Raw genomic sequence first — 57,062 nt, 5'->3', positions numbered from 1 at the left:
TCGTCGACCAGGCAATAGCCGTCGGTACGCACCCGATCGAGCACCGCACGCAGTTCCTCCCGATCCGTGATGGTCTTCGGCGTGAGCGGGTCCAGCTTGACCCGGGACAGGTAGTCGTCGAGACGGGCCGGATCCTGGTGGCTGAGCAGAACCCGCCCCATCGAGGTGGCGTAGGCGGGGAACCGGGTGCCCACGCTGATCACCACGCTCATGATCCGTTTGGTCGGGACCCGGGCGACGTAGACGACGTCGTCGCCGTCGAGCACCGCCATCGAGCAGGACTCCCGGATCCGCTCCACCAGCCGCTCCATCGAGGGCATGGCCAGTTCCGGCAGCGACAGGCTGGACAGGTACGCGTAGCCCAGCTCCAGGATGCGTGGGCGGAGGGAGAACAGCCGACCGTCGGTGCCGACGTAGCCGAGCTCCACGAGCGTATGCAGGAATCGTCGCGCGGCCGCCCGCGTCAGCCCGGTCGCTCTCGCGACGTCGCTGAGCGTGAGTTGCGGGTGGTCGGCGTCGAACGCCCGGATGACCGCGAGCCCTCGTTCCAGGGACTGGACGAAGTCGGCGCCCCGCTCCTCGTTCATGCCGACCACGCTACTGGCCGTGGCGGGACGAAGCCTCCTGCACGCATCAGCTCAGCCCTTCCTCGCTCAAGACCTGCTGCGCGGCCGCGAATGCACGGTTCGCGGCCGGGACGCCAGCATAGACCGCCACCTGCAACAGGATCTCCTTGATCTCGTCCGCCGTCAGTCCGTTCCGCAACGCGGCGCGTACATGCATGCCCAGCTCCTGGTCGTGGTGGAGCGTGGCCAGCATCGCCAGGGTGATGCAGCTACGCGTACGACGATCCAGGCCGGGCCGAGACCAGATGTCGCCCCAGGCGTAACGAGTGATCAGGTTCTGGAAGTCGGCGGTGAAGTCAGTGGTGCGCGCGCCGGCGCGGTCGACATGCTCGTCGCCGAGCACCGCTCGCCGTACCGCCATGCCCCCGTCGTAGCGTTCGTCGTCGGTCACGCTCTCACCCCGTTCTTCCCGTCTCCGCGCCGCGTTGCACGCCGTTCGCACCGCACGATCGCAAGGCTGCGGCCTAAGCCGATTCACCGGCAGAGGTCCGCAGGTGGTCCAGGAGCAGCCCGCTGACCTCCTCCGGACGTTCCACACTACCGAGATGTGCTGCCGGCCGGACCGTCTCCACCCGGACCGGTGCACCGCCCTGAGCCACCCCGTCGGCGACGGTCCGCGCGTGCTCGATCGGCGTCGCCGGATCCTGCTCGCCGGCGACGACGAGCGTCGGGCTGCGTACCTGGGACAGCACCGGCCGCAGATCCATCGCGGCGATCGCCTCGCAACAGCCCGCATATCCTTCCGCCGGTGTCCGCAGCAGGTCGTCGTAGAGCGCCTTCGCCGCGGCTGTCTCCGCGAACGCCGACGTGAACCAGCGCGCGACGACGCGGTCCGCCACCGCCGCCATCCCGCCGTCGCGGACGGTCGCCGCGCGCTCGCGCCACCCGTCCGCCGGGGGCAGGTGTGCCGAGGAGCAGATCACGGCCAACCGGTCGACGCGCTCCGGAAAGGCGGCCGCGGCCTGCAGCGCGACCATGCCACCGAGCGAGAGGCCGCCGAGATGGGCCCGGCGCACACCGAGCTCGTCCAGCAGGCCTATCAGGTCCGCCGCCAACCCTTCGATCGAGTACGGCCCCGGCGGCACCTCGGACGCGCCGTGTCCCAGATGGTCGTAACGGATCACCCGGAACGACGCGCTCAGGGCGTCCAGCTGCGGATCCCACATGGCACGCGTGGTTCCCAGCGAGCTGCCCAGCACCACTACCGGCGCGTCCGCCGGTCCATGAATGTCGTACCCGAGCCGATGCCGCTCCCGACGTCCGACGCCGTGATCATCAACCATCGGCCCGGTCATGGTGCGACCACCCGTTGACGATCATGGGCGCGAAGGTGCCGGTCGATGACGGCATCGGCCGCACCCAGTGCGTGTACAGGATCGAGCCGGGCGGCCAGTTCGCCCTCGTCGACGGCGTCGGCGACGGCCGGGTCGTGACGGAGGACCGCCACCAGCTCGAGGCCGCCGCCAGGCGCCTCGTCCAGCGCCGCGCGCACCGCGTCCTGTGCCGCGGCCCGGCCGAGCACCGGAATCAGCGGGGCGGCCAGCGACTCAGAGAAGACGCCGGGAGCCGCGGCATCGAGGTTGCGACGCATCACCACCGGGTCCACGTCCAAGCCGTCCAGCACCGACGCGGTATGCGCCGCGGCGCCGCCGGACAGCCGGAGCAACTCACGCAACGGAGCCCATTCGGCGTGCCAGGAACCGGTGGCGCGGTCCTGTTCGTGCAACCCGCTGGCGAGCAGCGTGCCGACCAGTCCCGGGCTCCGCCGGGCCGCCGCCACGACCAGCACGGAGGCGACCGGGTTGCGCTTATGCGGCATGGCCGAGGAACCGCCCGGCGCTCCCTCCGCGACCTCTGCGATCTCGCCCTGCGACTGCAGGATGACGTCGGTGGCCACCTTGCCGCACGCGGCGACGGCGACGCCGAGCGCCGAACCGAGAGTCTGCACCCGCGATCGTTCGGTGTGCCACGGCACCCCGGGGTCCGCCAGTCCCAGCTCGTCGGCCAGATGTGCCATCACCTGCACCCCGGCGGCCAGCGGCTCGCTCCCCCGCCCGTCTGCGGGCCCGGCGTCGTATCCGGCCAGGGTGCCGGCGGCGCCACCGAGCTGAACCGCGAGCACCTCGTCCCGGATCCTCGTCAGCTCAGCGTTCGCCGCGTCCAGACCGGCCAGCCAGTTCGCTGCCCGCAGGCCGAACGTCGTCGGTTGTGCCGGTTGGCCGAGCGTGCGCGCGACCATCACCGTCCGCCGGTGATCCCTGGCGAGGCGAGCAGCGGCGTCGCCGGCCGCGCGCAGGTACTGCAGCACTGGCTCCAATGCCCGCCTCGCCAGCAGCTGCAAGGCGGTGTCGAGGATGTCTTGGCTGGTGGCTCCTCGATGGACGGCGTCTTGGGCATGCTCCGGCACGGCCGCGGCGAGGTCTCGCACGAGCGGAACCACGGGGTTGCCCGCCGCGACCGCTCGTCGGCCCAACTCCTCGGCGTCCACGTCCAGTGTCGACGCCGCCTCCGCGACGGCCGCCGCGGCGTCGTCGGAGACCAGCCCGGCCCGGGCGAGCGCACGAGCCAGCGCGGCCTCGACGTCGAGCAGCGCGCGCACCAGCGCCCCGTCGCCGACCTCGCGGTCGACCGCCGGGTCGCCGTCCAGCGCCTCCAGCAGCCCCGCCATCTCACCTCCTCCTCCCGTGATCACCAACCGTTGGACCGGTCAGAGACGGTCGATCGGTCGATGATCACGGGCAGTCCGGCTCGTCAGACCTCGAAGAAGATCGTCTCCCCGTCGCCCTGGAGCCGGATGTCGAACCGGAGCCCGCCGTCGCCGTCCGGCTCCGCCACCAGCGTGCCACGCCGATCCGGCGGAACCGCGGACATCACCGGATCCGCCGCGTTGGCGGCGTCCTCGTCCGGGAAGTAGATCCGGGTCACCACCCGGTCGAGCAGGCCACGCGCCAGCACGGTGACGTCCAGGTGCGGCGCCTCCGTCCCGCCGTCCGGGCACGGCAACGGACCGGGTTTCACCGTCAGCACCCGGTACCGCCCGTCCGCGTCGGTGTCGCAGCGCGCGAAACCGCGGAACCCCGGTATCGACGGCTTCGCCGCGCCGCGCGGATCGTCCGGGTGGTCGAATCGGCCGTCGGGGTCCGCCTGCCAGGTCTCGACCACGGCGTCCGGCACCGGTTGCCCGGCGCCGTCGTACACGGTGCCGGTGATCCACACCGCCCCCGCCGTGCCCTCCGGCACCACATACGGTCCGTCCGGCCAGGGCAGGCCGATGTGCAAGAACGGCCCGACGGTCTGGGACGGGGTGACGCCCAACCGGCCGCCCGCGCCCACCGCCGCGTTCTGATCACTCATCGTCGTCGTCCTCCTCTTCGAAGACGCTGGCCTGCGGACCGCGCAGGACGATGTCGAAGCGGAACCCCAAGGCCCACTCCGCCTCCGTGGCACTGTGGTCGTAGTGGCACAGCATCCGCTGCCGCGCGTTCTCGTCGCGCACCGAGTTCCACATCGGGTCCTGGAAGAACAGCGGATCGTCGGGAAAGTACATCTGGGTGATCAGCCGCTGGGTGAACGCGCGGCCGAACAGGGAGAAGTGGATGTGCGAGGGGCGCCACGCGTTGTCATGGTTGCGCCACGGATAGATGCCCGGCTTGACCGTCACGAACCGGTAGTGGCCGTCGGCGTCGGTCATGCAGCGGCCCACTCCGGTGAAGTTCGGATCCAGCGGCGCCGGCCAGTTGTCGCCGGTGTGGCGGTACCGGCCGGCCGCGTTGGCCTGCCAGACCTCCACCAGCGTGTTCGGCACCGGCCGTCCGTCCTCCTCCAGGACCCGGCCGTGCACGATGATCCGCTGCCCCTGCGGCTCGCCGTCGTGCTGACGGGTGAGGTCGTGGTCGAGTTCGCCGACCCGTTCCTCGCCGAGCAGCGGCCCGGTCACCTCGGTCAGCCGCTGCGGCATGAGCTGCAACGGCTGCGTCGGATGCCGCAGCGCGGTGGACCGGTACTCCGGTGAGTCGAGCGACGGGTGGACGTCCTTCGGGATCGGATAATGCGGGAGCACCAGTCCGCCGCGGGTCACGGCGCCCGGGGCGCGGATGTCGTCCAGTCCGGTCATGTCGTCAGGCCCTTCGCGGTATCAGTGTTGCCGGCGGTCTGTCTGCGATCTGTGTACGGTCCGTCTGCGGTGTCTATCTGCGGTCTGTCGGCGTCCGTCCGCGGTCCGCCCGCGTTCCACGTCATGCCTCATTCCTCATGCCTCATGCTTCATGCCTCTAGGACGACGGCGAGTCCTTGGCCCACGCCGATGCACAGCACCGCCAATCCCCAGCCGCCTCCCCGCCGGCGCAGCTCATGGGCGAGCTGGGCGAGGATCCGGCCGCCGGAGGCGCCGAGCGGATGGCCGATGGCGATCGCGCCGCCGTTGACGTTGACGATCTCGGGGTCCAGCTCCGGCCACTCGGCCAGGCAGGCGAGGGATTGGGCGGCGTAGGCCTCGTTCAGCTCGACGACGCCGAGGTCCGCCCAGCCGATCCCGGCCCGCTTCAGCGCGGTCTCGGCTGCCCGCACCGGGCCGATGCCGAACACGTCCGGATCGACACCGGCGGCACCGCGCGCCGCGATCCGCGCCAGCGGCGTCGCTCCGAGCCGGTCGGCCGCGGTCTGGTCGCCGAGCAGCAGCGCCGACGCACCGTCGTTCAGCGGCGACGCGTTGCCGGCGGTCACGGTGCCATCCGGCCGGAACGCGGGCGCCAGCTTGGCCAGCTTCTCCAGCGACGTGTCGGTGCGGATGCCCTCGTCCCGGACGAGGTCGGTGCCGGGCACCGGCGTCACATGGGTGTCGTAGAAGCCGGCGTTCCAGGCGGCGTCGGCGAGCTGGTGGCTGCGGAGCGCGAACCGGTCCTGCTCGTCGCGGCCGATGCCGTATCGCTCGGCGAGGATCTCGGTACTCTCGCCGAGCGAGACCGTCCATTCCTTCGGCATCGCCGGATTCGTCAACCGCCACCCGAGGGTGGTCGAGTGCAGCGTCTCCGCCCCGGCCGGGAAGGCCTTCGACGGCTTGGGCAGCACCCACGGCGCCCGGCTCATCGACTCCACGCCGCCGACGACGACGAGCGACGCGTCGCCGACCATGATCATCCGGGATGCCTGCATCGCCGCATCCAGGCTCGATCCGCAGAGCCGGTTCACCGTGGTGCCCGGCACGGTGGTGGGCCAGCCGGCCAGCAGCGCCGCCATCCGGCCCACGTTCCGGTTGTCCTCGCCCGCCTGGTTGGCCGCACCGAACACGACGTCGTCGACGTCGGCCGGATCCAGACCCGTCCGCACGCCGACCGTACGCAGCACGTGCGCGGCCAGATCGTCCGGGCGGACGTCGGCCAGCCCTTTGCCGTACCGGCCGAACGGTGTACGCACCGCATCCAGGATGTACGCGTCGTTCACCGTATCTCCCTCGCCCGATGACCCTCCACGTTCGCACAGCGTCCCCGATGGGATGCGGGTTTGGTGCGTCCTGGCGCACCAAACCCGCATCCCATCGCCGGGCGTTCCGGCCGACGACGCGTGCGACGCATGCCTATCTCCCCGCGTTCGTGCCGATGGTGGACTGCAACGCCCGGAGCGTACGCAGCTCCACGTCCGTCGGCGGCGGTGTGGTCTCCAGGTCCGGCGAGACGCGCAGCTCCCAGCCGGTCGCCTCCCGCACCTGCTCAACCTCCACGCCCGGATGGACGCCGGTCAGCACCAACTCCTTCGTCTCCGGGTCGGGCCGCAACATGCCGAGGTCGGTGACGACCAGGGTCGGGCCTGCGCCGGGAAGGCCGAGGCGGGCCCGTTCGGCGCCGTCCCGGCCGTGTCCCACGGACGTCACGAAGTCGACCTTCTCCACGAAGCTGCGCCGGCTCTGCCGCACGACGACGAACACCTCCCGGCACGAGGCCGCGATCTCCGGCGCGCCGCCCGCCCCGGGCAGCCGCACCTTGGGGTTGCCGTACTCGCCGATGACCGTGGTGTTGATGTTGGCGAATCGGTCCAGCTGCGCCGCGCCGAGGAACCCCACGTCGATCCGCCCCGGCTGCAGCCAGTAGTTGAACACCTCCGGCACGCTGACGACGGCGTCCGCCGTCTCACCGAGGACGCCGTCACCGATGGACAGTGGCAGCCGATCCGGTTTGGCACCGAGCGCGCCGGCCTCGTAGATCAGGTTCAGGTTGGGCGCGCGGGTGCGGCGCGCGAGGTTCGCCGCGGTGGAGGGCAGGCCGATACCGACGAAGCACGACGCGCCGTCGCGCAACGCCCGCGCAGCGGCGACGGACATCATCTCGTCCGTGCTGTAGGTGGTGTCCGTGCCCGTCATACCCGCACCTCCCGGCCTATCCAGGCCTCGAACGTGTCCCGGTCCCGGCTGATGGCGTCCCACTCCTGGTAGTACGCGTTGTCCCGATCCGAGTATCCCTGCGCGTACGACGGATGCGCCCCGCCCGGGACCTCGGCGACATAGGTGACGGCCCACGACGGCAGTACCAGCTCTCCCGGGACGGGGCTGAGCTCGTCGACGACCTCTTCGACCGTGACGATGCTGCGGGCCGACGCCAGGACGGCTTCCTTCTGCACCCCGACGAGCCCCCACATCTGCACGTTTCCGGCACGATCGGCGCGCTGGGCGTGGATGACCGCCACGTCCGGGTTGAGCGCCGGCACCGCCGCCAGCCGCTCGGACGTGAACGGGCAGGTGATGTGTGTGATGGTGCCGGTCACTGTGGGAAGGTCCGTGCCGGCATACCCTCGCAAGACCGCGAACGGCAGCCCGGACGCACCCGCCACGTAGCGGTTGGCCATGCCGGCGTGGCTGTGCTCTTCCAGCTCCAGCGGCACCGGCCAGGCGTTTTCGACGGCATCCCGGAACCGGTGCAACGAGCCGACACCCGGGTTGCCGCCCCACGAGAAGACCAGCTTGCGTGCACACCCGGCACCGATGAGCTGGTCATAGACGATATCCGGGGTCATCCGCACCAGGGTGAGGTCCCGTCGGCCCTGTCGGATGATCTCCTGGCCGGCCGCGACCGGAATCAGGTGTGTGAAGCCCTCCAGGGCCACCGTGTCGCCGTCGTGCACCGCCGACGCGACGGCCTCGCCCAACGCCACCACTTCAGCCACGGCCGCTCCCATTGTTCGTTATTCGTACGCCCGTTCTCTGAACGAACATAGACGGAGACCACGTGCGCGTCAACTCACCCGCGTCGCTTCACCGATCGTCGTACGTATAGCGCACTTTCGTTCTTGATTCGAACACACGGCGGCGCTACCGTCGGTCTATGCATACACACGTCGGCATCGTCGGCGCGGGTCCCGCAGGACTGCTCCTCTCCCACCTGCTCCATCTGCACGGCATCTCGTCGGTGGTGCTGGAGGCGCGTACCCGCGACCACATCGAGCATCGGGTGCGCGCCGGCGTACTCGAACAGGGCACCGTCGACATCCTCCGCGAGGCGGGGGTGAGCGCCCGGATGGACGCGGAGGGCAAGCGCCACGAGGGCATCGAGCTCCGCTTCGACGGCGAGCCCCATCGGATTCCGATGACCGAGCTGACCGGCCGCGCTATCACCGTCTACGGGCAGCAGGAGGTCGTCAAGGACCTGGTGGCGCGGAGGCTCGATGACGGTGCGGACATCCGATTCGAGGTCGCCGACGTCCGGATCGACGGTCTCACCGGTGACCGCCCCACCATCAGATTCCGGCACGGTGCCACCGAGCAGGAGCTGAGCTGCGACGTGATCGCCGGCTGCGACGGCTTCCACGGCGTGTGCCGGCCGTCCGTGCCGGCCGGTGAACTCACCGTCTACGAGCGCGAATATCCGTTCGGATGGCTGGGCATCCTGGCCGAGGCGAAGCCCGCCATCGACGAGCTGATCTACTGCCTGCACGACGAGGGCTTCGCCCTCTACAGCATGCGCTCGGACCATGTCTCCCGGCTCTACCTGCAGGTGTCCGCCGACGAAGACATCGCTGCGTGGCCGGACGAGCGGATCTGGTCCGAACTCGCCACCCGATTCCGGCTGGCCGGCTCGGACTGGCGTCCGAACGAGGGCCCCATCTTCGATAAGGGCATCACCGGAATGCGCAGCTTCGTCACCGAACCCATGCAGTACGGGCGGCTGCTACTGGCCGGTGATGCCGTGCACATCGTCCCGCCCACCGGGGCGAAAGGGCTCAACCTCGCGGTGAACGACGTCTGGATCATGGCCCGCGCACTGGATGCCTGGTTCAATCACGGCGACGACGAGCCGCTGCACCACTACAGCCGCGATGCGCTGCGACGAGTCTGGCGGGCACAACATTTCTCCTGGTGGATGACGTCGATGCTGCATCGGTTCGGCGACGACCCGTACGAGCTCCGGCTGCAGATCGCCCAGCTGAACAACGTCGTCGAGTCGACCGCTTACGCGACCGCACTGTCGGAGAACTACGTCGGGTGATCTTTCCGGTTTGCTATTCCATGATCCCTTTCTCCATGTCACACTCCAAAGATGGGGATCCCATTTACGCCGTCAGATCGAGCAAGTCTGGGCGTCGAGTGGGAACTGCAGCTGATCGATCCGGAGAGCCGTGAGCTGACCTCCGGAGCCGTGGAGATCCTCGCGGACATCTGCCCGGCGGACGCTGACGAGCACCCCAAAGCCAAACACGAACTCTTCCAGTCCACCATCGAGGTGATCACGGGCGTCTGCGCCGATGTCGCCGAGGCGCGGGCCGATCTGGCCGAGACCGTCGACACGGTCAGCCGGGCAGCCGCCCGGCGCGGGCTCGGCGTCATCTGCGCCGGAACTCATCCGGTCACCAGCTGGGCCACCCAGGACATCACCCCGAAGCCGCGTTATCGGCAACTCGTCGAGCAGCTGCAATGGCTCGCCCGCAGGCTGCAGATCTTCGGCGTACACGTCCATGTCGGTATCCGGTCGCCACAGAAGGCGATCCCCATCGTCAACGCGCTCACCTTCTACCTGCCGCATTTCCTGGCGCTGTCCGCATCGTCGCCGTACTGGGTCGGGCACGATACCGGGCTCGCGTCGTCGCGGAGCAAGGTCTTCGAGACGCTGCCGACAGCGGGCCTGCCGTACCAGCTCTCCGGCTGGGACCAGTTCGAGAGCTTCATGCAGACGCTGATCTCCGCACAGACCGTCGAATCGGTCCGGGAGGTGTGGTGGGACGTCCGGCCGCACCCCGACTTCGGCACCGTCGAGCTCCGCGTCTGCGACGGTTCGCCGACCCTGGACGAGGTGACCATCATCGCCGCCCTGGCACAATGCCTGGTCCACCGGCTCGATCACGAACTCGACCGCGGCTACACGCTGCCCAATCCGCAGAGCTGGGTGGTGCGGGAGAACAAGTGGCGGGCGGCCCGCTTCGGCGTCGACGCCGAGATCATCATCGACGAAACCGGCAGCACTGTCCCGCTGCGGCAAGCGATTCTCGATTTGACCGACGATCTTGCGCCGATTGCGCGTAGACTCGGCTGCGCTGATGAGCTCGCGCGGGTCGAGCACCTGTTGCGGATCGGCGCGAGCTATCAGCGCCAACGAGCGATAGCGGAGGCCAACGACGGAGACCTGACCAAGGTCGTCGACAGCCTCCTCGAAGAGATGACCACTGGACTGATCGTGCCGTCTGACGGGCAGCCGCGGCCGGCGCAGGTCCCGTTTCCGCGGTACGCCACAAGCGACCTCGGGCGAGACGCGCTGGCCTGAGCGCCGTGGGGGCACCTCACCGGCAGGACAACGAGGCATACATACGTGACCGACAACTGGCTCGCGAGCTGGGTGCGTTCTCATCATGACGAACTGGTAGCCGTGCGCCGCCAGATCCACGCGTACCCCGAGCTCGGATTCAACGAACACGCGACGACAGACCTGGTCCGCGAGCGGCTGATCAAGGCCGGGCTGCAGCCGCGTGTGCTGCCGCGTGGCACCGGCCTGGTGGTGGACGTCGGCTCCGGGCCGCGCACCGTCGCCGTACGGGCGGACATGGACGCACTGCCGCTCGCCGATCTCAAGGACGTGCCGTACCGGTCCACCGTCGACGGCGTGTGCCACGCCTGCGGGCACGACGCGCACACCACGATCGCCCTCGGGACGGCGCTGGCCCTGGCCGACGCCCCGGATCTGCCGGGGCGGGTACGGGTGATCTTCCAACCGGCCGAGGAGAAGATGGGCGGCGCGCGCGAGGTGATCGCCGCCGGGGAGATGGACGGCGTCGACCGCGTGTTCGCCCTGCACTGCGATCCCCGGCTGAAAGTCGGTCAGGTGGGGATCAAGCTGGGCCCGATCACCGCGGCCTGCGATCTGATCGACGTGCGCGTGCTCGGCCCGGGCGGCCACACCGCCCGCCCGCATCTGACCGTCGACGTGGTGGACGCGCTCGCCCGGATCGCCGTGGACACGCCCACGCTGCTGGCGCGCCGCGCAGACGTGCGCGCTCGGCTGCTGCTGACGTGGGGCGCCATCCAGGCCGGCGACGCACCGAACGCGATCCCCGGGGAAGGCGTGCTCAAGGGCACGTTGCGGGTCTTGGACCACGCCGCGTGGGCGGAGGCGGAGAAGAACTTCCACTCCATCGTCTCCGACGTCGCGGCCGCCTGTGGCGCCACCGTCGAGGTGAACTACGAGCGCGGAGTCCCGCCGGTGATCAACGACGACACGTGCGTGCAGCTGATGCGCGACGCTGTCACGTCTGAACTTGGCGCGGACGCCGTGGCCCGGACCAACACGAGCATGGGCGGCGAGGACTTCGCCTGGTACGGCGAGCATGCACCGCTGGCCATGGCCCGGCTCGGCGTCCACTCCGACGGTGAGATGCACGACATCCACCAGGGCAGCTTCGACATCGACGAACGCGCGCTCGGCGTCGGCGTACAGACCCTGACTCGCACCGCCCTGAACGCCTGCGCGGCGCCACACCCATGATCATGAACACTTACCGTGCTATGTGAACGGTAAGTGTTCATGATCATGGTCAGTCGCCGCCGAGGATGTCGGAGAGCGAGACCGAGTCCTCGCCGGGGCGGATCTCCTCGACCCAGTACTTGCGGGCGATGGCGTCGATCTCGTCCTCCATGACACCGTTCAGGTGGATGACGTTCTCGGTGGTGCCGCGGATCCGGCCGTAGCTCTGCATCTCGAGGATGTGGAACCGCTCCGGCGGGAAGCCGAGTTCGACGTCGATGGAGTACTGGCCGCGCCGGTCCGGCTCGTCCGTGACCCCGTCGGCGATCTTCCCGCCCGCGCTGGCCGTGAGCCACACCTGGTAACCGACGATCAGCACGATCAGTCCGATCAGGGTTCGACCGCCGATGGTGCCGATCAACGTGCGACCGATCCGCGCCAGCAGCATCACCATGGCACCTCCACCGTCGCCGCGCTCATCGCCGCGCCCATCGTCGTCGCGGCCATCCTCGGCGGCTCCACGTCCATCGCGCAGCGATGCATGTGCGCCTCAGCCCTCACCTACGGCTCCGGCGGCCGCCGACGTCTCGGGAGCGTCCTCGGACTCGTCGGCGTTCGGCTCCCCTGCGGCGAGCAGATCCGTGAGGTAGGTGACGGTGTGCCGGAAGTCGGGGTTGTCGAGGGCCGAACGCCAATGCCGTGGGCGCTCCAAAGGAACCGTCACGATCTCGGCCACCTGACTGGGCCGGGAGCTGAGAACGACCACGCGATCGGCCAGGAACACCGCCTCGTCCACGTCGTGGGTGACGAAGAAGACAGTCGGCCGCTTCGTCTCGAAGATGCCGGTGAGCTCCTCCTGGAGCTTGCGACGGGTCTGCGCGTCCACGCTCGCGAACGGCTCGTCCATGAGCATGACCTCGGGCTCGTTGGCCAGCACGCGTGCGACGCCGAGCCGCTGCTGCATGCCCCCGGACAGTTCGTGCGGGTACTTGGCCTCGAACCCCTGCAGGCCGACCAACTCCAGGTACTGGTGTGCGACGGCCTCCCGGTCGGCGCGTGGGACGCCGCGCATGCGCAGTCCGAAGGTGACGTTGCCCAGCACCGTCTTCCACGGGAACAGCGCGAAGCTCTGGAAGACGACGCCACGCTCCGGCGACGGCCCGTCCACCTGCTTCCCGCCGACCAGCACGCTCCCGCTGGTCTGTGTGTCGAACCCCGCGACGATGTTGAGCACGGTGGTCTTCCCGCAACCGCTCGGACCCAGCACCGAAACGAACTCGCCCTGCTCGATGCTGAAGGACACGTCGCCGACCGCGACCACGGTCTGCCCGGTGTAGGCGTCGACGAACTCCTTGTGCAGGTTGCTGATCTCGAGTGTCCTCATCGGCCTGCCTCCGCGGTCCGGATCATGCCCCAGCGCTCGATGGTGCGTCGTTCGAACGGCGCCAGGACCAGGGCATCCAGGGCGAACCACAACACGCCCAGCACGATCATCCCGACGAACACGCCGGTCACCTCCTGCGCTCTGCGGGAATCGAACATGAGGAACCCTACGCCGCTGGTTCCCACGATGATCTCCGCCGCGATCAGCGCCCGCCAGCCGTAGCCGAGGCCGGTGCGGATGCCGGTGGCCACGGCGGGCAGCGCCCCCGGCAAGATCACCTCGGTGAACACCTGCAGCCGCCCGGCACCGAGGCTGCGGGCCGCACGTACGACATCTCGCGGTACCTGTTCGACGCCGGACACGATGCTGATCATCAACGGGAAGACGATGGTGTAGACGATCACGAACGTGACCGCGGTCAGGCTGAAACCGAACCAGACGATCACGATCGGCAGCCAGGCGATGTCGGCGATGGCCTGGAAGAACATCAGCAACGGCCAGGTGAGTTTCCTCGCCCAGGCCGACATGGCGACGATGAACCCGGCCGGGACGCCGATCAGCATGCCGAAGAGGACACCGTAGAAGAGCCGTTCCAGCGAGTCGCCCAGATACGCAGGGAGGATCCCCTTCGCGATCAGTTCATCGAACTTCTCGAAGACGGTACCCGGGCCGACGAAGAACGCCGACGGGAAGACCTCCAACTCGGCGATGATCCACCACAGCAGGATCACGGGCACGAACGGCCCGAAGGTGCGCACGACCCGGTTCTCGCCCATGCGCACCAGCCAGGGCCTGAACCGCGCCTTCGGCGGACCGGGTTTCGGATGCGGCTGTCCGGCACCGGACGTCGACGGTGTGATGTTCGTCATAGTTACAGGTTCACCGCCTTCATGCCCCACCGCTCGACGGTCCTGCGCTCCAGCGGCGCGAGCAGAGCGCGGTCGATCACCAGCCACAACGCCCCGATGATGATCATGCCGGCGATGATGATGTCGGTGCGGAAGTACTTCTGAGCCAGGAAGATCGAATAACCGAGGCCGGCGCTGGCCGCGATGATCTCCGCCGCGACCAGCCCGCGCCAGCCGTAGCCGAGGCCGACTCGAAGGCCGGTGACGATGTTCGGCAACGCCCCCGGCAGCAGCACCTCGACGAACATCCGATGCCGCGGCGTGCCCATGCTGCGCGCGGCGCGGATGAGCTGAGTGGGGATGCGTTGCACACCGAGCATCGTGTTGTACGCCAGAGCGAAGAACATGGCGTTCCAGACGATGAAGACGACGGCGCGTTCCCCGTAGCCGAGCCAGAGCGTGGCAAACGGTATCCACGCGATTCCGGCCAGCGCCACCGAGAACCTCAGCAACGGTGCGAAGAAGGCCGCCGCCACCCGGCTGGAACCGAGCAGCACACCGAACGGGATGCCGGTCAGCAGCGCCGCGATCACGCCGAGGCCCATCCGGCGCAGGCTGGCGCCGGTGTGTGTGAACAGGTCGCCGGAGCGCCACATCTCCGCGAACGCCGATGCGACGTCGGTCACCTGGGGAAAGATCCGCCGTTCCACCCCGGACAGCTCGACCGCGATCGCCCAGATCACGGCCAGCGCCACGAACGGAACGGCGAACCAGAAGGCCGCCGAGAGCCGGCGGGGCAGGTGACCGCCCCGTCGGCTCGCCGGCGTCGCCGTCACGGCCGTCCTCCTACGACGACGGCCCGGCTCGAGACGAGGTCAGCCCTGCGGGCAAGCACTCTCGGCTTCTCCACGGACGAAGGTGTAGTCCGGTGTGATCTGCGCCTCCTGCGGGATCTCCGGCAGGTCATCGAAGAGCTCCGGGTTCCTCTCCATGACGCTGAGGATCGGTCCCGGCATGAAGTGATCGTTGACGTCGTACGTGCCGTCGATCGCTTCCATGTCGTTGAACAGCTGGATGGTGGTGTCCAGCGCCAGGTAGTTACAGGCCGAGAACCTCGGGTCCAGCTGGATGACGTTGTACTGCATGGCTTCCTCGGCCACCTCGATCTCGGTGTCCGGAACCCACCGCGTGGTGACCTCGGCCGCCTCGTCCGGGGTCTCGCGCATCCAGTGGTCGGCTGCGGCACGCGCCGTCAGGAACGCCTCCACCGTCTCCGGGTTGCTCTCGGCGTACTCCCTGGTAGAGACGATGTAACCGATGTACGCGATGTAGCCGCCACCGCGTACCGCCTCGAAGACGCCGTCCACGTCGTTCCGGATCGTGATCGGCCACGGGTCCCACGCGATCGCCGCGTCCAGGCTGCCGGTCTCCATCGCCACTGCCATCTCCGGCGGAGGCGTGTTCACGATCTCCACATCATCCGCCGACATGCCGTTCTCCTCCAGGAGACCCAGCAGGTACATGTGGTTGATCGATCCGATCGACACACCGACGCTCTTACCGGCCAGCGTGGTCAGGTCGTCCGGGTCGATCTCGGACTCGGCGGTGGCCACCATGGCCATCGTCTCGTCGATGCCGAGCTGGCTGGAGCTTCCCGAGTAGTTCCCGAGGTAGACCAGGTCCATCCCCTCCAGCACCGCGTTGATGCTCGGGGTACCGACCTGTACGAAGTCGACGTCGCCGGCGTCGAGCGCGGTCAGTGCGTCCACGCCGGTGGGGAACGGGTCGGCGAGCGTCACGTCGAGATTGAGTTCGTCGTAGAAACCGAGATCCTGAGCGATGGCGACGCCCATCTGGTCCACCGCCGAGACATACCCGACGTTGACCTCGGTCAGCTCCGGGAGTGCGGGCAGATCGCCGCCCTCTTCGCCGTCGCCGTCGTCGGTGCTGTCGTCTTCCCCCTCGGCGTCGCCCTCGTCGGCGCCGCCGTTCTCCTCCTGAGTCGATGCGTCCTCATCGGACGAATCATCGTCAGACCCACACGCCGCAGCGAGCATCATCACTGCAGCGCTGCCCGCGAGCGCTGTCCGTAACCGCGCAGAACGAGACACTTTACCTCCTTGTTGGCACAGGTAAACCCAAATTTCGCAATCGCGAGAAACGTCCCAATTGACCCCAGAATGCTCGACCCTAGGGCCGCCCCCTTCCGGTGTCAACCATCAGCCGAACGTCGGCCGAACGAGCCAAACCTTCCCGATTGCGAAACGGACCACCTGCTCACAGTGGACCAGCGCCCCCGCTCGCCGGGATCCTGTCTAGCACACATCGGCGAACCGAAGATTTACACCCAGACCTTGATCGTGACGAGCGGATTTGTCATAGTGTGTCCGGCTAAAACACGGGGGTTCGCGAGGTAAAGGGCTACGCGTGGAGCAACTGGACGATTTCTTTCAATACGGCCCCGTGACCGCCATTGTCGCGTTTGTCATGGCGTGCGTCGGCGCTGGCCTGGGCTTTCGCTGCTTGGTGCGAGCCGTCGAGACGCGCGGGCTGACGGGTGTCCGATGGCTGCTCACCGCCGCCGTCGCGATAGGCGCCGGGATCTGGACGATGCACCTGATCGCGATCCTCGGCTTCGCCGTCGACGGGACACCGGTGCGGTTCGACATCCCGCTGACGTTGCTCAGCCTGCTCGTCGCCGTCGTCGTCGTCGCGGCAGGTGTCTTCGTCGTCGGCCGCGACTCGTCCCGGACTCGAGGTGTGCTGCTCGGCGGCATGGCCATCGGACTCGCCATCTCCGGGATGCACGTCGTCGGTATGCGCGCCACCGAGATCCACGGCACGTTGAGCTACGACCCCGTGCCGATAGCGGTCGCCGTGGTGATCGCCATCAGCGTGTCGACCCTGGCGCTGGCCGCAGGCTTCCTGATGAGCAGCGTCCGCGGCACCGCGCTGGCGGCGATCCTGCTGGGGCTCGCCGCGACCGCGGCGGAATACACCGGATTCTTCGGCCTCGAGCTCGAGATCACCCCGGGGACGTCCGTCCTTCCTGGCGCGAGTGCGGAAGAGTTCATCTTCCCGTTCATTGTTGTATTCGGTTCATTCCTGTTCCTGAGCTCGGCTTTCGTCGCCCTCTCCCCGATCCGGCAGACAGGGGTCGCCGCCGGCGCCCCAGCAGCCGCGCCGGGACGAGGATCCAACTAGCAACTGAACGAGGCAACCTATGACTGAACGCCATGACGAGGCGTACGACCAGCGTGCCGGCGACGGCAGGGGCCGTGGCGATGCAGATCAGCCGACCGAAGAGGCCCCGGCGGTCACCGGCGAGTTCGATCAGATCGGGTCCGGCCCGGACGGTGACGAGGCGGATTCCGACGACGATGTGACGCCGCGATCCGGCCGGCACGCGTCGCGCCGTGCGGCGGCCGCGCGGGAGAAGCCGTCCGGCTCGCGCGGGCCTCGCTCCATCCGCGCGAAGATCGTCATGGTGCTGATGGTCCCGGTCATCTCCCTGATGGCGCTGTGGGGGTTCGCCACCGTCACCACCGCGCAGAACGTCTCCGAGCTGCAACAGCTGAAGGACGTCAACGACACGCTGCTGCGGCCGATCAACGAGTACGTGACGGCCGTCCAGGCCGAGCGGGTGGCGGCGGCACGATACCTGACCGCGCCGGACGAGGGTGCCGAGTCGCTGGAGGCCGCCGGCCAGGAGACCGACACCGCCGTCAACGCCCTCCGCGCCGGGATCGCCGACAGCAGCACGGACGCGGCCGAGCTCGACCCACGCCTGCCCGGCCGGATCGAGGCCCTGGTGGCCACCGCCGATTATCTACCCACCATCCGGCAGTCCGTCGTCGACGGCCAGGTCAGCTGGATCGCCGCCTTCGACGCGTACACGGAGACGGTCGGCAACGCCTTCGACGTCACCGGCGTCCTCACCCAGATGGACGCGCCCGGCGTCGACTTCGACCCCCGCGTCGTGCTGGAGCTCTCGCTCGCGCGTGAGATGGTCGCCCAGCAGGACGCCGTGATGCTCTCCACCTTCGACGCCGAGGTCATGACCCAGGCACAGTTCTCGGCGCTGACCGACGCGATCCAGAACTCCCGGGCGATGCTCTGGACCGAGGTCGACGACCCGCGCCCGTCCGCCGAGCAGGCATACCGCGACATCCTGGACAGCGACGCGTACCAGGACCTGCTGGCCATGCAAGACGAGCTGCTGCTCTCCCAGGCCGGATACACGATCGTCGGGCTGGTCTCCCAGGACGAGTGGACGTCGGACTCCGCCATCGTGCAGCGCGAGCTCGCGGCCGGCGAGGCCCGCGTCACCACGATCGCCGCGCAGGACGCGAACCTGTTCGGCTACGACGTCCTCGGCACCGCAGGCATCGCGGTCGTCATCGGTCTGGTCGGTGTCATCCTGTCGCTGCTGATCTCGGTGCTGATCGGTCGTGGACTCGTCGTCGAGCTCGCCGGCCTGCACAACTCCGCCATGGACATCGCACGCCGGAAGCTGCCCGCGACCCTGCGCAAGCTGAACTCGGGCAAGAAGGTCGATCTCGAGACCGAGGCTCCGGTGGTGCAGCTCCGCGACGACGAGATCAGCCAGGTGGCGGAATCGCTCAACGCGCTGCACCGGTCCGCGGTACAGGCGGCGATCGAGCGTTCCGACGTCCTGAAGGGCATCTCCGGTGTTTACGTCTACCTCGCCCGCCGCAGCCAGGTGCTGCTGCACCGGCAGCTCTCCCTGCTGGACAGCATGGAGCGGCGGATCGAGGACCCGGACCAGCTGGAGGATCTGTTCCGGCTGGATCACCTCACCACCCGCATGCGCCGGCAAGCGGAGAGCCTGATCATTCTCTCTGGTGTGGCACCGGCCCGCGGGTGGCGCAACCCGGTGCCGATGATGGACGTGGTCCGCGCGGCCGTCGCCGAGGTGGAGGACTTCACCCGGGTCGACGTCACGGCGGTGCCCGAGGTGAAGATCGCCGGCACGGCCGTCGCCGACCTCACGCACCTGATCGCCGAGCTGGTGGAGAACGCCGTCATCTTCTCCCCGCCGCACACGCACGCGACCGTCCGCGGTGAACTGGTCGGCACCGGTCTGGCGCTGGAGATCGAGGACCGCGGCCTGGGCATGAGCAAGCAGGCGATGAAGGACGCGAACCGCAGGATCCGGGAGACCGACCAGGTCGACCTGTTGGAAGCCGACCAGCTCGGGTTGTTCGTGGTCAACCGGCTCTCCCGGCGACACAACATCGAGGTGACGCTGCAGCGCTCTCCGTACGGCGGGGTGACGGCCATCGTGCTGATCCCGAACCATCTGCTGGATCGGACCGCGCCGACGCCAGAAGGGCTGCAGGGCCCGGAGCCGACGGTCACCATCGAGCAGACGCAACTCGCGGCCGTCGGCGCCCTGCCCGCACCGCGGACCAACGGCTCTGACCAGCCGGTGCACCCGGACGAGCCCGACCATGCGGCCGAACCGGCCATGCAGCCGAACCACGCGGGCCAACCCAACCATGCAGGCCAGCCCAACTACGCGGGTCAGCCCGGCCCCGCTGGTCAGCCCAACTACGGGGGTAAGCCGGGCCGCGCCGGTCAGCCGGGCCCCGCCGGCCAGCCAGGCCCCGCCGGTCGGCCCGGCCATGCGGTTCCGTCCGGACCTTCCGATCCCGGCGGGCGCGACGTGGGCCCTGGTTCGGCTCCGGCCTCGCATCCGGATCAGCCCCCGCACGAGCCCAGTTACGCGGCGCAACGCCCGGTTGCGCAGCAAGCGGCGGACGGCGAGTTGAATGACCTGCCGCGACGGGTCCGGAAGGCCAGCCTCCGGCCCGAGCTGCGCAACTCGCCGCCGCCACCACCGCCGGGCACGGGCGGAAGCGATAACGTCAACCTCTCTCGTTCCCCCGAGGAGGCACGTGCGACACTCTCAGCGCTGCGGAACGGGTGGCTCCGCGGGCAGTCTGAGACGGATCAACAGTGACCATACAAGGGAGAAAACTGATGACCGAGCCGACGCAGACATCGGGTGAGCTCAACTGGCTGCTCGATGAACTCGTGGGTCGCGTGGCGCAGATCCGGCACGCGGTCGTGCTGTCGGGCGATGGCCTGCCGGTCGGCGCGTCGAGCCAGCTGACCAGGGAGAACCGGGAACGCTTCGCGGCTATCGCCTCTGGCTTCCACAGCCTGGCGAAGGGCACCGCGCAGCATTTCGAGGCCGGAAGCGTGGTCCAGACGATGGTCGAACTCGAAGGTGGCTTCCTGTTCGTCGTCGCCGCCGGGGATCGCTCCTGCCTCTCGGTCTTCTGCGACTCGAACGCAGACATCGGACTCATCGCGTACGAGATGGCCAGATTGGTCAAGCAGGTCCACGAGCACCTTTACGTGCCGTCGCGGCCGGATCAGTTGGATTCCGCCTCAGCTCCGAAGTGAAGCGCTTGAGATGACTGACTCGACTCCACAGTGGTACGACGACGAGGCCGGACCCCTCGTGCGTCTCTACGCCATGACGGCCGGACGTGCGAGGAGTGTCGGCGAAACGGCGCTTGATCTGATGGCGACCATCGAGGCCAGCCCGATGGTGCCGGACAACCCGATGCTCTCCCCGGAGAAGTTGACCCTGCTACGGATCTGTCAGCGCCAGCCCCAGACGGTCACGGACATCGCGTCGGAGTCGAACCTGCCCTTGGGCGTGGTGCGAGTCCTGCTCGGTGACCTGATCGGCGCCGGGTACATCACTGTCAGCCGCCCGATCCAGCCCACACAGCTGCCCGACAGCCATATTCTCAAGGAAGTCCTCGATGGCCTCCGTGCACTCTAAGCCAGCTACCAACGGCGCTAATCCCCTGGTGGCGTTGAAGATCCTTGTCGCCGGGGGGTTCGGCGTGGGGAAGACCACCTTGGTCGGCTCCGTCAGCGAGATCCGCCCCCTGCACACCGAGGAGGCGCTGACCGGGGCGAGCCAGCCCGTCGACAACATCAACGGCGTGGAACAGAAGACCACGACGACCGTCGCCATGGACTTCGGCCGGATCACCATCCGGGACGGGCTGTGCCTGTACCTGTTCGGCACGCCGGGCCAGGATCGTTTCTGGTTCATGTGGGACGAACTGACCCAGGGAGCACTGGGCGCGGTGGTACTGGCCGACACCCGCCGGCTGGCGGACTGTTTTCCGGCCGTGGACTACTTCGAGCACCGGGACATCCCGTTCGTGGTGGGTGTGAACTGCTTCGAGGGATCGCGCCGGTACCAGCCTGATCAGGTGAGCAGCGCGCTCGACTTGGACGACGGAACGCCCGTCGTACTGTTCGACGCACGCGAACGAGACTCCGGCAAGCAGGTGCTCATCAGGCTCGTCGAGCACGTCAGTGAACGCTATCCGCAGCCGGAGCCGGTGGCCGCCGCCCAACAGCCCGGCGGCGCACTCCCGAAACGCCCCCTCCGCCAATAACACCCACCGACCGACGCCTAAATGATCATGTGAAGTAGGTTTCTTCGTGCACTACCATGCCTGCAGACATGGGGGTGCTGGCGAAAACCTACTTCACATGATCATTTAGGGCTCGGGTTAGGGGGCGTCGGGCGGGGCGGACGGGGTCTCTGTGCCGCGTGGGGCGCTGGGGCAGCCGAGCTGGTCGACGCCGTCGACGTCGGTAGGCAACCGCCCGTGCGCCGTCTCGGCTCCGCGCAGAACGTCGACCAGCGCGCGGAACGCCGCCGGGGTCCGCCCGTAGAGCGCGATCTTCGTCGACGCGTCGCTCCGTCCCAGCACGTACGGGGTATCGAGAGCGACGACGACGTCCCCGGCACCACTGCCGTCGGCGCCCGCGCCGAGCAGCCGCACCACATCGCCATCGTCGCTCACCGTGAGTCCCGCCGCCTGAGCCGCCTCGGTCAGCCGCGCGCGATCCTGCTCCTCGGCGCCGACCACCCGGATCGAGTCCCCGACGTACGGTCCATCGCAGCGCCCCGTCGCGACCGTGATCGCTTCCAACGATGCGCGGTAGGACAACTGCTCGTGCGCACCGATGCTGTCCTCGCCTGGCGCGTCGCCGCCCGCCTGCTGATGCAGCATGGTCGCCACTCCACGCGTCGCCGCCCGTTCCACTACCCGTTCGGCAAGCCGGCCATCGTCGACGGCGTCCACGATGGCCGCGTGCGCCGCTCGCACGTCGGCGGGCATCAGGACCAGGTCCGCCCCGGCCTCCAGTGCCCGGACGGCCGCGTCGCCGGCGCCGTACTCCTCCGTGATCGCCGCCATGTCCTGCGCGTCGGTGACCACCAGCCCGTCGAACCCGAGATCCGATCGGAGCAGGTCGACGACGTCCGCGGACAGCGACGACGGGACACCGGGGTCTACGGCCTGAACGTCGATGTGCCCCACCATGACCGCCGGCGCTCCGTCGTCCACGGCAGCTTGAAACGGGACGAAGTCATGCTCGCGTAGCCGGGCCAACGGCGCTTCCTGCACGGGTAGCTCTTCATGGCTGTCCGCCGGAACGGAACCGTGCCCGGGGAAGTGCTTCGCCACCGCGACGATACCGGCATCGGCGTACCCGCGCAGCGAGGCCGTGACCATCTCGCCCACCACACCCGGATCCGACGACGCCGAGCGGCTGCCGATGGTCGGATCGTCCGGCCCCGACGTGACATCGGCGACCGGGGCGAAGACCATCGTGAACCCCATCGCTCGGAGTTCCTCACCGCTGGCCCGTGCCACGTCGGTGGCCAGTTCCGCGTCCCGAGCCGCACCCAGGGCCATGTAGGTCGGGAACTCGGTCGCCGGAGAACGCACCCGGGCGACGGTCCCACCCTCCTGGTCGACGCCGACCATCACCGGATACGGGCGGCCGTCGGCTTCCTGCACCTCCTGCGTGACGTCGCGCAGCTGGTCCGGGTCGTCGATGTTGTCCCCCATGACGATCACACCGCCGAGGTTCAGTTCGGTGACGAGGTCGACCGGGGCGTCCAGGCCTGCATAGCCGGCCATGATCACCTGCCCAGCCAGTTCCTCGACGGTCATGTCGGCCACGATCGACTCGGCCTCGGCGAACTGCTCCTCGGTGGGGCCCCACGGCAGCCCCTCCGGCTCGACCGAGGGCGACGAACCGGTGTCGTGGCCGCTCGGGCTGCCGGTCTGATCGGCGGGGGAGCTCTCCGGCGCGGTCTCGGCTGGCGTGGTCGCCGCCGACGTCGTCGCAGGCGGATTGGCGCTCGACGGCTGATCGTCCGAACCGCACGCGGCCGCGACCAGGCCGATGCCCGCGAGCGACGCCAACAGTCGTCGGCGAACGTCCGTCGAACCATGTCGTGCTGCGGTCACCTGGTCATCACCGTCGTCGATGTCGTCGTCGATGTCATGGCCCATCCGGCCACACGCCTCTGCCACCCGCTCCGTCGCTGAAGAACCGTCGAACCCACCCGAAGAAGTCTGCCACGACCTCCGCGCCGGCGTCGCAGGTGCGCCCGGTGCCCTACGCCACGCCGGTCGTTCAGACCGCCACCTGGGTCACCGGCAGCGACGAATCGGTGGCGAAATCGAGCGAACTGGGCGGCAGACCGTGCTCCACGACGGCAGCACCGAGCGCCGCGATCATGGCGCCGTTGTCCGTGCACAACGAGAGGCGGGGCTGACGCAGCTCGATCCCCGCCGCAGCGCACCGCTCCCGGGTCAGGTCGCGGATCCGCGCATTGGCCGCGACGCCGCCGGCCAAGACCATGGTGCGCACACCTCGCTCGGTGCACGCGAGCACAGCTTTGTGAGTGAGAACATCGGCGACGGCCTCCTGGAACGCGGCCGCGACATCCGGAACCGGCACCGTCCGGCCCTCCCGTTCGGCCGTCTCCACCCACCGGGCGACCGCCGTCTTCAACCCGGAGAAGGAGAAGTCGTATCGATGCCGGCTCATGTCACGCTGACTGGTCAGGCCGCGCGGAAAGCGGATCGCGGCGGGGTCACCCTCGGCGGCAGCCCGCTGAATGTGCGGCCCGCCCGGATACTTCAGCCCGATCAGCCGGGCGACCTTGTCGAAGGCCTCCCCGGCGGCGTCGTCCAGCGTCTGCCCGAGCATCTCCGCCGCCGTGGCGATCTCGGTGACGTGCAGGATCTCCGTATGCCCGCCGGAGACGAGCAGGGCCACCACGGGCTCGGTCAGCGGACCGTTCTCGAGTTGCTCGGCGGCCACGTGCCCGACCAGGTGGTTCACCCCGTACAGCGGCTTGTCCAGCGCGAGAGCCAGTGACTTCGCCGCGGACACGCCGACCATCAGCGCGCCGGCCAGGCCGGGTCCGGCGGTGACCGCGATGGCGTCGACGTCGTCCAGCGTGACCTCGGCCTCGGTCAGCGCCCGTTCCAACGTCGGCACGATCGCCTGCAGGTGCGCCCGGCTGGCCACCTCCGGTACCACGCCGCCGAATCGTACGTGCTCGTCGACGCTGCTGGCGACCGCATTGGCCAGCAGCGTGGTGCCACGGACGAGGCCGACGCCGGTCTCGTCGCACGAGGTCTCGATGCCCAGAATCAGCGGTTGCTCAGCCACACCCAACAATGTATCCCGACACCATGTATCCCGATGGACGTCGCATCCCGACAGTCGTCATGGCAGGCTCTTCCGCATCACCAGCCCGTCCCGTCCGCCACCGTAGTAGCCACGACGGACGGCGATGCGCTCGAAGCCGTACTCGGTGTAGAACGCGATCGCGGCGTCGTTGTCGGAACGTACCTCGAGCATGATCGAGTCTGCCTGGCGCGCATGGGCCTCCCGGATCAACGCGTCCATCAGCACCGATCCGATACCGCGGCGCTGATGCTCGGGCGTGACGGCGATCGTCTGGATGTCCGCCGGCTCGCCCGGGATACCGGGAGCGCGCAGTCCGGCGTATCCGACGATCCGTCTCTCGGTCTGGGTCGTCGCGAGCTCGGCGACGATGTACCAGCGGGTCTCCGGCATCCGAGCCAGCTCGTCGTGGAACTGCGCCTCCGTCCACGGCGGGTCGCCGGCGAAGAGCAGCCGCTCAACCGGCAGCAGTGCCTCGACGTCCACGCTCCGCATGGGGCGGACCACTGCGTCCTGCGGAGCGCGCGCCATGTGCCTCAGTGCGCCGTACTACGCATGGAGGTCAATACGCTCTTGCGCGGTGACGGCGGAGCGACGTCCGGCCGGCGCAGATACATCGGCTCCGGGCTGACGATCGGAACAGCCTTCGATACCACCGCCGACGCGAGATCTCCGGCGGACGGATACTCGGGTTCGAGGACGGCCGCGAACGCTTCCGCGTACAGCAGCGCGCCCGCGCCGGCGGCTCGTAGCGGGGCGGACTTCACCTCCGCGGGCAGCGACGACGCGATATCGGCGGCAGGCCCGACCTGGGGCCCGGCTAACCGCTCACCGGTGGGCGCGTAGTAGGCCCAGTACACCTCCCGACGGCGGGCGTCGGTCGCCACGATGAACGGCATGCCCGCGTCGGCACCCGCGGCGCGCACCCCGTGGGCGATGATGTCCTGGCTGCATACGCCGATGACCGGGATGTCGAGCGCGGCCCCCAAGGTGCGCGCGGCGGCGAGTCCCACGCGCAGGCCGGTGAACGGCCCCGGCCCCACCCCCACGGCGATGTCAGTGAGGTCGCGCCGGTCTGCTCCGGCCTCGGCGAGCAGCCCGACGAGCGCCGGCGCGAGCAGCTCCGTGTGCCGGCGGGCGTCGACCGTCGTCGTCTCGGCGACGGTGCGGTCGCCGTCGTGAAGCGCAACCGTCACAGCGGGAGTCGAAGTGTCCATAGCCAACAGCAGCATGATCCCTTACGATACGCCGTCATCGTCGCTCATCATGAACGCAACGGCGCAACGGCACACGACCGCAGAGCCCGACGACGGTCCTGGCCGGGCCATGATGGACTTGCCCTATGCGCGCACCTTATGACGATTGGTTCGGACCGGACGCCTTCGACGCCACCTACGGATACGACGAGCACGCCCTGCGGCAGATCGGCGCACCCGATGAGCCGGCCGGCTTCGAGCGCTTCTGGCGTGAGCTGTATGTCCGGGCGCGGCAGGTCGATCCGGATCCGCAGCTGACGCCGGCCGGGTCCGCAGCCGAAACGGCCGCCGCCGCGGCGTTGGGTTGGGATCTCTATGACCTCACATTCGCCTCGCTGGGCGACGTGCGGCTCGGGGGATGGGTCGCGTTACCCAGCGATGGCCGGATCGAGCATGCGGCGGTGGTCAGCCACGGTTACGGTGGCCGCTCCGAGCCGGACCTGGAGGTGGTGCCGGCCGGGACAGCCGTCATCTTCCCGGTCTCCCGCGGCCTGCCGACACGCAGTCTGATGTCTGAGGTGCCAGAACACGGGGCCGGCCATGTGCTCGTCGGAATCGAATCGCCCGACACATACGTGCACGGCGGCTGCGCGGCCGATATCTGGTGCGCGGCCAGTGCACTGCTGGAGCTTCTGCCGCAGGCGCCCGCAACCCTGGGTTACATCGGCGGCAGCTTCGGCGGTGGCATCGGCTCGCTCGCGCTGCCGTGGGATGCGCGCTTCACGGCGGCGGCGCTGCATGTGCCGAGCTTCGGCAACCATCCGCTACGGCTCACCATGCCCTGCACCGGCAGCGGCGAGTCGGTGCGGACGTACGCCGCCGAGCATCCGGAGGTCCGTGACGTCCTGGCCTTTTTCGACGCCGCCACCGCGGCGCGCCACATCCGGATACCGACCGTTCTGGCGCCGGCGCTGTGGGACCCTGCCGTTCCACCGCCTGGTCAGTTCGCCGTATGCAATGCGGTGGCCGGCGAGAAGGAGGTCTTCGTCTTCAGCGCGGGCCACGCCGAGTATCCCGACGAGGTCGACGAGCACGATCAATTCGTCAAGCTGATACACGACCTCTTCCGCCGCCCGGTCGCCTGAAAGACCGTGACCTCCCGCGGCATCCGCTCGGCGCGGGCGCACATGCACCGCACATCACATGATTGAAGAAAAATATCCTCCACTGTCGATCACTGCACAGGAGTATCCGCTGTAAGACATTCACGTGCAATTCCTCAACAGAACCGACGAACTTGCCTTGCTGCACGACCGCATTGGCAGCAGCCAGGCAGAACTTCTCGTTCTGTACGGTCGCCGACGGATCGGAAGACCGAGTTGCTGTCCCACCTGGCGGCCGACAACCGGGCTCTGTACTTCGAGGCGACGGATACCGTGAAGGCAGAGCAGCTACGTGACGTATCCGCAGAACTCGCCCGCGTATCCGGCAATGAGCTACTCGCCGCACAGCCGCTGACGACCTGGGAAGCGGTGCTCACCGCGATAGCTCAACACGTCGGCAACGAGCGGACACTCGTCGTCTTCGACGAGTTTCAGTACCTCGGATATACCCCCGAGGATCATGTCCGCGCGTACTCCGTTTGCGGCGGAATACCCTATTACCTCGAACGATTCAACGACGCCCGCCCGCTAGCCGAACACCTCGTCTCCGAGATCTTCGAACGCACAGGTCTCCTTCACCAGGAGGCAGAACTGATGTTCCGCCAGTCGATACCCGACCCAGAAGCCAGCTCCGCACGAGTCGGCTCGCTGCCGCGTACGTTGACGAAACCGTGCTGCCGCAGCTGGATCATCATGCATCGCTGGCATGGGAGGAGATCTGCCGTGTGTACATCCTCCACACTGCCGAGGGCGTCAGCGACGTAGGCCGTTGGTGGGGGCAGGCACCCACGGGTGTCGACCGCAGGACCGAAGAACGCGAGATCGACGTCGTCGGCATCAACGGAAACCGCACACCGCTCGTGTTCGGCATGTGCAAATGGACCAACAACCACGTCGACTTCGACGACCTCAACCCGCTTGATCGGCTTGCTCAGCACGTCAAGGGCAGCACCGGAGCGGAGGATCGCTACCTCTTCTCCCGCAACGGCTTCAGTGAACGCCTGCGGGCTTACGCCGCCAATGACGAGCGCTGCCACCTTGTCACGCCCGACGACATCTGCGAGCGCTTTGCCTGAGCACCCTCGATCGAGGTCCCGCGCGCGGGCGTGTCGCTACTTGCCAGTAACATAAGGCCATGGATGCCGACTTCGATCTCTACCGGCTCTCTGACGAGCACGAGGCGATCCGAGAAGCCGCGCGCGAGATGTGCACCAGCAAAGTCGCTCCGCACGCGGCCGAGGTGGACGAGACCGCGCAGTTCCCGCAGGCCGCCTACGATGCGCTCCGCGCCACCGACTTCCATGCCCCGCACATCCCGGAGAAGTACGGCGGCGCCGGCGCCGATGCACTGGCCACCTGCATCGTCATCGAAGAGGTGGCTCGCGCCTGTGCGTCCAGTTCGCTGATCCCGGCAGTGAACAAACTCGGCACGATGCCCTTGTTGCTCGCCGGTTCGGACGACGTGAAGGCCCGGTACCTACCGCCGGTCGCCCGTGGCGAGGCGATGTTCTCCTACGGCCTCTCCGAACGCGAGGCCGGGTCCGACACCGCGTCGATGAAGACGCGTGCGACGCCCGACGGCGACGGCTGGGTGCTCAACGGCCAGAAGTCGTGGATCACCAACGCGGGAACGTCGACGTACTACACCGTGATGGCGGTGACCGACCAGGCCGCCGGCACCAAGGGCATCAGCGCGTTCGTCGTGGAGGACGGCGACGACGGCTTCTCCGTCGGGGCCCTGGAGCGCAAGCTCGGCATCAAGGGGTCGCCGACCCGGGAGCTACTGTTCGACAACTGCTACATTCCCGGGGACCGGCTGGTTGGAGAGCCGGGCGACGGGCTGAAGATCGCCCTGCGCACACTCGACCACACCAGGGTGACCATCGGCGCTCAAGCGGTCGGCATCGCCGACGGCGCGCTGGCCGCCGCCACCGGCTACGTCCGCGAGCGGCAACAGTTCGGCAGGGCCATCGCCGATTTCCAGGGCGTCCAGTTCATGCTCGCCGACATGGCCATGAAGGTCGAGGCCGCCCGCCAGATGGTCTACCGCGCGGCAGCAGCCAGTGAGCGCAACGAACCCCGGCTGTCCTTCCTAGGCGCTGCCGCCAAGTGTTTCGCCTCCGACGTCGCCATGGAGGTCACCACCGACGCGGTGCAGCTCTTCGGCGGGTACGGCTACACGCGCGACTACCCCGTCGAACGAATGATGCGCGACGCGAAGATCACCCAGATCTACGAGGGCACCAACCAGATCCAGCGCATGGTCATGGCCCGCCAACTGCTCAAGGGCTAGATTGATCTTGACATAACAGCTCAGACCTGCGCTCTTGTCCATGATCAGGCCGCCGTGAGGCCGTCTGACGTGTCAGGCCGCCGGACACCCTGTCCAAGCAGCGTAGGAGCGTAGAGGTGTCGCAGGCGTACACGCTCGCGGTATTCAATCTTCGCAGCTGCAATGCGCCCTGCCATAACAAGCTTGGTGAAGAGATCATCTGTGTAACCCGCCCGTTGCGCTCGTCGCGGACATCGTCACCACGAGGCCGCGTGCACGCAGTTCCTGGAGGGCGCGACCGATGGCGCCGATGGACACCCAGTACTTGACGAGTCCGGGCGCGCCCCTGCGACATCTCGGAAGGTGCCAGACCCGCTGGGTTCGTCCGTCAGAAGAAGTCCAGCAGTTCAGTCAGAGAGGCTATGGAAGGCACGTCGGCGCGTCCCGAGTCTCGACACAGCGCACGTCCTGCATAGCCGAGCCTGATCGCCGCCGCCACGAGCTCCGGGTCGTCGTCAACGAACAGACACTGAGCAGGCGCAAGACCGAGCGCGGCGCTTGCCGCGTGGTACATGCGCGGATCCGGCTTGTTGCAGCCAAGCTCGGCGGAGATTGCATACGCCTCAAAGAACTGCCCGATCCCGAGGCCGGCGTGAAGCTCGGGCAGGTCGGGCCAGGCATCCGACACCACGGCCATTCGTACTCTTCGTCGGCTCAGCTCTTGAAGGGTCGGCTCGACGTCAGGGTATGTCTCAAGGATGGCCGCTGCAGGTACGTCGCCTCGCAAGTCGGCCAGGAGTTGGGAGGTCGCCTCCACGCCGAGGTGGCGCAGCATCACCCGATGGTAATCGTCGTAGTCGGGTGTCGATGAGGAGGTGGCGAAGAAGTGGTCGCCTGCGTTGATGGCCGCTGTGAACTGCTGCGGTGTGATCGACGGGTCGTGAGCGAGGACAGTCTGCTCGAAGTCCGCTCTCGGGTTCCAACGGCCGCCGATCGGCCGTATGAGAACACCGCCCGAGTCGAACAAAACGGCACGAAGAGGGCTTGATGCACGTGGTTTGGCCATCGGCCCAGTCTGGTACACGGCAGCTCCACTGATCGATCAAGAAGTCGGACGGACTTCAGCCCTCGCGCCTGTGAGGTCTGCCCGCCAGTAGGCCCGAGATCGGCCGTCGTAAGGTCACGTCACCGTGGGCTTCCGTTGGAACATCGCCGGGTACCTTCGTCTAGGTCACTTTGGGCTTCCGCTTGCCGTGACCACGGTGTGCGACCGCGGGGGCCGCCGTGCATGAAATGGTCGCGCACGGCCATGACGTACCTCCCGAGTCTTCCCCATCCGGGTGGGCGAGGCGGCTTCGGGAGGCCACCAGCGCTGCGGTTCAGGTAGTCGATCATCGACACACGGCCTGGCACACGTGGGCTCGCGCATCCAGCTCGTCAAGAATGACGGGATCGCGGCGGGTCGCCCGTACATGGGCTACTCGTCCTCGTCTATCGCGGCTCGCGGTGATCTGGCGGGCAGGAAATCCTCATCGTCGTCGTCTTCGTCATCCTCGTCGACCTCGTAGTCGTGCCCGGCCACCTGCTCATCGCTCACCCCGAACATGATGATCGGACGCCTGAGCTCCCGCTCCAGCATGGCCACGAGCGCCCGCACGGTGTCCTCCCCGCACGCCTCGATGACCCGATCCACATGCTTTCTCTCCACATCGTCTGCCGGATTCAGCTGCATGTGAAGCTGGTTTGCCGCGTCCTGCAATGAAACCCCCCTTGTGCGTAGAGAACCCCCGCGTCCCTTCCGTGTCCGGCGGAGCCTAGCGGGCACGTCGGACACATCGCCGCCTCGGCCGCCGCTCAGTGCTCCCGATCATCGCCGGATCTCCTCCAGGACGGCGCGTCCGCCGCGGCGAGGTGACCGACGTCGATGCGGCCGGTGTGCATGATCGAGTGCTCGCCCCGACGCCCACACCCGACGCCCGGGCAGTGCGTCAGCGCCGGGTGTTCATCAGGTCGGCGAGGGTCGAGATGGATCGGACGCAGTCGCCGGTGGACGGGCCGTCCCCGGAAGGGAATCCGGTCAAGTCATCGAGGAATTGTGTGACGGCGTCGGCCGCATCCGGCGAGGGAGCGTCGACCTCCACCGTGTCGCCCACCCGCAGTTCGCCGTCGCGGAGCGTGAGCCGACCCGCGGCGGTGACCGCGCGGACGTGCAGACCGCCGGGCGCGGAAACGGATGACGCCTGCAGGATCACCGGGGTTAATCCCCAGGTCAGCTCGGCACGCCCGCCCACATCGACCGTCCGCGACGGCGGCGCGTTCAGGCTGACGGAACCGGGTTGCACCGGCTTGCCCGGGTCCACCCAGTGCAACAGGTCGACCAGATGGATCGCCAGGTCCTCGAACGCCCCGGTCCCCCCGGATCCGGGATCCCGCATCCAGTCGTATGGCGGCTTGTCGAACGTGTCGCCCAGCTCAAGCGGATGGGCAAGCGTCAGCATCATCGACGCCGCCGGTTGCCGCGTCTCAGCGTCGCGGACTATATCTTTCAGACGACGCACCGCCGGCTGCTGACGCAGGAAGTACCCGGTAGAGAACGGGACGCCGGCGGCGTCGATGCGGTCCGCCAGCCGGCGAGCCTCGGCGGGACTCGGCGCGAGCGGCTTCTCCACGAACAGCGGTAGTCGCCACGAGAGAATCGCTTCGATGACCGCGCTGTGGTCACGGGTTCGGCCATTGACGACGACGGCGTCCACCGAGTCGAGGAGCCGCCGTGCCGCCTCCGAGGATTCTTCCCCGCCGACGACGCCCGCCAGCTCCGAGCGAGGATGCTCACGGATGGCGCGAACATGGTCGGGGTGGTGAATGTGTTCAGCCCCGATCACACCGACCCGCAGGACATCTCCGCGGGCATTGGACGACGCCGCACTCATCGCGTCAACTCCGCTCCGTCAAGACAGTCGTTCACATCCGTGGTATCAGCCGTTGACGAATGCCGTGCCTAGAGGTCCCCATCGGCAGGGATCGGCAGGTGGGTTTCCATCAAGATCACGCCGATCTCGTTGGCGAGCGGCACCAGCGTGGACACATCGATGTCGGACCACGGCCGTGCGCTGAGCGGGTACGCCGCGCGCTCGTCCTCGGTGTAACCGACTCGCAGCAGGTCCGTCTTCGTCTCGTTCTCCAGGATGTCCCAGCCGTTGTGCACGATCCATTCCAGCGCGTCGTCCCACGCGTCCACGTGCGCATCTCCCCAGTGGCTGGCGGACTCGACGAAGAGCCCGACGCCGCGGTCAAGATCCAGATACATGACGTGATCGCCGAACCGCCGTGTCTCCACCGCTACCTCCCATGTCACCCGTGCGACGGAACGTCCGTAAGGCTGCGACGCGCATCGTCGCGCCACATCCCCATGATGCCCCTCACTGACACAGTCATTCCGGTTTCACACCGACGACGACGCCGCCGCCGATCCATCCGGTGCCCGTACCGTTCACCTTGCCAGCAGTATCGCGCGGATTCTGCTCCCGAGCGCTCCGGGCCGCGGCGCAACGGGACGTCCGACACTATGAGCTACGGCGATGTCGCGACTCCTCGGCCAGCCGATCGAGTGCATGAGCCAGGTCCGGTATGGCCCGGCGCACGACCAACTGTGCCTCGGTGTGTCGCTGCGGGTCCACGCCCGGTTCGGTCCACGCGCGCACCACCGCCTGCGTCGGCGGCACGTGGGGCTCGGCTTCCCACGAAGTCGACGGCGCGGGCGCGTGGCCGGCCGCGGACGTGGGGCCGGGCGCGGACGGCAATGCATCCTCGTCTCGCTCAGGCCGCACCGAGTGCCCAGCGGCGGCCGCGTCGCGCGTGTAGCCCGTATCCCGCCGCCACCGGTGCCGCCGAGCCAGATTGATCACGAGCACCCATCCACCGACGAGCGCGAATGCGACACCCGTCCAGATGCCCAAGATCAGAAGAACCGTGCGCATGTCAGACCGCCGCCCCGTCTCCGCCGTGCATAGTACGGACAGCGGACGCCAGGCCGGTCGATTTCATCACGGCCGGTGCCCGCGTGTGGCACATACCTTCGATCATATTTGCACGACGTGATGATGGGGCAGCCGCCGGTCACGCACGGCGGCCCGCGGCTGCCCCAGGGACATGCCGGGTCGACGCGGATCTCAGCCGGTGGCGGCTTCCATCTCGCTGATCAGCTGTTCGGCCGCTTCCTGCGGGTTCTTCCGTTCGAAGAGCACCTCGACGTTGAGCCGCTTGATGATGTCGACCGATTCGCCGGCGCCCACCGGCGGCGCGGGCGGCGAGTCGACCACCTCGTCGGCGATGTCCTCCAAGTACGCGGCCTCGGCCTGCTGAAACTCGTTGAGGTCGGCCGCGATCCGTTCCCGCTGTTCCACGTTGACCGGAAGGCCGCGGTCGGAACCGATCGCGTCCACGGCAGCCGGATCGTTCAGCAGGAAGTCGAGGAACATCGCCGCCTCCTCCGGGTGCTCGGTCTGCGACGACACGGCGTAGTGCATCGCCGGCTTGAGGTACATACCGCCGCGCTCGTTCTCCGTTTCCCCCGGCGGACGAAGCAGTTCGATGTCGCGCCCGGACGCCGTGGACAGCGCCTCGAGCGCGTTGGTCCAGGCCCAGTACATCGCCGCCTTGTTCGTGCCCAGAAGGGTCTGCTCCGGGCTGCCCAGCTCTTGGACCTCGGCGGACAGCGAGGCATTGGGTTGTCCCCCGGACTCCTGCATCTGCAGCGAGTAGCCCCACCACTGGGCGGCGGTCTCCGCCGAGAAACCCAGCTCGCCGTCCGGGGTATACAGGGATTCCCCGCGCTGCCGGGAGAAGATGTTGAGCCCGGCCTCGTTGCCACCGTAATCCTGTGCGCCGTAGACCTCGCCGTCCGTGCCTTCCGAGACCGCCGTGGCGGTGGCCACGTAGTCGTCCCACGTCCAGGTCTGGTCGTCCGGCATCTCGACGCCGGCGTCCTGGAACGCCTGCGGGTCGGCCATCACCGCGAACGAGTTGACGCCGGTCGGGATGCCGTACATCCCACCGTCGACCTCGCCGCTGCCCAGCACCAGCTGGTCCAGCTCAGAAGTGTCGATGGTGTCTCCGATGTATTCGGAGAGGTCCAGCAGCGCCCCGCGGCTCGCGTATTCCCGCAGGAACCGTTCCTCCTGAGCCATGATGTCCGCCGCGTCGCCGGCTGCGGTCTGGGTGGCCAGCCGATCCCAGTAGTCGCCCCACTCGACGTAATCGCCGGCGATCGTGATGTGCGGATACTGCTCCTCGAACGCATCGATCGCGTTCTGGGTCAGTTCGGCCCGGCCTTCGTTCCCCCACCAGGTGAAGCGGAGCTCGACCTGCTCGTCAGAGCCCGCGGCGGCCCCGTCGTCGCTCGAGCTGTCACCATTCGAGTCGTCGTCACCGCCACATGCTGCGGCCAGCATCACCGCCGCGAGTCCCGCGGCACTCACCTTGGCCGCCGTCCATGTCCTGCGTCTCATCTCACCACTCCTTCACCGGCGTCGCCGCCTGCACAACAGGCACACGGCGACAGTGTTATGGGCTACGGATCAGCCCTTCGTGCCGGACGGTCCACCGCCCATCGTGTGGAAATCCGGGAGCATGCCGGTCCGGCATGCCATCCCATCCGGCCGCCATGAGGGCCACGGCAGCCAGAACACCTCCGTTTCCTGGCAAGTACAGCGGCAGCGAGTCCGTCTGCCGGTTGTGCCCGCTCGCCAGATATGTGTTCTTGCCCACCTCCATCGTCAGCGCTGACACCGCCAGCTCCGGCTCCTCCAGCCGGGCAGCACACATCGCCAGCACGGGATAGTCCCATCCCCAGGTGCTGTCCCAGTCCCAGTCGTCGAGCACGTCACGCAGCGTGGCCCGCATCGTCTCCGGCTCGATCAACGGCGTGCGGGGCAGAAAGCCCAACCCGCACAGCATCGACGGGTGATCGGTGCGGATCGTGTATGGTTCGACGTCGATCGCCGCATACACGCCGTCCCGGACGTGTGGCCGCACCAGGCCGTGCGCGACGGCGTCCCAATGCGGGTCCGGCGCCAGCCCCAGGCGACGACGCCACTGCTGGGCGACGCCGAGTGCCCACTGCCAGTAGGCCAACTCGAAGGTCGGGTTGCTGGCCCGCGCCCGCATCGATCCGTACGACTCCTGCGCGGGGATCACCGGCGGGCCCAGCTCGTAGCCGCGGGAGGTCGGTCTCGCGAAGCTCGCCATGAACTCCGCCGTCTCGAAGACGATGCCGGCGTACTCCTCCAGCACACGCCCACTTCCATGATCATGAACACTTTCCGTGCTATGTGCACGGTTACTGTTCATGATCATGGATTGGTTTCGGTAGAGGAGCTCTGCGAGATAGATCGGATGCGGCTGCTGCCAGATCAGGAACGGGCCGATCGGGCTGGGGCTCTCCCTGCCGTCCGGGCCCACCATCTTCGGCCAGCGGACACCCGCGTAACCCTGGCGCTTGGCCGTCTCCCGTCCGGACTCGGACGCTCGCCGGTACCAGCGCAGCACTCGCTCCAGCGATCCGGGCCGGTTCCACAGGCCGAAGTGGGCGACGTGCCACCACACCATCTCCAGGTGGAACTTGCCGAACCACGAGTTGCAGACCAATCCGGTCTCCTGCGGCGGCACCGACCCCGCCCCGTTGATCGCCGTCAGGTACTGCGACAGCACGACGCGCCGCTCCAGCTCCGGCGCCCGGTCGTCGGTGCTGCCGTCCAGGTCTACGGCCGCACCCTCAGTCCAGAACCGTCGCCAGTGTTCGGCCGCGGCGGAGCGGACGTCGTCGAACGACGACGGCAGCACGAGCGGTGCGGACGCCGAAGCCGCGCGGTCCGGCCCGCCGCCGTCGGTGAAGCCCACGACCAGCTCCATGGCTGCCGACGACGAGGTCACGCGCAGCTCATGCGGCCCCACCTGGTCCAGCGCCACACCCGGCGATGCGGCGATCTCGACCTGATAACCGGTGGCGTCCAGCTCGCGGTCCACCTGCCAGCCGCCGTCGCGACGACGGACCGTGGTGCGGTGCGCGTCCGGGCGAGACCAGTCGGCGGCGTCATGCCAGCGCTCCGCGCCGTAGGAAAACGCTATCCCCACCGCCGCCCGAGATTCACGCAAGGCATCCGAACGGATCCGCACCGCCAGCACATCCCGCTCCGGGTGGCAGACCGTCTCCACGTTCACGGCGTACCCGGCGATGGTGAACGAGCTGTGCAGGATGCCCCGCCACAGATCGAGCCGCTGAACCGCGTCTTCGACGTCTGCCAACGTCAGACGCCGCACGCGCCCATCCGAATCGAGTAGCCGAAACCCGATCCGGCCCAGATCCAGCCGGTGCGGGTTGGCGCGCAGCCACAGTTCGGCGGCGGAGTCACTGCGATCCCCGGTCCCGCCGATCGTGCCCGACATATCGACATACGGCACCGGCTCGGCACGGCCGGGTGTCTGGTATCCGACACACATGTCGTCCACCCGGTAGCTCGCCCCACCAGGCGTCGAGTGCCATCCCCATTGCGCCTGCGTGCCCAGCAGTGTCCCGGGTCCGGTGCCGTCCCGGGACTCCACGGGATAGTGGTCGGGAAAGGTCTGCAGGCCGGTGATGTCCGCGGTGAAGCAGAACTCACCGTTGCCGACGGACAGAGGCGAGCGGACGTCCGCTTCTCGCAACACCACAGTGTGCCGCTCGACCAGCGCCTGCCGGTCGATCCCCTCGCCGAGATTTCCGCTGTCCCGGGCCGGTTCGGCTGTCATACGCCCAATGCCGCCTCGGTCTCGGCGACGAACTGCTCGGCCGCTTCCTGCGGGGTCAGCCGGTCGAAGAGCACCTCGCTGTTAAGTCTGGACACGATCAGCGCGGTCTCACTCGACCCCACCGGCGGCGGGGGCGGAGCCTCACCGACTTCGCTCTCCATCCGGGTCAGGAACTCGGCCTCGACCCGTTGCCCGGGGGTCAGCTCGTCCAGGATCTCCTCACGGACCTCCGGGTTCACCGGGAGACCACGGTCGGTCAGGAACGCCTCAGCCGCATCCGGATCGTTCAGCATGAAGTCGACCAGCTCCGCCGCTTCCTCTGGATGGTCGCTGTCCGCGGAGATGGTGTAGAACATCGACGGCCCCAGCCACGTGCCCGGCTGGCCCTCGCTCTCGCCCGGAGGTTTGAGCAGGACGAGTTCCTCACCGGACGCTTGCCGGAGAACATCGAGGACGTTGGACCAGATCAGCGACAGCCCCGCCGAGTTGGTCCCGATCAGGGTCTGCTCGGGCGCGTTCTGGCTCTCCAGCTCGGCCGTCAGGGTCGCCGACGGAGCGCCGCCCCGATCCCGCAGCTGCAGCGCCAGCTCCCACCACTCGGCGACCGACTCGGCGGATATCCCCAGCCCGCCGTCAGCGGTGTACAACGATTCACCGCGTTGCCGCGCCCACAGCATCAGGGTGTTGTGGTTGGTCGCGTCCTGGGTGCCGAACCGGTCGTCACCGAGCGACTCGCTCAGCGCGACGCAGATCTGCAGGAAATCATCCCAGGTCCAGGTTCGGTCATCCGGGAAGTCGACCCCTGCCTCGTCGAACAGCGCCCGGTTCGCCACCACCGCATAGGTGTTCACACCGGTCGGCAGCGCATAGAGCGAGCCGTCGATCATCCCGTTGTCCAGGACGGCCGCGTCGATCCGGTCGGTGTCGATGATGTCGCTCACCTGGCCGAGGTCCAGCAGGCTCCCGCGGCCGGCGTACTCGCTCGGATAGGCGCCGCCCATGGTGATGATGTCCGGCGCGTCACCGGAGGCGACACTGGTGGCCAACTTGTCCCAGTAGGCACCGAAATCGGAATAGTCGGGTCTGACGTCGATGTCGGCGTTCTCCGCCTCGAACTCGTCGATCATCTCCTGTGTCATCTGGGCTCGGCTGTCCCCGCCCCAGAAGGCGTAACGCAGCTCCACCGGGCCGCCGTCGCCGCCGGTCGAGTCATCGTTCCCGCACGCCCACAAACCGAGTGTCGGAGCCGCCACGGCCGCGGCCTTCAGGGTCTGCCGTCGGGTCATCTGGCGCATCGCGCACACCTCCGCAGTGTTGGGCCGGCGCCGGTCGGTGTCCGATGTGTCCGGATCATTTGATTCCCGTCGTCGCGATGCCGCGGACCAGATACCGCTGCCCGGCCAGGAAGAACCCGAAGATCGGTCCGAGCGCCACGATCGACATCGCGAACAGCGGCCCCCAAGCGGACTCACCCTGCGAGTCGACGAACGTCCGCAGCGCGACCGGGACCGTGTACAGGTCCGGATCGGTCAGGAAGATCAGCTGGCTGTAGAAGTCGTTCCACACCCAGATGAAGGTGAAGATCGCGGTCGTCGCCAGAGCGGGCACGCACAGCGGCATGATCACCCGCGCATAGATGCGGAAATGCCCGCACCCGTCGATCCTGGCCGCGTCGTCGAGCTCGCGCGGCAGCCCCCGGATGAACTGGACCATGAGGAAGATGAAGAAGGCATCCGTGGCCAGGAACTTCGGGACGATCAACGGGTAGTACGTGTTGATCCAGTCCAACTCGTTGAACAGGATGTACTGCGGCACGATCACCACGTGGATCGGCAGCATGATGGTCGCAAGCATCGCCGCGAAGAACCACTTCTTGCCACGGAACTGCAGCCGGGCGAAGGCGTATGCGGCCATCGAACAGGTCAGCAGGTTCCCGATGACCGAGGCGACCACGATGATCAGCGAGTTGAACAGATAGTGGTGGAACGGACGTGCCAGTGCGTTCCAGCCTTCCGTGTAGTTGCTGAAGTCGAAGGCGCTCGGGATCAGCGACGGCTCACGGAAGATCACGTCGGACGGCTTGATCGAGCTGGAGAGCATCCACAGCAGCGGATACAGCATCGCGAAGCCGAAGACGATCAGGATCACGTGTTTGTAGAGGCGCCGGCGCCGGCTGGGCGTGCGCGGGCTGCCGCCGGGCTCGTCGCGCACCGTCCTCGTCGGGTCGTCGGAGAGCTGGTCAAGACTAGTCGCCATAGTGCACCCACCGCTTCGCAGCCAGGAAGTTGATCGCCGTGAATCCCGCGATGACCACCAGCAGGAACCACGCCAGAGCGGACGCGTAGCCCATGTCGAACGATCCGAATCCACGCTGGTAGACGTAGAGCGTGTAGAACAGGGTCGAGTCAGCCGGGCCGCCGGTTCCGCCACTGACGATGAACGCCTGCGTGAAGGTCTGGAACGCGCCGATCAGCTGCAGGACGAGATTGAAGAAGATGATCGGGGTCAGCAGCGGGATGGTGATCCGCCAGAACCTCGTCCACCCGCCGGCGCCGTCGACCTCTGCGGCTTCGTAGTACATCGTCGGGATCTGCCTCAGGCCCGCCAGGAAGATCACCATCGGCGACCCGAACGTCCAGACGTTGAGCACGATCAGCGTCGAGAGCGCGTAGTCGGGATGGGAGACCCACCCTTCGCCCTGGATGCCGAACACGTCGAGGATCTGGTTGATCAGGCCTTCGGTGCCGAAGATCTGCCGCCACAGGATGGCGATCGCCACACTGCTGCCGAGGAGCGACGGCAGGTAGTAGACCGAGCGGTAGATCGCGAGCCCGCGTACACCGCGATCGAGGAAGAACGCCAGTGCCAGCGCAAGGGCCAGCTGCAGCGGCACCGAGACGAACACGTACGTGACGGTGACGACGATCGCCGAATGCAGCCGGGAGTCTTCCAACATGCGCCGGAAGTTGTCCAACCCGACCCACTCCGGCGGCTGCAGGAGGCTGTAGTCGGTGAACGAGAGGTACAGCGACCCGAGGATCGGGCCGATGGTGATGACCAGCATGCCGATGAACCACGGCGCGAGGAACAGATACGCCGCTCGGCCCTCACGTTTGGCCAGCGTGTTCCGCTGCGATCTGCGGCCGCTGTTACCGGCGGCGTCCGGCTGCTGCTCGGTCGCGGACTCTTTGACCGTGCCATTCATGAGCGATCACCGGAGGTCCCCCGGCATCTCCATGCCGACGTCGAGGCCGCGCGGCCCCTCGCGTTGATCATCGATGACCTCCTCGCACTGCGGGCCGCTCGCAATCGAACGACTCTGGTGAGATAGCGATTTCTAACAAGGTTTCCAAACGCTGTCAACGGTGCGGATGTCCACACGATGAAATGCCTGGTAGGTCTGGCAACCGTTCCGTGAGATACCGGTTACCAGACCTCGCACCAGGTCCGACCACCACTCAGCTGATCGCCGCGTTGAGCTCGTCGACGAGCCGCTGCCCGGCTTCCTCCGGTGTGATGCGACCGAACAGTACCTCGTCGTTGAGCCTCTGCACGATGCCGACCGACTCGGTGGAGCCCTCCGGGCCGATGATGAGGTCGGGGTTGACCTCGCCCTCGACCTCGGCGATGAACTCCGCCTGCGCGGCGGTGTCGTCGTCGAGCTCCGGCGTGATGGCCGCGAGCACCTCCGAGTTCGCCGGCAGACCGCGATCCGCCTTGATGAACTGCGCGGCTTCCTCGTGGTTGACCAGGAAGTCGATCAGTTGTGCTGCCTCCTCCGGATGGTCCGACCCGGAGTAGATACCGTACGACTGCGAGGCCTGCAGCCACATGCCGGACGCTACCCCATGCGACTCGCCGGGCGCCCGCATCAACTGCAAGTCGGCGCCGGAAGCGCTGCGCAGCGCCGGCAGCTGATTGCTCCAGTCGAACTGCATGCCGGCGAGGCCTTGCCCCATGAGTGTCTGCTCCGGACCGGGCTGACCAGCCAGTTCCGACGTGATGGAGGCCGGCGGCGTGGCACCGGACTCCATCATGTCCGTGGTCAGTTGCCACCACTCGGCCGCGGTCTCGGCGGCGATGGCGATCTGGCCGTCCTCGGTGTAAAGCCCGTCCCCGGTGTTCTGCCGGGAGTACAGGTCGATGAGGTCCGGTGCGGTCCGGTCCGCGGCTCCGTAGGTGCCGTCCGGGGTATTGGCCGAGATCTCCTCGGCTATCCGCACGTAGTCGTCCCACGTCCACGTCTCGTCGTCCGGCAGCGGAACCCCGGCCTCGGAGAAGACGTCCGGGTTCACCACCATGGCGTAGGTGTTGACGCCGGTCGGGATGCTGTATTGCACCCCGCTGAAGAAGCCGTTGCTGAGCGCGGCCTCGTCGATGTTGTCCGTCGGCAAGTGCTCCTCCACCTCGGACAGATCGAGCAGCGCTCCCCGGTCACCGTACTCGCGCGGGTACGCGCCGCCGAGCGTGATCACGTCGGGCGCGTTGCCGGCGGCGACCTCCGTGGCCAGCCGATCGAAGTATCCGTCGAAGTCGATGCTGTCGCCCTCGACGTCGATGTTCGGATGCTCTGCTTCGAACGCCTCGATCGCCTGATTCGTGATCTCATCCCGCTCGGGGTTGCCCCACCAGGCGAATCGGATCGAGACGTCGCCGGTGGCTTCGTCGTCGCCGCCACCGCCGTTGTCGTCGGACCCGCACGCGGCGACGAACAGCAGCGTTACGGCCGCCGTGGCGACTACTGCCGGCCGCCTGGAGCGTGCGGCACCTTTGCCCACGATGTGCACCATCTGGCTACCTTTCTGCACTGTGTGACCGGCCTTGAGTGACCGGTTTCCGGAAAGGACATTCGCGTTGCAGCTGCGGTAATGAAACGTTCAAAGCACATAGTTGCACAGATGCCACGCGCTGGCTAGCCTCGGGCACGGTACCGGTTTCTGAGCGTTATACGACCGTTCCCGGCCGGCCCTGCCCGGCGCTTCCGGCAGCATTCCCACCAAGGAGGACTCCGTGTCGCTTCCCCACGACCATCTCGACACCACAGCGATGCCATGGGTCCGTGTCGCCGGAGACCGGCTCGTGGACGGCGCCGGTCGCACCGTCGTGCTCAAGGGTTTCGGCCTGGGCGGCTGGATGAACATGGAGAACTTCATCACCGGCTACCCCGGTACGGAGTCCCAGGTCCGCGAGGCCATGCGGCGATCGTTAGGTGAGCAGGGCTATGCCAGGTTCTTCGACCGCTTCCTGCATGACTTCTTCACCGACGACGACGCCCGCCTGCTGGCGTCCCTCGGCCTCAACGCCCTCCGCGTGCCGTTCAACTACCGGCATTTCGAGGACGACGACCGTCCGTTCGAACTCAAGCAGGAAGGCTTCGAGCTCCTCGACCGGCTGATCGACACATGCGCACGGCACGGGATCTACACGATCTTGGACCTGCACGCCGCCCCCGGGGCACAGAACCACCATTGGCACAGCGACAACCCGACACACGTCGCGTCCTTCTGGGTGCACCGGCACTTCCAAGACCGCGTCGTCCACCTGTGGGAGGCGCTGGCCGAACGCTACCGAGACAATCCCGCCGTGGCCGGCTACAACCCGCTCAACGAGCCCGCCGACGCCAGCGGCGAGGTCATCGGACCGTTCTATGCACGCCTGGAGAAGGCCATCCGGGCGATCGACCCACGGCACGTGCTCTTCCTGGACGGCAACCGCTACGCCAGCGACTTCTCCGTCTTCGACGAACCGTTCGACAACGCCGTGTACACCGCACACGACTACGCCCTGCCGGGCATCGCCCGAGACAGCCGGTATCCCGGCATGGCACGCGGTGAGTACTTCGACCGGGACGTGGTGGAGCAGACGTTCCTGCGGCGCACCGAATTCATGCGTCGCACCGGCACGCCGATCTGGATCGGCGAGTTCGGCCCGATCTACACCGGCGACGAGGCGCGCGACGAGTCCTGCCTGCGGCTGCTCCGCGACCAGCTGGAGATCTACGCCGAGCACGGCGCCAGCTGGTCATTGTGGACCTACAAGGACATCGGCCGCCAGGGGTTGGCATACGTCCCGCCGGACAGCCCGTATATTCAGCAGATCGCGCCGTCGCTCGCGCAGAAGACCCGGCTCGGCACCGACTCGTGGGGCGGTTCGGATGCGGAGATCCGGTCCGTCATGGAGCCGATCGAGAAGCTCATCGCCACGGAGTTCCCCGACTTCCACCCGTACCCGTGGGGTCAGCGGCAGTGGATACCCCTGCTGGTGCGGCACATCATGTTCGCCGAACCGGCCGCGGAGGCGTTCGGACGCTGCTTCGATGGCGTGACACCGGATCGGGCAGAAGAGCTCGCGGCCTGCTTTGCGCTGTCGGCGTGCACCACCCGCACCGAACTGGCCGACGTCCTCCGCTCCCACCTCCATGATCATGAACACTAACCGTTCACATAGCACGGTTAGTGTTCATGATCATGGGAGGAGGCGGGCCCAGGTCTGCGCGTCGTCGACCCAATCGGCGAACCTCAGCCCGGCCTTGGCGGCGGCGTCGATCATCATCGCGTCGTCGACGTGCTCCGCCGTGAAGTCGTGCTGCCAGCGGCGCTCGCCGAGCCGGTACTCCACGGTCGCCGAGAAGCCGTCGGGACCCTTTCGGTGAACGGACACGGCGGACGCCACGGGCCCGGTCATGCCGGAGCTGTCGTGCGGGTCCTCGGACCAGGCCGGGGGATACCGTTCGACGAGCACCACGCCGTCGTCGCGCACGTGGCGGGCGCAGACCTCGAGCAGCCGGATCCGGTTGGCCTCACCCGGCGTGTTGACCAGGTGGCTGGCGGCGACGACGGCCCCGAATCGGCGGCCCAGGTCAAGGTCGTAGAAGTCGGCGTGGACAGTCTCGGCGCCGGTCACGTGGGCCAGCATCACCGGGTCATTGTCCACACCGACCACGTCGTGGCCGTATGCCAGCAGTACGCGGGTCAACCGACCGACGCCACATCCCAGCTCCAGGATGTCCGCGTCCGAAGCGATCGAGCTGTGGATGATCTCCGGTTCCTTCCCAGCCGGAATGGCCAGGTACACCCCGACCGGGCTGCCGTCCGGCGCCGCGTGCTCCACCCTCATGTCGGTCATTTCCTCCCATGTCATCAGCCGTTGAATTTACCATCATCGGCTAGATGTTGATGATCATGGAGTCCGGGATGGCAGGCGGCGGCTCGGTCGAGCAGCAGCGTCCGCTCGCGCTCGTTCCGCGTCAACGACGCGGCCCGCTCGAACTCGGCGCGCGCTTCCTCCTTGCGGCCGAGCTTCACCAACAGGTCCCCGCGGACGCTGGGCAGCAGGTGGTAGCTCTGCAGCGTCTGCTCCGCCGCCAGCTCATCGACGGCCTGCAGCCCGACCTCCGGCCCGAACGCCATACCGAGCGCCACCGCGCGGTTCAACTCCACCACGGGCGACGGTGCGACCTGCATGAGCGCAGCGTACAGAGCGGCGATCCGCACCCAGTCGGTGGCCTCCGGCACGACCGCACGAGCATGGCAGGCGGCGATCGCCGCCTGCAGGGTGTACGGCCCGCGCCCACCGCACGGCACCTGCCCGGATGCTTCGGAGGACGACGTATCGGTCTGTGCAGCGGCCAGGCTCTCCGCCCGCTCCAGCGCCGCCAAGCCACGCCGGATCAGTAGCCGGTCCCACAGGGCTCGGTTCTGGTCGAGCAACAGTACCGGCTCACCTGCCGCGCCGACGCGCGCACGCAGCCGGGACGCCTGAATCTCCAGCAAGGCCACCAGACCGTGGACCTCCGCGTCGGCCGGCGCCAAGCCGGCCAGGATCCTGCCGAGCCGCAGAGCATCCTCACACAGCGCCGGGCGGACCCAGTCCTTCCCGGCCGTGGCCGCATAACCCTCATTGAAGATCAAGTAGATGACCTCCAGGACCGACCCCATCCGGGCGGTCCGATCCTCTCCGCGCGGCAGCTCGAACTCGACCTTGCGCGCGGCGAGCGTACGCTTCGCCCGGACGATGCGCTGCGCGACGGTCGTCTCCGGAACCAGGAAAGCACGCGCGATCTCGTCCGTGCTCAGTCCGCCGAGCAGGCGCAGCGTGAGGGCGACCCGCGCTTCCACGGACAGCACCGGATGACACGCCGTGAAGATCAGCCGGAGCAGGTCGTCACCGATATCGTCGTCGATAGCGTCGACCAGCTCATCTTCGACGTTCGGCTGCTGGAACTCCAGGTCACGTCCGAGCTGGCCGACCTTGCGTTCCAACCGTTCCTGCCGGCGGAACTGATCGATGGCACGACGTTTGCCGACGGCCATCAGCCAGGCACCAGGATTCTCCGGGACTCCCGACTCCGGCCACTGCTCCATCGCCGCGACCAGAGCATCCTGCGCGAGGTCCTCCGCCACACCGATGTCGTGGACCATCCGAGCCAGGCCGGCGATCAGCCTCGCGGACTCGATCCGCCAGACGGCGTCCACCGTGCGCTGCACTTCCGCGTTCGGCACGTCCCCATGCTACGCAGGTCCCACAACTCCACAGCGTGCTGCACTCCGAGCGCCGGAGACCCGGGTGCAGGGCGCTGTGTGTGAGCGTGCCGTGCGGCGTCGGTCAGGACTCGTTCGCCTGGCTGTCGAGATGCAGCTTGCCGCGGAGCCGGGCATCGATCTCCCGCGTCTCCGGTGTCCACGCCTCGTCGAAGTCGTCGGCCTCATACACCGGCCGGATCTCCAACACTCCCTCTTCGCCGGTCGGGTTCGGGCACCGCTTGGCCCACTCGATGGCCTCGTCCATCGACGTGACCTGCCACAGCCAGTACCCCGCGACCAGCTCCTTGGTCTCGGAGAATGGCCCATCGACGACGGTCCGCTTCGCACCGGAGAAATGCACACGTGCGCCGTCGGAGCTGGGCCGCAGGCCATCGCCGGCCAGCAGGACACCCGCCTTGGCGAGTTCCTCGTTGTACTTCATCATCGCCGTGAGCATCTCCTCGCTCGGCGGCACGCCGGCCTCGGAGTCCTGGTTCGCCTTCACGAATACGGTGACTCGCATCGTCACTGCCTCCCTCATACCGTGGCGGGGGCCGGCCCTGTGGCCGAGCGCGCAACCCGCTGATGTCTACGCGTCGAACGACGGTGCGCCGGATCGACACCTCGGTCCTCGATTTTCTCGACCGTTCAGCAGCAGACTTCGAGGTACGCCTGGAGGTCCGAGAGGGCCTTCCGGATACCGTCCCGATCGCCGCGGTACAGAATCGTCTTCCCGTCCCGGCGCGCGGTCACCACGCCGCCCCGTCGCATCAGAGAGAGTTGCTCCGACGCCGCGGACTGGCTCAGACCGGCACGCTCGGCCACTTCACCGACGGACAGCTCGGCGCCGCGGAAGAACAGCATCATGATCCGCTGCCGGGTTGGACTGGCCAAGGCCTTCAGAAAGTCGTGCGTCTCGGAGGCCAGCTCAACGGGCGCGCTCGCGCCACCACCGCCACCACCGCCGTCGGCGGCATCGGCACTGCCGGCGTCGTCGGTGCGTTCGGTCTCATTGGCAGCGTCCGCCCGGCCGGCGGCCACCGCAAGCGGCTCCCGCGTCACGTCGTCCTCCTCCCCTTCACCCTAGCCCGCCGACTCATTTTGTCATTTCGGGAAATGACGATATCTTCTCCTGCATGAACACTCCGCCAGAACCTGTCATCGTCATCGGCGGCGGCCAGTCCGGCCTGGCCGCCGCCTGCGCCGCGCGGGACGTCGGCCTGACGCCCGTCGTTCTCGAAGCCGGTAGCCGACCTGCCGGATCGTGGCCGCACTACTACGAGAGCCTCACGTTGTTCTCGCCCGCCGAGTACAGCTCCTTCCCCGATTTCCCGTTCGACGGCGACCCGGACCGGTATCCGACCCGCGACGAGGTCGCCGGCTACCTCACCCGGTACGCCGACAAGCTGGATGTCGACATCCGCACCGGCACCCGGGCCGTCGACGTCGAACAGGACGGGCAGCGGTTCGTCGTGCACACATCGACGGGGGACGCGATCGCCGCATCCGGCGTCGTCGCCGCCAGCGGCTCGTTCTCTCGCCCGCATCGACCCGAGCTACCCGGGTCGGACGGGTTCACCGGTGACGTGCTGCACGTCGCCGACTACCGGCGCCCGGACCCATACCGTGGCCGCCGCGTCGTCGTTGTGGGCGGCGGCAACTCCGCGATACAGGTGGCCCATGAATTGGCCCACACCGCATCGGTCACCCTCGCCAGCCGCACCCCGCTGCATTTCACCGACCAGCGCAAGCTCGGGCGCGACCTGCACTACTGGCTGAAGGTCACCCGCCTGGACATGCTTCCGCCGGCGTGGCTCGAGCGGCTCTTCCCACACCGATTGGTCATCGACACCGGCGGCTACCGGCACGCGATCGAGAGCGGGATGATCGACCGGCGGCCGATGTTCTCCTCGCTCTATGGGGACAGCGTCGTGTGGTCCGACGGTACACGCGAGCAGGTGGACGCCATCATCCTCGCCACCGGGTATCTGCCCAGCCTCGGCTACCTGGACGGGCTCGGCGCGCTCGACGAGCGAGGCATGCCGCACCACATCGCCGGCATCTCGACCACCCATCCCGGCCTGGTCTACCTGGGGCTGGAGTTTCAGCGGTCATTCTCGTCGAACACGCTGCGCGGCGTGCACCGGGACGCCGCCTACGTCATGGATCCGCTCGCGGCCCATGCCAGTCAGATCTCCGCCGGCCCCATCGTGACGTGACGGCGCCGCATGCTGCGAGACTGAGCTCAGCGTGAGTGAACATACACAGCAGGACCTGCACCCGGCGCACCCCGAGACGCTCTCCCGTTCCGGGCTGCGTCGGGTGCTGGCCACGCTGTGTATCACGGTCACGGTCAGCTACGGCGTCCTGTACTACGCGTTCCCGGTACTGCTCACCTCCATCGCGTCGACGACGGGCTGGTCGACGACGTTCCTGACGGCCGCGTTCTCGGGCGGACTGTTGCTCGCCGCCATCCTCGGGGTGCCGGTCGGCCGGTGGTTGGATCGGCACGGGCCACGGACGATCATGACCGGCGGGTCGGTGATCGGGACGCTCGCGCTGGTCCTGATCGCCGTGGCGCCGAACCGCCCACTCTTCGCGACCGGCTGGGTCGTCGCCGGAGCCGCGATGGCGGCGGTGTTCTATCCGCCGGCGTTCACCACACTCACCCGCTGGTACAGCCGGGGCGAACGGGTCCGGGCGCTCACCATGCTCACCCTGGCCGCAGGCCTGGCCAGCACCATATTCGCACCGCTCACGGCGTTCCTGCTGGAGCACCTGGGGTGGGGGCGAACCTACCTGGCTCTCGCCGCCATCCTCGCCGCGGTCACCGTCCCCGCCCACTGGTGGGGATTGCGCGGGCGATGGCCGGGTGCCGCGGTCGACGCCGTCCACGGCCAGGGCGGCCGGGCCGAGGACGGCCAGCGTAGGCACGACCAGCATGAGCACGACCAGCACGACCGGGCAGAACGGCGGCCGCACGACCATCCGGCGCGGATCAGCCGCAGCCTTCCGTTCCTCGCGCTGGCCACGGCGCTGGGGCTGACCTCGCTCGTCGCATTCGCCGTGATCATCAACTTGGTGCCGATGATGGAAGAGCGTGGCATGAGTACGTCGACGGCCGCGCTGGCGCTGGGGCTGGGCGGGTTCGGGCAGGTGATCGGTCGGCTCTGCTTTCCGGCCCTGACCCGATGGACCGGAGTCCGGCTCCGGACGGCCCTGATCCTGCTGGCCGTCGCCCTGACGACGGCGCTGCTCGGGGTGCTGACGACGGTGACCACTCTGATCGGCGCATCGATCGCAGCCGGCATCGCCCGCGGACTCGTGCCACTGTTACAGGCGACGGCGGTCAGCGAACGGTGGGGCACCGCGCACTACGGCCGGTTGACCGGGCAGCTCTCGGCACCGATCACCGTCACCATGGCGCTGTCGCCATGGTTCGGCAGCGCGATCGCCGACCTGCTCGGCGGCTACACGGCGGCGTTTCTGGCGCTCGCGGGCGTCGGCATCGTCGCAACCGCCGTCTCACTGCTCAGCGCCCCGCGCACGCAGGCTGGAAAGGCTCCCGCTGGATGACCACCATCGGCCGGCAGCACGCCAGACTCAATGGTTTAGTGTCCCCGTGGAACCTGGTTCCAGACCGGGCTCCTGGGGCACTAGGACGCGCGCGAGTTCACCAACTGTGAGACACGCCCGCGAGAGACGCCAAGCACGGCAGCGGTGTCAGATAGTGACAAACCGTTCGCACGAAGTTGGCGAGCGACCTCGCGAGCTTCACGCGCCGCCTCCCGCCTGGCCTTCTCGACCTCCGCCACACGTTTCCTCGCCGACGCAGCGCGCGCGCCGAGACTGCCGAGTTCAGGCACGATCACGACGTCGTCGGTCACCCCGTCGAGGTCGTAAACGCTTGCGATGTAGTCGCGGACCATGCGTTCAGCAGAGCCCGCACGTCCATGCCTGGATCACGCGGACAGCTCGAGTACCTGACGTGATCGCCTCCCGTCCGCAATATGGCGCTTCGAACTGATCACACCGTCCATGTCCACCACGAATCCGACCCCGTTCAGGGCCGTGGCGTACGCCTTTCGAACTGCGGAACCACGGCATCCGGGCCGCCGATCCGCCGGGTCAACTCGGCGGCGACGGGGTCGATCTGAGCGGCCAGCGCGCGCCAGTCGCGCTCGTCGACAGCATTACGGTCGAATGTCACCGCCATGGCCGCGACCGGATAACCCGTGTGATCTCGCGCAGCCACACTGACGGAGGCGAATCCTGGCGTGACCTCGCCGTCCTCGGTCGCGTAGCCGCGCTGCCGCACGTCCGCTAACACCGCCCGCAGCTCCGACAACCGTTGTGGCCCCGCGCCGTGCCGGTCGGTGAACGCCGACGCGTCCGGGAACAGGGCACGAACCTGTGCCGCCGGTAGCCCGGCCAGCATGGCCCGGCCGCTTGCCGTGAGATGGGCGGGTAGCCGCACACCGACGTCGGTCACCAGTGACGGGCTGCCGGGCGCCCGTTCCTCCAACAGGTACAGCACCTCCCGCCCGTGCAATACCGCAAGATGCGCCCCATGTCCCACCTCATCCACCAGGCTGTGCAGCAACGGACGCGCGAGCCGAGCCAGCGGCGCGTGCCGGCTGTACGCGGTGCCCAGTTCGAAGACACCGATGCCCAGCCCATAGCGGCGCTCCTCGGGCAGATGGACCACCAAGCCCTCCCGCTCCAGCTCGTTCAGCAGGTGGTAGACGGTCGACCGAGGCAGGCCGAGCTCTCCCGCGATGGAGGCGGCCGTCGCCGGACCACCCTGCCGCGCGAGATGCCGGAGGATCCCGACGCCGTGCCGGAGCGCCGGGACCCGACTGCTCTCTCCCATCTCTGCACGCCATCCTCGTCACATGCCACGCGGCCGTCCGCCGGCCGACCGGCGTCGCCAGCTGTCTGAGATACCAGACATTATCTCAGACAATCTCGTTCCACCGGAGATGCCCGAGCGATGCAATGGCCATATGAACATCTCGCCGGTCTCCCTCAGCACGGGTCCGCTCGGCGTCGGTGACGTCGTCGCCGTCGCCCGGCACGACGCACCCGTCGCGCTGACCAGCGATGCGGAGGCGGCCATCCAGGCCAGCCGCGCGGTGATCGCGGAGCTCGCCGCCGACGACTCGGCGCACTATGGCGTCTCCACCGGCTTCGGAGCCCTCGCCACCCGTCACATCGTCGCCGAACGCCGTGCCCAGCTGCAGCTGTCCTTGATCCGTTCACACGCCGCCGGTTCCGGGCCCGAGGTGGAGCGCGAGGTGGTCAGGGCGTTGATGCTGCTGCGGCTGTCCACGCTGGCGACCGGACGCACCGGAATCCGGCTGGAGACCGCCCGCGCCTACGTCGACCTCCTCAACCACGGCATCACCCCGGTGGTGCACGAGTACGGATCGCTGGGCTGCTCGGGCGATCTCGCGCCGCTCGCGCACTGCGCGCTGGCTCTGCTGGGCGAGGGCATGGTCGACGACGCCGACGGCCGACGTGTCGCCGCCGGTCAGGCGCTGCGTGACGCCGGGCTGACGCCGATCACGCTGGCCGAGAAGGAGGGGCTCGCCCTCATCAACGGCACCGATGGCATGCTCGGCCAACTGGTTCTCGCACTGCACGACCTCAAGAGCCTGTTGACCGCGGCGGACATCGCCGCCGCCATGAGCGTCGAGGCGTTGCTCGGCACGGACGCCGCCTTCGCCGAAGACCTCATCGCGATGCGGCCGCACCCCGGTCAGGCCGACTCCGCTGCCAACCTGCGCGCCTTGTTGCACGGTTCCGCGATCATGGAGAGTCACCGCACGCCCGAGTGCACCCGGGTGCAGGACGCCTACTCGCTGCGCTGCTCACCCCAGGTCCACGGCGCCGCCCGCGACACCGTCCGGCATGCCGCCGACGTCGCCGACCGCGAGCTGGCGGCCGCCATCGACAACCCCGTGGTGACCATCGACGGCCGAGTCGAGTCGAACGGCAACTTCCACGGCGCTCCGATCGGTTATGTGCTCGACTTCCTCGCCATCGCCGTCGCCGACGTGGCCGGCATCTCCGAACGGCGCACCGACCGGATGCTGGACATGGGCCGCAGCCAGGGACTGCCCGCGTTCCTGGCGGACGACCCCGGCGTCGACTCCGGCCACATGATCGCCCAGTACACCGCGGCCGGAATCGTCTCCGAGCTGAAACGACTCGCCGTGCCGTCGTCGGTGGATTCGATCCCGTCGTCGGCGATGCAGGAGGACCACGTCTCGATGGGCTGGGCCGCGGCACGCAAGCTGCGCCGAGCGGTGGACGGACTGACGCGGGCGCTGGCGGTGGAGGTGCTCACCGCCACCCGCGCGCTACAGCTGCGCAGTCCGCTGCGGCCGGCACCGGCCACCGCCGCCGTCTGCGAGGCCGTCAGGCACCACGGAAGCGCCACGCAACCTTCCGGACCGGGCGTCCCCGGCCCGGATCGTTTCCTCGCCCCAGAGATCGAATCGGTCGTCCAGCAGGTCCGCTCCGGGGCGCTCGCCGACGCCGCCTCGTCCGTCGCCGGTCAGCTGCGGTAGGGCCGTCCATGGATCCACACAACATCCCGACGACGACGAAACACGGAGGATCGTGCACGCGATGGCGGGTACAACTCTCCGGTGTCGGCCGCGCAGCCCCGCCCGCCCCAACCGCACAAGCGATCCCCATCTGCCCGGAGGAGCTCTGCGATGACACCTGAACCGTCCGACCGCGGCGGCCGCCGTCCGATCCGCGCGCCACGCGGTACCGATCTCACGGCCCGCAGCTGGCAGACCGAGGCACCACTGCGGATGCTGATGAACAACCTCGACCCGGAGGTGGCCGAGCGCCCGGACGACCTCGTCGTCTACGGCGGCACCGGAAGAGCGGCCCGGGACTGGGCCAGCTACGACGCGATCGTGCGCACGCTTACCGACCTGGCCGGAGACGAGACGCTGCTGGTCCAGTCCGGCAAGCCGGTCGGCGTACTGCGCACACACGAGTGGGCGCCACGCGTACTCATCGCCAATTCCAACCTGGTGGGCGACTGGGCCAACTGGCCGGAGTTCCGCCGGCTGGAGCAGCTCGGCCTGACCATGTACGGGCAGATGACGGCCGGCTCCTGGATCTACATCGGCACCCAGGGCATCCTGCAGGGCACCTACGAGACGTTCGCCGCCGTCGCCGCCAAACGGTTCGACGGCAGCCTGAGCGGCACGCTCACGGTGACCGGGGGTTGCGGAGGCATGGGCGGAGCGCAGCCGCTGGCGGTCACGCTCAACGGCGGCGCCTGCATCGTCGTCGACGTGGACGAGACCCGGCTGGCGCGCCGGGTGGACCAGCGCTACCTGGACACCTACACCGCCGACCTCGACGACGCCGTGCACCAGGCCGAGCAGGCGAGATTCGACCGGCGGGCACTCTCCGTCGGTCTGGTCGGCAACTGCGCCACCGTGCTGCCGGAGCTGCTGCGGCGCGGCGTCGCGGTCGACGTCGTCACCGACCAGACATCGGCGCACGATCCGCTGAGCTATCTCCCGGAAGGGGTCTCGGTCGAGGAGTGGCACGAGCTGGCGGCGGCCAAGCCGGCCGAGTTCACCGAACGCGCCCGGGCCTCGATGGCCCGGCACGTCGAGGCGATGGTGGGCTTCCTCGACGCCGGGGCCGAGGTGTTCGATTACGGCAACTCGATCCGGGATGAGGCCCGGCAGGGCGGCTTCGCGCGCGCATTCGCGTTTCCCGGCTTCGTGCCCGCCTACATCAGGCCGCTGTTCTGTGAAGGCAAGGGCCCGTTCCGGTGGGCCGCGCTCTCCGGCGACCCGCAGGATATCGCCGTCACCGATGAGGCGGTCCTGGACCTGTTCGACGACGATCACCTGCACCGCTGGATCCGCGCCGCCCAGGAGAAGGTCGCGTTCCAGGGGCTCCCGGCGCGGATCTGCTGGCTCGGTTACGGCGAGCGGCACCTGGCCGGGATGCGGTTCAACGAGCTGGTCGCCGACGGCCGGATCCGCGCCCCGATCGTCATCGGCCGGGACCACCTCGACGCCGGTTCGGTCGCGTCGCCGTACCGGGAGACCGAGGGCATGGCCGACGGCTCCGACGCGATCGCCGACTGGCCGTTGCTGAACGCGCTGGTCAATACCGCGTCCGGCGCGTCATGGGTGTCCATCCACCATGGCGGCGGAGTCGGCATGGGGCGCTCCATCCACGCCGGCCAGGTCACCGTCGCCGACGGTACCGACCTGGCGACGGCCAAGCTGGAGCGAGTGCTGACCAACGACCCGGCAACCGGCGTGCTCCGCCACGTCGACGCGGGCTACGGCCCCGCCGCCGTCGTGGCCCGCGATCGCGGCCTGCCCATCCCGGTCCCCGCCGACGCTCCCCATGATCATCAACGGCGGGACGCGCCATGACCGGCCCAACCCTCGATGACCATGGGAAGGAGTTCGATCGGATGTGGGCGGACCTCGCACCGGTCGGGCGGGAACCGGGCGGCGGGTACCGGCGGTTCGCCTGGACGCGGGCGGACCACACGCTGCGGGAGTGGTTCGTCGCGGAGGCCGGGCGTCGCGGGCTGAGCACCGTCGTCGATCGCGCCGGGAACCAGTGGGCGTGGTGGGGTGATCCCGACACCGACGGACCCGGCGTCGTCACCGGCAGCCACCTGGATTCCGTGCCCAGCGGCGGCGCGTACGACGGGCCGCTGGGCGTCGTCTCGGCGTTCCTGGCCGTGGACGCACTGCGCGCCCGCGGTGTCCGGCCGTCCCGTCCCATCGGCGTCGCCTGCTTCGCCGACGAGGAGGGTGCCCGGTTCGGCGTCGCCTGCGCCGGCTCACGCATCATCACCGGGGCACTGCCGGCCGACCGAGCGCGGGGATTGACCGACGACGACGGCACCAGCTTGAGCGATGCGGTCCGCCAGAGCGGGTACGACGCGGAGCTGATCGGTCCCGACCCGAAGACCGTGCGACGCGTCGGCACGTTCCTGGAGCTCCACATCGAGCAGGGCCGGGGCCTCGCCGACCTGGACTGGCCGGTCGCCGTCGGGAACATGATCTGGCCGCACGGGCGCTGGCGCGTCGAGCTGGCCGGACGCGCCGATCACGCGGGAACGACGGCGCTGGCCGACCGGGATGACCCGATGCTCCGGCTCGCTGCACTCATCGAAGGCGCCCGAGCGGGTGCGGCGCGACACGATGCGCTGGCCACCGTCGGCAAGGTGAAGATCGAACCCAACGGCGTCAACGCGATCCCGTCGCACGTCACCGCATGGGTCGACTGCCGTGCCGCCGAAACGGAGCGGGTCGAGCGGGTCCTGGCCGGGCTGGCGGAGTTCACATCGACGAATGAGTCCTGGACGCCGGTGACGGTCTTCGACGAGGCGCTCGTCGCACAATTGAGCCGCACCCTGGACGCCCCGGTGCTCTCCACTGGAGCCGGTCACGATGCGGGGATCCTGAGCGCGGCAGGGATCCCGGCCGCCATGCTGTTCGTCCGCAATCCGACCGGGGTCTCGCACTCCCCTGACGAACACGCTGAGCGCGCCGACTGCCTCGCCGGTGTGGAGGCCCTCACGCGGTGCCTGGCGGAGTTGGTCGCGTGAACGCGGCGATGACGTTCTGGGCGGAACGGGCATGGGTGAGCGCCGCGAGCGGCTCGGGCAGCCACGGCGAGCAGCGCAACCAGCACAGCCGAGGCAGCCGGGGCAGCGGCCTCGAGCTCGCCGAACGCGTGCGGATCGAAACAAGCGGCGGGGCGATCACAGCGGTCCGCACCGGCGTCGGCCCCGAGCCGGCCGACGTTCGGCTGCCGGGTGTGGTCTTTCCCGGCTTCGCCAACGCGCACTCGCACGCGTTCCACCGGGCGTTGCGCGGACGGACGCACGGCGACGGCGGCACCTTCTGGACCTGGCGGGACAGCATGTACACGGTCGCGCAGGGACTGACGCCGGAGAGTTACCACCGCCTGGCCCGCACGGTGTACCGGGAGATGGTGCTGGCCGGGGCGACCGTCGTCGGCGAGTTCCACTACCTGCACCACGCGCCGGACGGCTCGCCGTATGCCGATCCGAACGAGATGGGGCTGGCCCTGATCCAGGCTGCCGCCGACGCCGGCATCCGGCTGACCCTGGTGGATACGTGTTACCTGCAGGGCGGGATCCGAACCCCGCTGGCGGGGCCGCAGCGACGTTTCGGCGACGGCACGGCCGAACGGTGGGCGGAACGGGTGCAACGACTCAAGGACGTCGTCGCCGCGCCAATGGGCACCGTGGACGATCAGCCCGCCCGGCACCATCGCGGCACCACCCCGGACGTGCTGGTGGGAGCGGCCGTCCATTCCGTGCGAGCCGTCCCGGAGACGGCGATCGGCACCGTCGCGGCGTGGTCGGAATCGGCGCACGCACCGTTGCACGTCCACCTGTCCGAGCAACCCGCCGAGAACGACGCTTGCCTGGCCGAATACGGCCGCACCCCGGCCAGGGTGCTCGCCGACGCCGGGGCGCTCGGTCCCGGGACCACGGCGGTGCACGCCACCCACCTCAGCGAGGAGGACATCCAGCTGCTGGGCTCCACCGGCACCGCGGTATGCGCCTGCCCGACCACCGAGCAGGACCTGGCCGACGGCATCTCTCCGATGGGAGCGCTGGACGCCGCCGGCTCGACGGTCTGCCTCGGCAGCGACCAGCACGCCGTGATCGACCTGCTGACCGAGGCGCGGCTGCTGGAGATGCACGAGCGGCTGGCCACCGGTCGGCGCGGCCGGTTCTCGCCGGCCGAGCTGGTGGCGACGCTGACCGCGCGCGGGCACACGGCACTCGGGTGGCCGGCGAACGGGCGGATCGCTGTCGGAGCCGCTGCCGACCTGGTGGCGGTACGCACGGATACCGTCCGCACCGCCGGCGCCGATCCGGCACAGCTGGTACTGACGGCGAGCTCCGCCGACGTCGCGACGGTCGTCGTCGGCGGCCGTATCGTCGTCGACGGCGGCGAGCACCGGCTACTACCCCACGATCATCAATCGCCGGCCCTACCATTGACCGGCACCACCGTCGATGATCACGTATGCGGAGGCAAGGGAGCGCAACGGTGAGCACCACCACCCTGGTCACCGGGATCGGCGAGCTGGTGACGATGGACCCGGCCAGAGAAGCGCCCCGGCCCGGCGCCGGCCACGCCGGCCGCACCGTCACCCGCCGCGGTTTCGTGCCGGCGCTGGGGATCATCGAGCGGGCGGCGATCGTCGTCGATGACGACGCCGTGCTGTGGACCGGTCCGGAGCACGCCGCGCCTGATGCGGACCATCAGATCGACGTGGAGGGACGTGCGGTGGTCCCCGGGTTCGTCGACTCGCACACGCACATCCTGTTCGGCGGCGACCGGGCCTACGAGTACGAGGCCAGAATGGCGGGGGCGCGATACGACGGTGGTGGCATCGCGACCACGGTGGCCGCCACCCGTGCGGCCGACGACGCCACACTCACCGCGCACGGGTACCGGCTGCTGTCGGAGATGCGCCGTCAGGGTACGACAACGGTGGAGATCAAGAGCGGCTACGGCCTGTCCGTCGACGACGAGGCCCGCCTGCTGCGGATCGCTACGACGCTGACCGCCGAAACGACGTTTCTGGGCGCGCATGTCGTGCCGCCGGAATACCGCGACAGCCCGGAGATCGGCAGCGAAGCCGCCGCCGAGATGTGGACCACGCCGGCGTTGACCCGTCGACGGTCCGAATACATCGAGCTCGTCGTCGGGC

At 68.4% G+C, this 57,062-nt stretch carries 54 protein-coding genes (1 of these 54 running past the window's edge); 19 read left to right on the top strand and 35 right to left on the bottom strand.

Annotated features, from left to right (window positions below; all coding sequences use genetic code 11):
* The 9 genes from G1H10_RS22495 to G1H10_RS22455 form a co-directional block, all read right to left on the bottom strand.
* On the bottom strand, window positions 1-587 hold the 5' portion of the coding sequence (locus G1H10_RS22495; RefSeq protein WP_163741964.1) for an IclR family transcriptional regulator. Its footprint begins 193 nt before the window's first position; 587 of the gene's 780 nt are visible here — the first part of the coding sequence; the start codon lies at window positions 585-587; the stop codon falls past the left edge of the window.
* A 46-nt stretch (window positions 588-633) separates the two neighbouring features.
* On the bottom strand, window positions 634-1,017 hold the full coding sequence (gene pcaC / locus G1H10_RS22490) for a 4-carboxymuconolactone decarboxylase (RefSeq protein WP_163741962.1): 384 nt from the start codon (window positions 1,015-1,017) through the stop codon (window positions 634-636).
* A 73-nt stretch (window positions 1,018-1,090) separates the two neighbouring features.
* Window positions 1,091-1,909: a 3-oxoadipate enol-lactonase gene (gene pcaD / locus G1H10_RS22485; RefSeq protein WP_163741960.1), complete on the bottom strand. Its 819-nt coding sequence runs from the start codon at window positions 1,907-1,909 to the stop codon at window positions 1,091-1,093.
* An 8-nt stretch (window positions 1,910-1,917) separates the two neighbouring features.
* Entirely contained in the window at window positions 1,918-3,294 is a 1,377-nt protein-coding gene (gene pcaB, locus G1H10_RS22480) for a 3-carboxy-cis,cis-muconate cycloisomerase (RefSeq protein ID WP_163741958.1), read from the bottom strand.
* 83 nt (window positions 3,295-3,377) lie between these two features.
* Window positions 3,378-3,980, bottom strand: a complete 603-nt coding sequence (gene pcaG, locus G1H10_RS22475; RefSeq protein ID WP_163741956.1) for a protocatechuate 3,4-dioxygenase subunit alpha — start codon at window positions 3,978-3,980, stop codon at window positions 3,378-3,380.
* Entirely contained in the window at window positions 3,973-4,740 is a 768-nt protein-coding gene (gene pcaH, locus G1H10_RS22470; RefSeq protein ID WP_163741954.1) for a protocatechuate 3,4-dioxygenase subunit beta, read from the bottom strand. The genes pcaG and pcaH overlap by 8 nt, the downstream gene beginning before the upstream one ends.
* A 149-nt stretch (window positions 4,741-4,889) precedes the next feature.
* Window positions 4,890-6,065 carry a thiolase family protein gene (locus tag G1H10_RS22465; RefSeq protein WP_163741952.1) on the bottom strand — a complete coding sequence of 392 codons (1,176 nt, stop codon included), beginning with the start codon at window positions 6,063-6,065 and terminating at the stop codon, window positions 4,890-4,892.
* Between the two features lie 133 nt (window positions 6,066-6,198).
* Entirely contained in the window at window positions 6,199-6,978 is a 780-nt protein-coding gene (locus G1H10_RS22460; RefSeq protein WP_163741950.1) for a CoA-transferase subunit beta, read from the bottom strand.
* Window positions 6,975-7,778: a CoA transferase subunit A gene (locus G1H10_RS22455; RefSeq protein ID WP_163741948.1), complete on the bottom strand. Its 804-nt coding sequence runs from the start codon at window positions 7,776-7,778 to the stop codon at window positions 6,975-6,977. The genes G1H10_RS22460 and G1H10_RS22455 overlap by 4 nt, the downstream gene beginning before the upstream one ends.
* Window positions 7,779-7,936: 158 nt before the next feature.
* Between G1H10_RS22455 and G1H10_RS22450 the strand changes: the two genes are divergently transcribed.
* From G1H10_RS22450 to G1H10_RS22440, 3 genes are read left to right on the top strand one after another with little or no spacing between them, the layout of a single operon-like run.
* Window positions 7,937-9,097, top strand: coding sequence for a 4-hydroxybenzoate 3-monooxygenase (locus tag G1H10_RS22450; protein ID WP_163741947.1), 1,161 nt, complete (start codon window positions 7,937-7,939; stop codon window positions 9,095-9,097).
* Between the two features lie 51 nt (window positions 9,098-9,148).
* Window positions 9,149-10,366: a glutamate--cysteine ligase gene (locus tag G1H10_RS22445; protein WP_163741945.1), complete on the top strand. Its 1,218-nt coding sequence runs from the start codon at window positions 9,149-9,151 to the stop codon at window positions 10,364-10,366.
* Window positions 10,367-10,411: 45 nt separating this feature from the next.
* Window positions 10,412-11,581 carry an amidohydrolase gene (locus G1H10_RS22440; RefSeq protein WP_163741943.1) on the top strand — a complete coding sequence of 390 codons (1,170 nt, stop codon included), beginning with the start codon at window positions 10,412-10,414 and terminating at the stop codon, window positions 11,579-11,581.
* Between the two features lie 49 nt (window positions 11,582-11,630).
* On the opposite strand, the gene G1H10_RS22435 is transcribed toward G1H10_RS22440, so the two are convergent.
* The 5 genes from G1H10_RS22435 to G1H10_RS22415 all read right to left on the bottom strand — a co-directional run bounded on the left by G1H10_RS22435 (window position 11,631) and on the right by G1H10_RS22415 (window position 15,903).
* Window positions 11,631-12,014 carry a hypothetical protein gene (locus tag G1H10_RS22435; RefSeq protein ID WP_163741942.1) on the bottom strand — a complete coding sequence of 128 codons (384 nt, stop codon included), beginning with the start codon at window positions 12,012-12,014 and terminating at the stop codon, window positions 11,631-11,633.
* Window positions 12,015-12,110: 96 nt separating this feature from the next.
* Window positions 12,111-12,944, bottom strand: a complete 834-nt coding sequence (locus G1H10_RS22430; protein WP_163741940.1) for an ABC transporter ATP-binding protein — start codon at window positions 12,942-12,944, stop codon at window positions 12,111-12,113.
* The gene (locus G1H10_RS22425; protein WP_216853563.1) at window positions 12,941-13,813 is read right to left on the bottom strand and encodes an ABC transporter permease; all 873 of its coding nucleotides are present in this window, start codon (window positions 13,811-13,813) and stop codon (window positions 12,941-12,943) included. The genes G1H10_RS22430 and G1H10_RS22425 overlap by 4 nt, the downstream gene beginning before the upstream one ends.
* A 2-nt stretch (window positions 13,814-13,815) precedes the next feature.
* Window positions 13,816-14,628, bottom strand: a complete 813-nt coding sequence (locus tag G1H10_RS22420) for an ABC transporter permease (protein WP_163741938.1) — start codon at window positions 14,626-14,628, stop codon at window positions 13,816-13,818.
* A 39-nt stretch (window positions 14,629-14,667) separates the two neighbouring features.
* Complete coding sequence (locus G1H10_RS22415; RefSeq protein WP_216853562.1) at window positions 14,668-15,903, bottom strand: ABC transporter substrate-binding protein; 1,236 nt, start codon at window positions 15,901-15,903, stop codon at window positions 14,668-14,670.
* Between the two features lie 352 nt (window positions 15,904-16,255).
* Here G1H10_RS22415 and G1H10_RS22410 point away from each other — a divergent pair, with 352 nt between their 5' ends.
* Genes G1H10_RS22410 through G1H10_RS22390 form a run of 5 tightly spaced genes read left to right on the top strand, consistent with a single transcriptional unit; the run spans window position 16,256 to window position 21,246 of the window.
* Complete coding sequence (locus G1H10_RS22410; protein ID WP_163741936.1) at window positions 16,256-16,996, top strand: MHYT domain-containing protein; 741 nt, start codon at window positions 16,256-16,258, stop codon at window positions 16,994-16,996.
* A gap of 19 nt (window positions 16,997-17,015) precedes the next feature.
* On the top strand, window positions 17,016-19,778 hold the full coding sequence (locus G1H10_RS22405) for a nitrate- and nitrite sensing domain-containing protein (protein ID WP_163741934.1): 2,763 nt from the start codon (window positions 17,016-17,018) through the stop codon (window positions 19,776-19,778).
* Window positions 19,779-19,798: 20 nt separating this feature from the next.
* Window positions 19,799-20,227, top strand: coding sequence for a roadblock/LC7 domain-containing protein (locus tag G1H10_RS22400; RefSeq protein ID WP_216853561.1), 429 nt, complete (start codon window positions 19,799-19,801; stop codon window positions 20,225-20,227).
* Window positions 20,228-20,237: 10 nt separating this feature from the next.
* Window positions 20,238-20,615 (top strand): DUF742 domain-containing protein, encoded by a 378-nt coding sequence (locus tag G1H10_RS22395; RefSeq protein ID WP_163741932.1) that lies wholly within the window; start codon window positions 20,238-20,240, stop codon window positions 20,613-20,615.
* Window positions 20,596-21,246: a GTP-binding protein gene (locus G1H10_RS22390; protein WP_163741929.1), complete on the top strand. Its 651-nt coding sequence runs from the start codon at window positions 20,596-20,598 to the stop codon at window positions 21,244-21,246. Before G1H10_RS22395 ends, G1H10_RS22390 begins: the two co-directional genes overlap by 20 nt.
* A 117-nt stretch (window positions 21,247-21,363) precedes the next feature.
* Here the strand turns inward: G1H10_RS22390 and G1H10_RS22385 are convergent, their stop codons facing one another.
* From G1H10_RS22385 to tsaB, 4 genes are all read right to left on the bottom strand, one after another.
* Entirely contained in the window at window positions 21,364-23,163 is a 1,800-nt protein-coding gene (locus tag G1H10_RS22385) for a glycoside hydrolase family 3 protein (RefSeq protein WP_216853560.1), read from the bottom strand.
* A 124-nt stretch (window positions 23,164-23,287) separates the two neighbouring features.
* Entirely contained in the window at window positions 23,288-24,343 is a 1,056-nt protein-coding gene (gene tsaD, locus G1H10_RS22380; protein ID WP_163741927.1) for a tRNA (adenosine(37)-N6)-threonylcarbamoyltransferase complex transferase subunit TsaD, read from the bottom strand.
* 48 nt (window positions 24,344-24,391) lie between these two features.
* Window positions 24,392-24,847, bottom strand: coding sequence for a ribosomal protein S18-alanine N-acetyltransferase (gene rimI / locus G1H10_RS22375; RefSeq protein ID WP_216853559.1), 456 nt, complete (start codon window positions 24,845-24,847; stop codon window positions 24,392-24,394).
* A 41-nt stretch (window positions 24,848-24,888) separates the two neighbouring features.
* On the bottom strand, window positions 24,889-25,584 hold the full coding sequence (gene tsaB, locus G1H10_RS22370) for a tRNA (adenosine(37)-N6)-threonylcarbamoyltransferase complex dimerization subunit type 1 TsaB (protein WP_163741923.1): 696 nt from the start codon (window positions 25,582-25,584) through the stop codon (window positions 24,889-24,891).
* 110 nt (window positions 25,585-25,694) lie between these two features.
* Here tsaB and G1H10_RS22365 point away from each other — a divergent pair, with 110 nt between their 5' ends.
* The 3 genes from G1H10_RS22365 to G1H10_RS22355 all read left to right on the top strand — a co-directional run bounded on the left by G1H10_RS22365 (window position 25,695) and on the right by G1H10_RS22355 (window position 29,004).
* Window positions 25,695-26,693: an acetylxylan esterase gene (locus tag G1H10_RS22365; protein ID WP_163741921.1), complete on the top strand. Its 999-nt coding sequence runs from the start codon at window positions 25,695-25,697 to the stop codon at window positions 26,691-26,693.
* A gap of 689 nt (window positions 26,694-27,382) precedes the next feature.
* Window positions 27,383-27,787 (top strand): DUF234 domain-containing protein, encoded by a 405-nt coding sequence (locus G1H10_RS32515; protein WP_216853557.1) that lies wholly within the window; start codon window positions 27,383-27,385, stop codon window positions 27,785-27,787.
* 59 nt (window positions 27,788-27,846) lie between these two features.
* Window positions 27,847-29,004, top strand: coding sequence for an acyl-CoA dehydrogenase family protein (locus G1H10_RS22355; protein ID WP_163741919.1), 1,158 nt, complete (start codon window positions 27,847-27,849; stop codon window positions 29,002-29,004).
* A 367-nt stretch (window positions 29,005-29,371) separates the two neighbouring features.
* Here G1H10_RS22355 and G1H10_RS22350 read toward each other — a convergent pair whose 3' ends face one another.
* The 11 genes from G1H10_RS22350 to G1H10_RS22300 form a co-directional block, all read right to left on the bottom strand.
* Window positions 29,372-30,049: an HAD family hydrolase gene (locus G1H10_RS22350; protein ID WP_163741917.1), complete on the bottom strand. Its 678-nt coding sequence runs from the start codon at window positions 30,047-30,049 to the stop codon at window positions 29,372-29,374.
* A gap of 411 nt (window positions 30,050-30,460) precedes the next feature.
* Entirely contained in the window at window positions 30,461-30,676 is a 216-nt protein-coding gene (locus tag G1H10_RS22345; protein WP_163741915.1) for a hypothetical protein, read from the bottom strand.
* A 295-nt stretch (window positions 30,677-30,971) separates the two neighbouring features.
* Window positions 30,972-31,913 (bottom strand): Gfo/Idh/MocA family protein, encoded by a 942-nt coding sequence (locus tag G1H10_RS22340; protein WP_163741913.1) that lies wholly within the window; start codon window positions 31,911-31,913, stop codon window positions 30,972-30,974.
* Between the two features lie 68 nt (window positions 31,914-31,981).
* Entirely contained in the window at window positions 31,982-32,338 is a 357-nt protein-coding gene (locus G1H10_RS22335) for a hypothetical protein (RefSeq protein WP_163741912.1), read from the bottom strand.
* 208 nt (window positions 32,339-32,546) lie between these two features.
* Window positions 32,547-32,960, bottom strand: coding sequence for a hypothetical protein (locus G1H10_RS22330; RefSeq protein WP_163741910.1), 414 nt, complete (start codon window positions 32,958-32,960; stop codon window positions 32,547-32,549).
* Between the two features lie 192 nt (window positions 32,961-33,152).
* Window positions 33,153-34,490: an ABC transporter substrate-binding protein gene (locus tag G1H10_RS22325; protein ID WP_163741908.1), complete on the bottom strand. Its 1,338-nt coding sequence runs from the start codon at window positions 34,488-34,490 to the stop codon at window positions 33,153-33,155.
* 55 nt (window positions 34,491-34,545) lie between these two features.
* The gene (locus tag G1H10_RS22320; protein ID WP_163741906.1) at window positions 34,546-36,768 is read right to left on the bottom strand and encodes a hypothetical protein; all 2,223 of its coding nucleotides are present in this window, start codon (window positions 36,766-36,768) and stop codon (window positions 34,546-34,548) included.
* Window positions 36,765-38,063 carry an ABC transporter substrate-binding protein gene (locus G1H10_RS22315; protein ID WP_163741904.1) on the bottom strand — a complete coding sequence of 433 codons (1,299 nt, stop codon included), beginning with the start codon at window positions 38,061-38,063 and terminating at the stop codon, window positions 36,765-36,767. Before G1H10_RS22315 ends, G1H10_RS22320 begins: the two co-directional genes overlap by 4 nt.
* Window positions 38,064-38,118: 55 nt before the next feature.
* Entirely contained in the window at window positions 38,119-38,889 is a 771-nt protein-coding gene (locus G1H10_RS22310) for a carbohydrate ABC transporter permease (RefSeq protein ID WP_376778650.1), read from the bottom strand.
* 124 nt (window positions 38,890-39,013) lie between these two features.
* The gene (locus tag G1H10_RS22305; RefSeq protein ID WP_163741900.1) at window positions 39,014-39,973 is read right to left on the bottom strand and encodes a carbohydrate ABC transporter permease; all 960 of its coding nucleotides are present in this window, start codon (window positions 39,971-39,973) and stop codon (window positions 39,014-39,016) included.
* Window positions 39,974-40,226: 253 nt separating this feature from the next.
* Entirely contained in the window at window positions 40,227-41,558 is a 1,332-nt protein-coding gene (locus G1H10_RS22300) for an ABC transporter substrate-binding protein (RefSeq protein WP_163741899.1), read from the bottom strand.
* A 220-nt stretch (window positions 41,559-41,778) separates the two neighbouring features.
* Here G1H10_RS22300 and G1H10_RS22295 point away from each other — a divergent pair, with 220 nt between their 5' ends.
* Complete coding sequence (locus G1H10_RS22295) at window positions 41,779-43,203, top strand: glycoside hydrolase family 5 protein (protein WP_216853556.1); 1,425 nt, start codon at window positions 41,779-41,781, stop codon at window positions 43,201-43,203.
* Between the two features lie 30 nt (window positions 43,204-43,233).
* On the opposite strand, the gene G1H10_RS22290 is transcribed toward G1H10_RS22295, so the two are convergent.
* The 4 genes from G1H10_RS22290 to G1H10_RS34710 form a co-directional block, all read right to left on the bottom strand.
* On the bottom strand, window positions 43,234-43,884 hold the full coding sequence (locus G1H10_RS22290; RefSeq protein WP_163741897.1) for a class I SAM-dependent methyltransferase: 651 nt from the start codon (window positions 43,882-43,884) through the stop codon (window positions 43,234-43,236).
* Between the two features lie 23 nt (window positions 43,885-43,907).
* A complete protein-coding gene (locus G1H10_RS22285; RefSeq protein WP_216853555.1) occupies window positions 43,908-45,269 on the bottom strand; it encodes an RNA polymerase sigma factor in 1,362 nt (453 codons plus the stop codon).
* Window positions 45,270-45,372: 103 nt separating this feature from the next.
* On the bottom strand, window positions 45,373-45,813 hold the full coding sequence (locus tag G1H10_RS22280) for a YciI family protein (RefSeq protein ID WP_163741895.1): 441 nt from the start codon (window positions 45,811-45,813) through the stop codon (window positions 45,373-45,375).
* Window positions 45,814-45,938: 125 nt separating this feature from the next.
* Window positions 45,939-46,352 carry an ArsR/SmtB family transcription factor gene (locus G1H10_RS34710; protein ID WP_216853554.1) on the bottom strand — a complete coding sequence of 138 codons (414 nt, stop codon included), beginning with the start codon at window positions 46,350-46,352 and terminating at the stop codon, window positions 45,939-45,941.
* A gap of 74 nt (window positions 46,353-46,426) precedes the next feature.
* Here G1H10_RS34710 and G1H10_RS22270 point away from each other — a divergent pair, with 74 nt between their 5' ends.
* On the top strand, window positions 46,427-47,509 hold the full coding sequence (locus G1H10_RS22270; protein ID WP_163741894.1) for a flavin-containing monooxygenase: 1,083 nt from the start codon (window positions 46,427-46,429) through the stop codon (window positions 47,507-47,509).
* A gap of 31 nt (window positions 47,510-47,540) precedes the next feature.
* A complete protein-coding gene (locus G1H10_RS22265; RefSeq protein WP_216853553.1) occupies window positions 47,541-48,866 on the top strand; it encodes an MFS transporter in 1,326 nt (441 codons plus the stop codon).
* Window positions 48,867-48,946: 80 nt separating this feature from the next.
* Here G1H10_RS22265 and G1H10_RS22260 read toward each other — a convergent pair whose 3' ends face one another.
* Entirely contained in the window at window positions 48,947-49,219 is a 273-nt protein-coding gene (locus tag G1H10_RS22260) for a sigma factor-like helix-turn-helix DNA-binding protein (RefSeq protein WP_163741892.1), read from the bottom strand.
* A 134-nt stretch (window positions 49,220-49,353) separates the two neighbouring features.
* Entirely contained in the window at window positions 49,354-50,163 is an 810-nt protein-coding gene (locus tag G1H10_RS22255; RefSeq protein ID WP_163741890.1) for an IclR family transcriptional regulator, read from the bottom strand.
* Between the two features lie 133 nt (window positions 50,164-50,296).
* Between G1H10_RS22255 and hutH the strand changes: the two genes are divergently transcribed.
* The 5 genes from hutH to G1H10_RS22230 form a co-directional block, all read left to right on the top strand.
* Complete coding sequence (gene hutH / locus G1H10_RS22250; RefSeq protein WP_163741889.1) at window positions 50,297-51,865, top strand: histidine ammonia-lyase; 1,569 nt, start codon at window positions 50,297-50,299, stop codon at window positions 51,863-51,865.
* 150 nt (window positions 51,866-52,015) lie between these two features.
* Window positions 52,016-53,722, top strand: coding sequence for a urocanate hydratase (gene hutU, locus G1H10_RS22245; protein ID WP_163741887.1), 1,707 nt, complete (start codon window positions 52,016-52,018; stop codon window positions 53,720-53,722).
* Window positions 53,719-54,912 carry an allantoate amidohydrolase gene (locus tag G1H10_RS22240; protein ID WP_216853552.1) on the top strand — a complete coding sequence of 398 codons (1,194 nt, stop codon included), beginning with the start codon at window positions 53,719-53,721 and terminating at the stop codon, window positions 54,910-54,912. The genes hutU and G1H10_RS22240 overlap by 4 nt, the downstream gene beginning before the upstream one ends.
* A gap of 8 nt (window positions 54,913-54,920) precedes the next feature.
* Entirely contained in the window at window positions 54,921-56,399 is a 1,479-nt protein-coding gene (locus G1H10_RS22235; RefSeq protein ID WP_163742119.1) for a formimidoylglutamate deiminase, read from the top strand.
* 41 nt (window positions 56,400-56,440) lie between these two features.
* Window positions 56,441-57,062 (top strand): amidohydrolase family protein (locus tag G1H10_RS22230; RefSeq protein ID WP_246219816.1); only part of this gene is annotated, 622 nt, incomplete at its 3' end.

Origin of the sequence: Phytoactinopolyspora halotolerans (assembly GCF_010550675.1) — a bacterium.
Lineage (GTDB): Bacteria > Actinomycetota > Actinomycetes > Jiangellales > Jiangellaceae > Phytoactinopolyspora > Phytoactinopolyspora halotolerans.
This window is presented reverse-complemented; position numbering and strand designations above follow the sequence as displayed.

Coding starts and splice junctions, on each gene's coding strand:
- pcaD (WP_163741960.1), bottom strand. CDS start 1,909: ATGGTTGATGATCACGGCGTCGGACGTCGGGAGCGGCATCGGCTCGGG.
- pcaB (WP_163741958.1), bottom strand. CDS start 3,294: ATGGCGGGGCTGCTGGAGGCGCTGGACGGCGACCCGGCGGTCGACCGC.
- pcaG (WP_163741956.1), bottom strand. CDS start 3,980: ATGAGTGATCAGAACGCGGCGGTGGGCGCGGGCGGCCGGTTGGGCGTC.
- pcaH (WP_163741954.1), bottom strand. CDS start 4,740: ATGACCGGACTGGACGACATCCGCGCCCCGGGCGCCGTGACCCGCGGC.
- G1H10_RS22460 (WP_163741950.1), bottom strand. CDS start 6,978: ATGACGGGCACGGACACCACCTACAGCACGGACGAGATGATGTCCGTC.
- G1H10_RS22450 (WP_163741947.1), top strand. CDS start 7,937: ATGCATACACACGTCGGCATCGTCGGCGCGGGTCCCGCAGGACTGCTC.
- G1H10_RS22445 (WP_163741945.1), top strand. CDS start 9,149: ATGGGGATCCCATTTACGCCGTCAGATCGAGCAAGTCTGGGCGTCGAG.
- G1H10_RS22435 (WP_163741942.1), bottom strand. CDS start 12,014: ATGGTGATGCTGCTGGCGCGGATCGGTCGCACGTTGATCGGCACCATC.
- G1H10_RS22430 (WP_163741940.1), bottom strand. CDS start 12,944: ATGAGGACACTCGAGATCAGCAACCTGCACAAGGAGTTCGTCGACGCC.
- G1H10_RS22425 (WP_216853563.1), bottom strand. CDS start 13,813: ATGACGAACATCACACCGTCGACGTCCGGTGCCGGACAGCCGCATCCG.
- G1H10_RS22405 (WP_163741934.1), top strand. CDS start 17,016: ATGACTGAACGCCATGACGAGGCGTACGACCAGCGTGCCGGCGACGGC.
- G1H10_RS22400 (WP_216853561.1), top strand. CDS start 19,799: ATGACCGAGCCGACGCAGACATCGGGTGAGCTCAACTGGCTGCTCGAT.
- G1H10_RS22395 (WP_163741932.1), top strand. CDS start 20,238: ATGACTGACTCGACTCCACAGTGGTACGACGACGAGGCCGGACCCCTC.
- G1H10_RS22390 (WP_163741929.1), top strand. CDS start 20,596: ATGGCCTCCGTGCACTCTAAGCCAGCTACCAACGGCGCTAATCCCCTG.
- G1H10_RS22385 (WP_216853560.1), bottom strand. CDS start 23,163: ATGGGCCATGACATCGACGACGACATCGACGACGGTGATGACCAGGTG.
- rimI (WP_216853559.1), bottom strand. CDS start 24,847: ATGCGGAGCGTGGACGTCGAGGCACTGCTGCCGGTTGAGCGGCTGCTC.
- tsaB (WP_163741923.1), bottom strand. CDS start 25,584: ATGCTGCTGTTGGCTATGGACACTTCGACTCCCGCTGTGACGGTTGCG.
- G1H10_RS22365 (WP_163741921.1), top strand. CDS start 25,695: ATGCGCGCACCTTATGACGATTGGTTCGGACCGGACGCCTTCGACGCC.
- G1H10_RS22355 (WP_163741919.1), top strand. CDS start 27,847: ATGGATGCCGACTTCGATCTCTACCGGCTCTCTGACGAGCACGAGGCG.
- G1H10_RS22350 (WP_163741917.1), bottom strand. CDS start 30,049: ATGGCCAAACCACGTGCATCAAGCCCTCTTCGTGCCGTTTTGTTCGAC.
- G1H10_RS22340 (WP_163741913.1), bottom strand. CDS start 31,913: ATGAGTGCGGCGTCGTCCAATGCCCGCGGAGATGTCCTGCGGGTCGGT.
- G1H10_RS22330 (WP_163741910.1), bottom strand. CDS start 32,960: ATGCGCACGGTTCTTCTGATCTTGGGCATCTGGACGGGTGTCGCATTC.
- G1H10_RS22325 (WP_163741908.1), bottom strand. CDS start 34,490: ATGAGACGCAGGACATGGACGGCGGCCAAGGTGAGTGCCGCGGGACTC.
- G1H10_RS22320 (WP_163741906.1), bottom strand. CDS start 36,768: ATGACAGCCGAACCGGCCCGGGACAGCGGAAATCTCGGCGAGGGGATC.
- G1H10_RS22315 (WP_163741904.1), bottom strand. CDS start 38,063: ATGCGCCAGATGACCCGACGGCAGACCCTGAAGGCCGCGGCCGTGGCG.
- G1H10_RS22310 (WP_376778650.1), bottom strand. CDS start 38,889: ATGCTGTATCCGCTGCTGTGGATGCTCTCCAGCTCGATCAAGCCGTCC.
- G1H10_RS22305 (WP_163741900.1), bottom strand. CDS start 39,973: ATGAATGGCACGGTCAAAGAGTCCGCGACCGAGCAGCAGCCGGACGCC.
- G1H10_RS22300 (WP_163741899.1), bottom strand. CDS start 41,558: ATGGTGCACATCGTGGGCAAAGGTGCCGCACGCTCCAGGCGGCCGGCA.
- G1H10_RS22290 (WP_163741897.1), bottom strand. CDS start 43,884: ATGAGGGTGGAGCACGCGGCGCCGGACGGCAGCCCGGTCGGGGTGTAC.
- G1H10_RS22280 (WP_163741895.1), bottom strand. CDS start 45,813: ATGCGAGTCACCGTATTCGTGAAGGCGAACCAGGACTCCGAGGCCGGC.
- G1H10_RS22270 (WP_163741894.1), top strand. CDS start 46,427: ATGAACACTCCGCCAGAACCTGTCATCGTCATCGGCGGCGGCCAGTCC.
- G1H10_RS22260 (WP_163741892.1), bottom strand. CDS start 49,219: ATGGTCCGCGACTACATCGCAAGCGTTTACGACCTCGACGGGGTGACC.
- G1H10_RS22255 (WP_163741890.1), bottom strand. CDS start 50,163: ATGGGAGAGAGCAGTCGGGTCCCGGCGCTCCGGCACGGCGTCGGGATC.
- hutH (WP_163741889.1), top strand. CDS start 50,297: ATGAACATCTCGCCGGTCTCCCTCAGCACGGGTCCGCTCGGCGTCGGT.
- hutU (WP_163741887.1), top strand. CDS start 52,016: ATGACACCTGAACCGTCCGACCGCGGCGGCCGCCGTCCGATCCGCGCG.
- G1H10_RS22240 (WP_216853552.1), top strand. CDS start 53,719: ATGACCGGCCCAACCCTCGATGACCATGGGAAGGAGTTCGATCGGATG.
- G1H10_RS22235 (WP_163742119.1), top strand. CDS start 54,921: ATGACGTTCTGGGCGGAACGGGCATGGGTGAGCGCCGCGAGCGGCTCG.